We start from the raw sequence: 56,114 nt of genomic DNA on the forward strand, positions 1-56,114 counted from the left end.
GCTTCCGCTTCATCTGTCCGTCCTTCGTCAGGCCGGACTCTAAATCCTTCTGGAGGAAATTCTTAGGGGCAGATCAGTGGGTAGATCGGCCGAGGCTCATCTCGCAAAGGCCCTAAATATCGTACCGCGACTATGAAATAGGCAGATGCCTGTTCGGCGCCGTCGGCTATTAGCCGAGATGTCACCGGCTCGACAGCATCTCTTTGGACATCTTCGTCATCCTGGTAGTGATCGAAGAGGAGAGCCGAAACCTGCGGGCGGATATCAAGAAAGTTAAAATTTAGTCGATTGGCCCGTTCTAATTGCTCTTGCTTCGATATTTGCCAATGCTTGCACAAGCAAATCCGAAAGGCGCTCTACAGAGATTAACTCTCCCGGACCCACTTCCATTAGGGCCAGTTGCTTAGTGAGCTCCGCCGGTATCTTCTGCTGAAACAACTGAACAATCGAGTAAGGAACCTTGACGTTTAAAAGATTTGGAAAGCGATACCGGTAGGGATCCTCCGCGCATAGCGCGATTGCGACGCGAAAAGCCTTCTCTTTAGCTCCATCATATTTAACGAGAACTTGGTTTGGAAAGAAGTGTCGAGGCGCTGCTCCCACAATCTGGCCGTCGGGCTTTGAAGCCAGCAATTCCTGCGACGATGCGCTGTCGACCTCAGGTACACTAAACCCAAATACAGCATCGTCCCCAACATCAGAGTCGACCCCGCGTCGCCGCAACCTAATGAATCGAGCCTTCTCAGCCGGCTCGTCTTCGCCAGTCACGCGAAGAAGCGATGTCGCCAGCTTAGGCTGCAATTGCAACAGTGCCTCTGAGGTTCCGAGTCCTCCAGGGCCTATTTCCGCCTCCTTAGGTACTTCCCACGAGAAACTGCCTTCTATGCGAGAAACCGACGTCCTTCCCCAAAGCCTTGAATGCTGAGATGTCGCATTGACCGTACTGCGAAAAAGCATTCGATCGCTCTCTCGCAGTTCGATTTCAAAGCCAATGCCAATAAAACTTTGGCTCGATGCAGCGTTTTTGACGTCGCTAAATTTGCCAAGCTTAAGCATCGGGCCGTTCAGGGCTAGCGCTCTTGTGGGAGGCGCATACTGCAGGGTTTGCTTCATCAGCAGGATGCTTTGAATTATCGAGCTCTTGCCACTGCTGTTTGCGCCAGCGAAGACGGTAATAGGTGCCAGCTCAATATCGGTTTTGTCGCGAAACGACTTGAAGTTCTCAATCGACCACTTCGTAATCATGGTGCCCTGCAACACGCTCAAAGCGAGAATACAAGGTACTGCACTCGTTGGCTTGGTTGCAACTCAGGATCTGTAGGCGCTCAGGCTATCATGATTGTGGGAACTTTGCTCGGTCTAGACGGCGCGCGACCGACGGCGTCTTAATCAACTCTTTCGTTGACCGGAACGACGCCGAAGGCAGGCATGTTCGGCGCCGGCTCGGTCGCGGGCAGTTGTGGTGAGGACCTCGCGGGGCTTGGGAATCAATTAGTTAGTCACAACGGTCAACGATGGGGCGCATTGGCCTCGCTAGGCTTCAGCTAAATCTTCATGACTACAGTGATAATAGTCCGCTGGGCATACCTCACGGCCAAACCGGCGCCCCCTCCAGTCCCGCGGTCTCCTCCAGCCCGCACATCAAATTCGCATTCTGCACCGCCTGCCCGGCGGCGCCCTTGCCGAGATTGTCGACGACGCCGAGCGCGATCACCAAATTGCGGTCGGGGTCAGCGGCGTAGCTGACGAAGGCGAGGTTGGAGCCGGTGGCCCATTTGGTCTGCGGCGGCGTGTCGGTGACGCGGACGAAGGCGCTGTCACGATAGAAGCGGCGGGCGGCGTCAAGGCATTGCGCCGTGGTGGCGCGGCCGCGGGCGTAGATGGTGGCGAGGATGCCGCGGGTCATTGGCACCAGATGCGGCGTGAACACGAGGCCTGTGGCGCTGCCGCCGCTGATCCGCGCGATCGTGCGTTCGATCTCGGGCATGTGGACATGCCCCAGCAGGCCGTAGGGGATCAGGTTCTCGTTGCTCTCGGCGTAGCCGAATTTGCTGTCGCCGCCGCGGCCGGCGCCGGAGATGCCGGTCTTGGCATCGATCACGATGTTGTCGGGCGAGATCAGTTGCGCGGCGAGCAGCGGCGCCAGCGGGGTCAGCGCCGCCGCCGGGAAGCAGCCGGGATTGGCGATGCGGGTCTGGCCCGCGATCTCGCTCGGCCAGACGTCGGCGAGGCCGTAGGTCCAGCCGTCGGCGTAGCGGTGGTCGCCGCCGATGTCGACGATCTTCACGTGGCCGGGCACGCGCGCCAGCGCCTCGCGCGAGGCGCCGGTGGGGAGCGAGGCGAACAGCACGTCGAGCGGCGGCAGGCGCGCGGGGTCCCACTTCTCGATCACCAGATCGGCGAGTTTCGTGGGCACGCCGGGGAAGCGCTGCGCCAGACGCTGGCCCGCGCTGCCCTCGCCCGCGGCGTAGACCAGCTCGAACGCCGGATGCCCCGCGACCAGGCGCATCGCCTCGCCGCCGCCAAAACCGGAGATCCCGACGATGCCGACGCGAATGCTCATGGGTGGGGGTCCTGATGGGGAGAATGAAGAGTTGCGGCGCTGCCTGAGATGCGCGGCCGAAGTTGCGCTTCAGCCGGTCATCGTCACCGCGGCGCCGCGGCTTTCGTCTTCGGCTTGGCGCGGGCCGGCTCGGCCGTCAACCGGATTCCCATCGCCGTGATGATGCGCAGGACGGTCGCGAACTCCGGGTTGCCGTTTTCGCCGAGCGTCTTGTAGAGCCCTTCCCGCGTGACGCCGGCGGCCTTGGCAACCTGGCTCATGCCCTGCGCGCGGGCGACGAGATTGAGCGCGTCCCTGACCTCGGCGGGATCGCCGTCGGCGAGCACGAGGTTGAGATACTCGGCACGGGCGGCCGGCGTGCGGAGATGCTCAGCGGCATCGAATGTCTTGAGCTTGCTGATTTTCATCCTCAATCCTCCAATGTCGCCGCGAGGTCCTGGGCCTTCTTGATGTCCTTGTCCTGGGTCCGCTTGTCGCCGCCGCAGAGCAGGATCACGACGGTCTTGCCGCGCCTCGTGAAATAGACGCGATAGCCGGGGCCGTAGTCGACGCGTAGCTCGCTGACCGCACCACCGACCGACTTGGCGTCGCCGAAGTTTCCCGCGGCCACCCGGCTGATCCGCCGGACGATGTGCAAACGGGCGCGCTGATCGCTCAACGCAGCCAGCCAACGCGAGAAGCCGGGCGTTTCGCGAACGTCGACCATGTGAGGAGTGTAATCTATGGATTACAAAGACGCAAGTGCACGATGTGCGAGGCTGGACTAGGCAATCGCGGCAGAACGGCTGCTAATGAGTTACTCTGTCATGCCCGGGCTTGTCCCGGGCATCCACGTCCTTCCCAGGATGCCGGACGACGTGGATGGCCGGGACAGGCCCGGCCATGACGATGTGGAGACGGATGAGCGTGGCCGCGCGAGTTTCGTGCGCGTCAGGCCGCCCTCACAGCCACGGCGCTGGGGTGTCCATCGCGATCAGTTGCTCGACCTCGATCCGCGGGCGGATCACGGCGGACTGGTCGCCCTTGACGAGCACTTCCGGCACCAGGGCGCGGGTGTTGTAGGTGCAGGCCTGCACGGCGCCGTAGGCGCCGGCGGTCATGATGGCGAGGAGGTCGCCGGGCGCGGGCTCCGGCAGCGCGCGGTCGAGGGCGAGGTAGTCGCCGCTTTCGCAGACCGGGCCGACGACATCGGCCACGAAGGCGGGCGCGTTCGGCGCGGGCTGCTTGACGGGGAGGATGTCGTGATGCGCCTCGTAGAGCGTCGGGCGGATCAAATCGTTCATCGCGGCGTCGATGATGACGAAGTTCTTGGCCTCGCCGTGCTTCACATAGATCACCTTGGCGACCAGGATGCCGGCATTGCCGACGATCATGCGGCCGGGCTCGAACATCAGGGTGCAGCCGAGATTGTGCGACACGCGCTTGACCATCGCGGCGTAGGCGGCGGGCTCCGGCGGCACGGTGCGGTCCAGGTGATAGGGGATGCCGAGGCCGCCGCCGAAATCGACATGGGAGATGTCGTGGCCGTCGGCGCGCAGGGTCTGTACGAATTCCGTCAGGATGCGGAACGCGGTCTCCATGGGGCCGAGATCGGTGATCTGGCTGCCGATATGGACGTCGACACCGGTGACCTTGATGCCCGGCATCTTGGCGGCGCGGGCGTAGACGCGGCGGGCGTGGTCGAGCGGAATGCCGAACTTGTTCTCCGACTTGCCGGTCGAGATCTTGGCGTGCGTGCCGGCATCGACGTCCGGGTTGACGCGGATGGAAATGCGGGCGGTGTGGCCGGTCTCGACGGCGAGGCGCGCCAGCAGGTCGAGCTCGGGCTCGGATTCGATGTTGAGGCAGTGGATGTCGGCGGCGAGCGCGGCGCGCAGCTCGGCCTCGGTCTTGCCGACGCCGGAGAACACGATCTTGCGCGAGGGGATGCCGGCCGCCAGCGCCCGCTTCAATTCGCCGCCGGAGACGACGTCGGCGCCGGCGCCGAGTTTTGCGAGCGTGCGCAGCACCGACTGGTTGGAATTGGCCTTCATCGCGTAGCAGATCAGCACGTCCTGACCGGCGAAGGCGTCCGCGAACACGCGGTAGTGCCGCTCCAAGGTGGCGGTGGAGTAGCAGTAGAACGGGGTGCCGACGCGGCTCGCGAGCTTGGCGAGATTGACGGCCTCGGCGTGCAGCACGCCGTCGCGGTAGTCGAAATGGTTCATGGGTTCGTGTCCGCGCGCGGGGCTGCGAGAATGGGTGATTGTGGCGGCGAATTGCCGGGAAATGGGGTGGAATGTCAAACCCGCGCTGCCACCCTCCCCTGGAGGGTGTCCCGCAGCTCCGCGCATCCAGGCGCGGGGCGATCGCATTCGATGTCGTTCCGGGGCGCGCGAAGCGCGAGCCCGGAACCCATAACCACAGGATGCTGTGTGGGGCACGCTCGGAGTTGCCGGCTTGCCACGCCGCAGCGGCCTGTGGCTATGGATTCCGGGCTCATTCGCGCTGCGCGCGAATGCCCCGGAATGACGAAATCATGGAGTGCGGGACTGTAGCGAAGGAAGACTGCTCCCGCGAGCCGAAGGCTTATTTGCTGTCCAGCAGCGGATCCAGGATGAAGGATTTCTTCTGGCCGCGGGCGGCGGCCGGGGCGCCGTCGGCGCCGTAGCCGGAGTTGAACAGGCCGGGCTTGTTGGCGGCCTCGGTCGCGGTGTCGGTCGGGGCAGCCGAGAGTTGGGGCGCCGGCGGGGAATTGGCGGGCAGGTCCAACGGGCCCTTGCGGCCGCAGGCGGCCAGCAGCAGCGCGGAGGCGCCCAGGACGAGAACGATCCGGGCGGCGGAGGTTGGACGGCGAGCGCTATTCACGTGTGGAATCCCCATGCGGGCGGCACCATACAGAGGTTGATCCGCCCTGACGAGTGCCGGAGTGCCACGCCAGGGCGATCAAATTTCGGACGGGAGCCCTACTTCCGCTGCTTTTCCAGTCGCTTCAGCCAGGCCTTGGCCTGCGCGGCCACGTTCTTCGGCGCGGTGCCGCCGAAGCTGGTGCGGCTCTTCACGGAGGATTCCACCGAGAGCACGCCGAGCACGTCGGCGGTGATCTTGGGCTCGACCTCCTGCATCGCCTTCAGCGGCAGCTCGTGCAGCGCGACGCCCTGCTTCGAGGCCAGCGCGACGATGCGGCCCGTGACGTGATGAGCCTCGCGGAACGGCATCTTGAGGCTGCGGACCAGCCAGTCGGCGAGATCGGTGGCGGTGGCGTAGCCCTCGCCGGCGGCGGCCTTCATCCGGGCCTCGTCCGGCACCAGATCGAGCGCCATGCCGGTCATGGCCCTGATCGCCAGCGACAGCGCGGCGAATGCCTCCATCGCGCCCTGTTTGTCCTCCTGCATGTCCTTCTGATAGGCGAGCGGCAGGCCCTTCATGACGATCAGGAGGCCGTTGAGCGCGCCGATGATGCGCCCCGTTTTGGCGCGGACGAGCTCGGCGGCATCCGGATTGCGCTTCTGCGGCATGATCGAGGAGCCGGTGGTGAACTTGTCCGACAGCTTGATCAGGCCGACCAGCGGCGAGGTCCAGATCACGATCTCCTCGGCGAAGCGCGACAAATGCACGGCGCAGATCGACGCGGCCGAGAGCGTCTCCAGCACGAAGTCGCGGTCGGAGACGGCATCGAGCGAATTGGCCATCGGGCGGTCGAAGCCGAGCGCCTCCGCCGTGGCGTGGCGGTCGATCGGGAACGAGGTGCCGGCGAGCGCGGCCGCGCCCAGCGGCGATTCATTGAGGCGCTTGCGGGCGTCGAGGAAGCGGCCGCGGTCGCGGCCCGCCATCTCGACATAGGCCAGCAGATGGTGGCCGAAGGTGACCGGCTGGGCGGTCTGCAGATGGGTGAAGCCGGGCATGACGGTGCCGGCGAATTCGAGCGCACGGGTGGCGAGCGCCTGCTGGTAGGCGGCCAGCGCCGCGTCGATGTCGTCAATGGTGTCGCGGACGAACAGGCGGAAATCGGTCGCGACCTGGTCGTTGCGCGAGCGCGCGGTGTGCAGCCGGCCGGCGGCGGGGCCGATCAGTTCGGAAAGCCGGCTCTCGACGTTCATATGGATGTCTTCGAGCGCCCGCTTGAACTCGAAGGACCCCTTGGTGATCTCTGACAGGATCGTGTCTAGACCCTTCCCGATATTTTTCGCATCACCAGCCGTGATGATGCCCTGGGCGGCGAGCATGGCGGCGTGCGCCTTGGACGCGGCGATGTCCTGCGCGTAGAGGTGGCGATCGACGTCGATCGAGACGTTGATGTCCTCCATGATCTCGTCGGGACGTTCCGTGAACCGGCCGCCCCACATCTTGTTGCTCATGCCTGCCGCTCTTAAACCTTGATGACCGCGTCTGGATGGGACACACCGTCTGATGCCCCGAAATTCGCGCCTCTGATAGCCGCAACCGACCCGAGATGACAAACGATAAGCCAGAGACGTCCCCTGCCCGCCCCGCCTCGCGCGGCCGAACCGTGCTGATCGCCGGCGCCGTGGCGGTCGTCGCCGTGGCCGGCATTGCGGCGGCCTCGTTCGGAGGGCTCTTGAAGGGCAAGCCGGCCGGCGACCAGGCCTGCCAGGCGGCGGTCGACACCGCGGCGCGGCTGGCGCCGCTGATCAAGGGCGAGGTGGCGGCGCTGACGGCCGCCAAGGCGCCGCTGCGGCTGCCGGACCTCGCCTTCGAGGACGCCTCGGGCGCGGCGAAGAAGCTGTCGGATTTCCGCGGCAAGACGGTGCTGTTGAACCTCTGGGCGACCTGGTGCGTGCCCTGCCGCAAGGAGATGCCGGCGCTGGACGGCCTGCAGGCCAAGCTCGGCAGCGACGCGTTCCAGGTGGTCGCGGTCAACATCGACACCCGCGACCCGGAGAAGCCGAAGACGTTCCTCGCCGACGCCAAGCTGACGCAGCTCGCCTATTTCAGCGACGCGAAAGCAAAAGTGTTCCAGGATCTGAAGGCGGTCGGCCGCGCCTTGGGCATGCCGACCTCGGTGCTGGTCGACGGCCATGGCTGCGAGATCGCGACCATCGCGGGACCGGCCGAATGGGACAGCGCCGACGCGCTCAAGCTGATCCAGGCGGCGACGTCGAAGGCCGCCGCAGGGCTGTAGGTCCGACAAACTCTGGATTCCGGGTTCGATGCTGCGCATCGCCCCGGAATGACCGTGGGTGAGGGAAAAGAAGTCGTCCCGCTCAGGCGGCGATATTCAGGTTGCCGCCCACACCCGGGCCGACATTGGCGAGCGACAGCGTCTGCTGGGCGCCGCCGAGCAGGGTCAGGACGGCGTCCTTCTGCGCGTCCAAATTCTGCTTCAAGACCGACGTCGCGACCTGCTGCTGGGTCGCACTCGCCTGCTGCGCCATGACCGCAGCCACCAAGCTCATATCCATACGCATATACCTCGTCTGAGCTGAACGGTAGCCGATCAGCCTTAACGAAGCGTGTGGATCGTTTCAGATTGTTTCAGCGGGTCGGGACCGGCTTGGGACCGCGGTAGTCATAGAAGCCGCGCTGCGTCTTGCGGCCGAGCCAGCCGGCCTCGACATATTTCACCAGCAGCGGGCACGGCCGGTACTTGGAGTCGGCGAGGCCCTCATGCAGCACCTGCATGATCGACAGACAGGTATCCAGGCCGATGAAATCGGCGAGCTCGAGCGGCCCCATCGGGTGATGCGCGCCGAGCTTCATCGCCGCGTCGATCGCCTCGACGTTCCCAACGCCCTCGTAAAGCGTGTAGATCGCCTCGTTGATCATCGGCAGCAGCACGCGGTTGACGATGAAGGCCGGGAAATCCTCGGAGACGGCGACCTGCTTGCCGAGACGGCCGACGAACTCCTTGGCCGCCTCGAAGGTGGCGTCGTCGGTGGCGATGCCGCGGATCAGCTCCACCAGCTCCATCAGCGGAACCGGGTTCATGAAGTGGATGCCGATGAAGCGCTCGGGGCGGTCGGTGCAGGCGGCGAGTCGCGTGATCGAGATCGACGAGGTGTTGGAGGCGATGATTGCTTCCGGCTTCAGGACGGCGCAGAGATCGTGGAAGATCTTGCGCTTGACGTCCTCCTTCTCGATCGCGGTCTCGATGACGAGGTCGCAATCGGCGAGGCCATCCAGGGTTTCGGTCAGCGAGATGTGCTTGAGCGCATCGCCCCGAGCCTCCTCGGTGATGACCTTCTTCGCCACCTGGCGGGTCAGGTTGCCGTTGATGGTGGCCATGCCCGACTTCAAGCGATCGGCCGTGACGTCGTTGAGCACCACGTCGAGACCGGCCAGCGCGGCAACATGCGCGATGCCGTTGCCCATCTGTCCTGCGCCGATCACACCGAGCTTGTTGATCTGAGCCATGTTGTCATCCACCGGGACGGCGCACTGCAGATGCCCGTCCAACCCCTTGAAGAAGGAACACCGGCCGCCAAGGTCCCATGCGGCCGGTGTTCATCGCGTTACTTGCCGAGCGCGTCCGTCAGCTCCGGCACCGCTTGGTAAAGATCCGCTACCAGGCCGTAATCGGCGACCTGGAAGATCGGCGCGTCCTCATCCTTGTTGATCGCGACGATCACCTTGGAGTCCTTCATGCCGGCCAGATGCTGAATGGCGCCTGAAATGCCGACCGCCACGTAGAGTTCCGGAGCGACCACCTTGCCGGTCTGGCCGACCTGCCAGTCGTTCGGCGCGTAGCCCGCGTCCACCGCGGCGCGCGAGGCGCCGACGCCGGCGCCGAGCTTGTCGGCGAGCGGCTCGATGAACTTGGCGAAGTTCTCGCGGCTCTGCATCGCGCGGCCGCCCGAGACGATGATCTTGGCCGAGGTCAGCTCGGGACGATCGCTCTTGGCGACCTCCTCGCCGACGAAGCTCGACAGCGCCGGATCGCCGGCCGCCGCCACGCTCTCCACCGACGCGCTGCCACCCTCGCCCGCAGCGGCGAAGGTCGAGGTGCGGACAGTGATGACCTTCTTGGCGTCCTTCGACTTCACGGTCTGGATCGCGTTGCCGGCATAGATCGGCCGCTCGAACGTGTCGGGCGCGACGACCTTGATGATCTCCGACACCTGCATCACGTCGAGCAGGGCAGCGATGCGCGGCATCACGTTCTTGAAGCGCGACGTCGCGGGCGCGACGACCGCGTCGTAGTTCGCGGCGAGCTTGACGACGAGATCGGCCAGCGGCTCGGCGAGATCATGCGCGTAGGCCGCATCGTCGGCCAGCAGCACCTTCTTGACGCCGGCGAGCTTGGCGGCGGCCTCGGCCGCGCCCTTGGCGCCCTGGCCCGCGACCAGCACGTCGACGTCGGCGCCGAGCGCGGCAGCCGCCGTCAGCGCCTTGTTGGTCGCGTCCTTGATCCCGGCATTGTCGTGTTCGGCAATCAGCAGCGTGGCCATCAGAGCACCCCCGCCTCGGTCTTGAGTTTGGAAACGAGCTCGGCGACGTCCTTCACCTTGACGCCGGCCTTGCGGCCCGCAGGCTCGGCGGTCTTGAGCACTTCGAGCCGCGGCGTGAGATCGACACCGGTGTCGGCGGCGGTCTTCTCGGCGATCGGCTTCTTCTTCGCCTTCATGATGTTCGGCAGCGACGCGTAGCGCGGCTCGTTGAGGCGGAGATCGGTGGTGACGATCGCCGGCCCCTTGAGCTTCACGGTCTGCAGGCCGCCATCGACCTCGCGGGTGACCTTGAAGTCGCTTCCTTCGACCTCGAGCTTGGAGGCGAAGGTCGCCTGCGCCCAGCCGAGCAGCGCGGCCAGCATCTGGCCGGTCTGGTTCGAATCGTCGTCGATCGCCTGCTTGCCGAGGATGATCAGTCCCGGCTGCTCTTCCTGAGCGACGGCCTTGAGGATCTTGGCGACCGCGAGCGGTTCCACATTGCCCTCGGCCTTGACCAGGATGCCGCGGTCCGCGCCCATCGCGAGCGCAGTGCGGATCGTCTCAGAGGCCTGAGCAGGCCCGATCGAGACCACAACGACCTCGGTTGCCTTGCCGGCTTCCTTGAGCCGCAGCGCTTCCTCGACGGCGATCTCGTCGAACGGATTCATCGACATCTTGACGTTGGCGAGCTCAACGCCCGATCCGTCGCTCTTGACGCGGACCTTGACGTTGTAGTCGACCACCCGCTTGACCGGCACCAGAACCTTCATCGATCCTCTTTCGCTCTAAATTGTCCGGGGTTGATCTTTCGGGCGCGGAACCTAAAGCGCCCTTACCCCCCGGTCAACGCGCGAGGGGCGAAAAAACGCCACCCCGCACGCCGCCGGGTTAACGGTTTTGCCCCGGCACCCACAACACGTCGCCGGCCCCGTTCCGGTTTGCGGCGCGGCTGGCCACGAACAGGAAATCCGACAACCGGTTCATATAACGAATGGCAGCCTCGCTGACCGGCTCGTCCGGTCGGGAAGCGAGTTCCGCCATGATCCGTTCCGCCCTGCGGCAAATGGTGCGCGCGACGTGCAGATGCGCGGCTGCCGGAGTTCCCCCGGGCAGCACGAACGAGGCGAGCGGCGCGAGCCGCTCATTCAACGTGTCGATGTCGCGCTCCAGGCGATCGACCTGGCTCGCCACCACGCGCAGCCGCTCCGCCTTGCCCTCGCGCTGCGGCACCGCCAGATCCGCGCCGAGGTCGAACAGGTCGTTCTGGATCAGGCCGAGCATCGCATCGATCTCGGGCGCGTCGGCCAGATGCAGCCGCACTACCCCGATCGCGGCGTTTGTCTCATCGACGGTTCCATAGGCGGAGACGCGCAGATCAAACTTCGGCCGGCGCTCGCCGTTGCCGAGCGCCGTCGTGCCGTCGTCGCCGGTCCGCGTGTAGATGCGATTCAGAACCACCATGCTGAAATCTCAATGTCCTTGTCTCGACGTCTCAGCGTCCCGTCTCAGCGCCCATTTTCAGTGTCCCATGGCCCAGATCGTCGCCATGGCAATGACGATCGCCACGAACTGCAGGATCACCCGCCAGCGCATCAGCTTCTGCGACAGGTTGGGCGAGCCGCCGCGCGTCATGTTGACCAGGCCGAGAAACAGCACCAGGGCGACCGCGCCGACGGCGATCGGAAGGATGAATTTACCGAGGAGTGAAGCCATTTGGGCTAGATAACACCGCCGACGCAGGAGCGCCATGCCGGATCGCCGCATCCGGCCCTGCAACCGCTGGCTTTCGGGACCGTATTATTGGATGGTATGAACCCAAGAATGTTGCGGAGTGCAGGGACAGGTGAAGGCGCTTCGCTACATCTTCCACGTCGTCATGGATGCGTTCTACACGTTCCTCGCCGATGACGGCTGGGCGATCGCGAGCCATATCGCGCTCTCGACCCTGATGGCGCTGTTTCCTTTCCTGATCGTCCTGACCTCGCTGGCGGGCTTCCTCGGCTCCAAGGACCTCGCCGACCAGGCCGCCACCCTGATCCTCGAGACCTGGCCGGCCCAGGTGGCGGACGCGTTGACCGGCGAGATCCACGATGTCCTGACCACGACCCGGACCGATGCGCTGACCATCGGCGCCGTGCTCGCGGTCTACTTCGCCTCGAACGGCGTCGAGGCGCTGCGGGTCGCGCTCAACCGCGCCTACGGGGTGATCGAGCAGCGCCGCTGGTACTGGCTGCGGCTGGAATCGATCGGCTACACGCTGGTCGCCGCCGTGACGGCACTCGCGATGTCGTTCCTGATCGTGCTCGGCCCGCTGATGCTGGCGACCGCCCGACGCTACTTGCCGCTGGCGGTCGAGGCCAATGAGAGCTTCGTCAACCTGACGCGCTACGGCATCACCATCAGCGCGCTGATCGTCGCGCTGTTCATCCTGCACGCCTGGCTGCCGGCGGGCCGCCGCAGCTTCATGCAGATCATGCCCGGCATCGTCTTCACTTTCGTCGCCTCGCTGGTGTCGGGCATCGTGTTCGGCCAGTATCTGGCGCGTTTCGCCAACAACTACGTGACGATGTATGCGGGGCTCGCCTCGGTGATCATCGCGCTGGTGTTCCTGTATTTCATCGCCGCGATCTTCGTGTATGGCGGCGAGTTGAACGCGTCGATCATCAAGTCGCGGCTCCCGCGCGGTGTGTCGCTGCAAGAAGCGCAGTCGCTAGAGCCCGCGGCGAAACGGGCTTGAGCAGGAACGCGTCCGCGCCTGCGGCGCGCGATGCCGTCTCGTCCTCGCCGCGCCCGGACACCCCGATGATCGGGATGTCGCCATGCGGCGCGTCGAGGGCGCGGATCTGCGCGATCGCCTCGATGCCGTTGATGCCCGGCAGCACCATGTCCATCAGCACGGCGTCGTAGTGGCCGGACGCGATGCGTTCGGGCGCGGCCTCGCCGCGGCCGATGAACTCGGCCTGATGGCCGAGCTCGTTCAGGATGGTGTTGAGCACGACGCGGCCGAACGGATTGTCCTCGACGCCGAGGATGCGCAGCGGCCGCGTCGGCGCCAGGGTGACGCCGTCCTCGCCGCCGGCCGCCGTGGCCCGCGGCGTCGCCGCCACTGTCAGCGTCACCGTCAGCGTGAAGGTCGTGCCGCCGCCCTCGTGCGGCTCCACCGCGACGTCGCCTCCCATGGCGCGCGCCAGCTGCCGCACAGAGGACAGGCCAAGCCCGGCGCCGCCGAACCGCGAGGCGATCGAGACATTGGCCTGGCTGAACGGCCGGAACAGCCGCTTGATCTCCTGCAGGGTCAGGCCGATGCCGGAATCCGAGATATGGAAGGCCACGGCGACCCTGCCCTTGGCCGGGCTCCGCGACGCCTTGCCCCGACCTGCCTTGCCGGCCAGCGCGATCCCCAGCGCCACCCCGCCCTGCTCGGTGAACTTCACCGCATTGTCGATCAGGTTCTCGAGCGCGGCGCGCAGGCGCACGGGATCGCCGACGACGAGCCCTGGCAAGGCGTCGGAGACCTCGACCTTGGCCTCCAGCCCCTTGGCCGCGGCCCGGCCCGCCAGCGAGTCCCCCGCGGCCCGCGCCAGCACGCGCAGATCGAACAGATCCTCCCGCAGCAGCGCCCCGGTGGTCTCGTCCTTGGCGGCATCGACGAACAGCGTCGCCAGGCTCGAGAGATGCTCTGCGCCGGCCTTGATCGTGTCCACCCAGCGCCGCTCGCGCTCGCCGAGCTCGGAGGTGGCGAGCAGATCGCTGATCGCGAGAATTCCGGTCAGAGGGGTGCGGACCTCGTGGGCGAACACCGCGAGCGCCGCCTCGACCACGCCCGGGCCCGGCGCCATTGCGGGAGCGAGCTTTGCTGCCTCCGGCTTTCGATGTTTGGCCTTGGCCGCGCTCCGCTGCCCCCCTGCCATGGCCGTGACCTGAGGAACGTGCTTTTTCAGCGGCCGCGCCTTCGCGCGCTCCTTGACCGGCGCCGCAGCCTTCGCCGTCGGGCGCGATGCTTTCGAGACCGCCTTTGCAGCAGGCGCCTTACTTGTACCGGCGCGCTTGGCAGCCGGCTTGGCCGGGCGGGCCCGACGCCCCGTACTCGTGTTCCGAACGCGCTTCATCATGGCCCCTGTGACATGAACTCCGCAAAACGAAGGGGCACTTCTCTTGTCATGTCTGGTCGTGCCGCTTTCGATTGAAGCTCCCGATTAACCCGCGCTATCGGGCAGCATGGCACGGTCGTTTCCGGGTGTCACGATGCCCCGGAGGTTGTCCCCGCCGGAAACATGCGCAGACAGCGGGACTTGCGCCGAGACGCGGCTACACCAAGCCGATCCTGTGTCGGATTTCCGCCGGCGAGACGCCTTCGGCGCGCAATGTGCGCAATCCGGTCGCCAGAGTGGACTTGGACAGCTTGTGACCCTGGTCGTCGCGAATCAGTTGGTGGTGCCGGTAGGCCGGCGCCGGCAGCCCGAGCAAGACCTGCAACAGTCGGTGCACGCTGGTCGCATGAAACAGATCCTGCCCGCGCACCACCTCGGTCACGCCCTGCAGCGCGTCGTCGACCACCACCGAGAGGTGGTAGCTCGTGGGCGTGTCCTTGCGGGCGAGGATGACGTCGCCCCAGGCCGCCGGCCTGGCTTCGATCGTCCCGGCCTCGCCGTCGGGCCCGCAGCCGACCTCGTCCCAGTCCAGCCGCCCAGCGCGCGCGACCGCCGCGTCCATATCGAGTCGCAAGGCATAGGGCGCGCCGCTGCTCATCAGCTCCCCACGACGCGCTGCAGGCACGGCCTTCGCCGCGCCGGGATAGAGCGGCGCGCCGTCGGGATCGCGCGGCCAGCCGCCATCGGCATCCCGCTGCGCCACCAGCCGCGCGATCTCGGCGCGGCTCTCGAAGCTCGGATACACCAGTCCCATCGCCTGCAGCCGCGCCAGCGCCACGCCATACTCGGCGAGATGCTCCGACTGCCGCCGCACCGGCAGCTCCCAGGTGATGCCGAGCCAGGCAAGGTCCTCGGTGATCGCCTGCTCGTAGTCCGGCCGGCAGCGGGTCGGGTCGATATCCTCGATGCGCAGCAGGAAGCGGCCGCCGCTCTCCTGAGCGCGCCGGACATTCAGCAGCGCCGAATAGGCATGGCCGAGATGGAGATAGCCGTTCGGACTGGGGGCAAATCGGAAAACGGGTGGCATCATGGCGAGATCGACGAAACAGATCGCTCCGTTCCGCTTCCCTGAGCTTCGGCTTCCAGACGCTCGACCACGGTCCGGTAGAATTGCTCCGCTTCCTGCATCATCTCGGCCGTGCTTCCCCGACCGTCGCCGAAGGCCGAGCGCGCGAGCTCGAACTCGGCATCGATGAAGTCGGCGACGGCCATCGGCAGCGCCGCGCTGCCCAGCTCGTGAGTCAACGCCTTGCGGCGCATGAGATCCGCGACCTCCGCGCCCAATGCGGCCGGCGGATCGCACTCCGCCATCAACGTCGGGAAATGCATCGGCGCCACCGCTTCGGTCGGATTCAAGCGGAGCCAGCGCAGCGTCGCGGCTGGCCGCAACGCATAGAAGATCTTCTTCTGCGCGACGCTGGTGCCATCGCCGAAATACACCCGGCGCTGCCGCTCACCGAGATGCAGATAGTGCCGCGCAATCGCGTCACGCTTCGCGGCGCGTCTCGCAAAGGCGAGGAAGTCGTCCCGAAACCACGCCATGCCGCGATACACCACCGGCGAGCGCAGCCACTCGATGATGACGGCATTGCCCTTCAGCAGCAGGCGCAGCGCCTTGGCGAGATCCCAGCCATTGGCATCGAAATCATCCTGCAGCGGAAACTCGATGACGTCGCGGACCGGCCATGGCTTGATATGATCCGCCGCGCGCCGCACATAGACGAACCGGCAATCATAGTCGCTGTCGGGCGAGGCGAAGCCCCAGGCGCGGCTGCCGCTTTCGACGGCGAGGGGCAGAAACATGCCGTGCTCGCGAACGACGCGATCGAGCAGGGCGTCGACCCCGGCCACCTTGTCGCGGTCCATGTCGGAGGGGATGTGACGCAAGTTCATGAGAGTTCCAACCTTGACTGATGCTGCCTTAGCCCCCGCTCTCCGTGGCGTCCACCCGGCGAGACATCGCGCAACTTGGGGTGCCGAGACGTGACCCTCCATCTCGACAGCCAGACCGTTCTGGAGGATGCGATCCGCGATCTCGTCAGACAGGACACGCGACTCGTGCCGATCCTCGCAGCCACCGGCATGCCGGCGTTGCGGCGACGGGAGCCGGGCTTTGCCGGAATCGCCCACATCGTCTGCGGCCAGCAGCTGTCCACCGCCAGCGCGGCGGCGATCTGGGGCCGGCTGCAGGCGGCGTTCGATCCGTTCGACGCGGACGCGATCCGCCGCGCCCGGGCCGACCGGCTGGGGCGGCTCGGGCTGTCCGCCGCCAAGATCAAGACACTCAAGCACATCGCGCGCGAGCTCGGCGCCGGACGGCTGAACCTCGACGTGCTCGCCAATGAGGACGCCGACGCGGCGCACGCGACCCTGACCGCCCTGCCCGGCATCGGCCCGTGGACCGCGGACGTCTATCTGCTGTTCTGTCTCGGCCATGGCGACGCCTGGCCGGCGGGCGACCTCGCCGTGCAGGAGGCGGTGAAGGTCGGGCTTGGCCTGGCCACCCGGCCGACAGCGAAGCAGATGATGCCACTCGCGGAAGGCTGGCGGCCGTTGCGCGGCGCGGCGGCGCATCTGTGGTGGAGCTACTACCGCGTGATCAAGCAGCGCGAGGGCGTCGTCGGATAGACCCCTATCCGTCCGCGTCGGTCCCGGGTTACGCTCTGCGGCAAACGACGAGGCCGCACGAACATGACGGCCGGGAGGATACGCATGCTCGACCGGACGCACGACCTCACGGCTGCTGTCGAGGGCTGGCTTGCCGCGTTCGCACAGGCGCTCGCAGCGCCCGACGCCGGCGATCTCGCAAGCCTGTTCCAGGCCGACAGCTACTGGCGCGACGTGCTGGCGCTGAGCTGGCGCATCAAGACGCTCAACGGGCGCGAGGCGATCCTGCACGAGTTGCCGGCGGATGCGCGCGCGGCCGCGCCGCGTGCCTTCGCCATCGCACCGGGACGCGCCGCCCCGCGCCACATCAGGCGCGCCGGCGCCGACAGCATCGAGGCGTTCTTTCAGTTCGAAACCATCCAGGGCCGCGGCTTCGGCATCGCCAGGCTGACCCCGGATGCCGCCGATGGCCAGCGGCTGAAGGCCTGGACGTTGCTGACAGCGCTGGACGAACTCAAAGGCTTCGAGGAACCCATCGGCGCCCGCCGGCCGCGCGGCCAGTCCTATTCGCGCGACTTCCGCGGGCCGAACTGGCTCGACCAGCGCGAGGCCGCGCGCGCCTATGCCGATCGCGATCCCGCCGTGCTGGTGATCGGCGCCGGCCAGGCGGGGCTCGCCATCGCCGCGCGGCTGACCATGCTGCAGATCGACACGCTGGTGGTCGATCGCGAGACCCGGATCGGCGACAACTGGCGCAAGCGCTATCACGCGCTGACCCTGCACAACCAGGTGCAGGTCAATCACATGCCCTACATGCCGTTTCCGCCGGGCTGGCCGGTCTACATCCCCAAGGACAAGCTCGCCAACTGGTTCGAGGCCTATGCCGAAGCGCTGGAGCTGAACGTCTGGACCGAGACCGAGTTCGAAGGCAGCACCTATGACGAGGCGGCGGCGCGCTGGACCGTGACGCTGCGCCGCGCCGACGGCAGCGAGCGTACGATGCGGCCGCGCCATATCGTCATGGCGACCGGCGTCAGCGGCATTCCCAACCGGCCGGGGCTGCCGGGCCTCGCCGACTACACCGGCACGGTGCTGCATTCCAGCCAGTATGGCGATGGCGAGGCCTGGCGGGGCAGGCGGGCGCTGGTGATCGGCACCGGCAATTCCGGCCACGACATCGCGCAGGACCTTCATGCCAGCGGCGCCGAGGTCACCATGGTGCAGCGGGCGCCGACGCTGGTCACGAACATCGAGCCTTCGGCGCAGCTCGCTTATGCCGCCTACAATGACGGCACGCTCGAGGACAACGACCTGATCGCGGCGTCGATGCCGCTGGCGCTGGGCCGGCGCAGCCACCAGATGCTGACGGAACAGTCGAAGCAGCTCGACCACGCGCTGCTCGACGGCCTCGCGCGGATCGGCTTCAAGCTCGATTTCGGCGAGGACGGCACCGGCTGGCAGTTCAAATATCTCACCCGGGGCGGCGGCTACTACTTCAACGTCGGCTGCTCTGACCTGCTCGTCAGCGGCGCGGTCCAGCTCATCCAGTTCGATGCGATCGCACGCTTTGGCCCCGACGGTGCCGAGCTGACGGATGGACGCAGACTGGCGGCCGACCTGATCGTGCTCGCCACCGGCTACAAGCCGCAGGAGGTGCTGGTGCGCCGGCTGTTCGGCGACTCCACCGCCGACCTGATCGGGCCGATCTGGGGCTTCGGCGACGGACAGGAGCTGCGCAACATGTACACGCGCACGCCGCAGCCCGGGCTGTACTTCATCGCCGGCAGCCTCGCGCAGTGCCGCATCAACTCCAAATACCTCGCGCTGCAGATCAAGGCCATCGAGGAGGGCTTGCTGCCGGCCGGCGTATCGGGCTGAATGGCCCGACTGGAACACGGAGACCATGGCATGTCCGCGACCCTCGGCACCGGCGACTACACCTATCGCGTCGTCAAGGGCTGGGCGAAGCTGCCCGAGGGGTTTGCGCTGACCGACGTCGCCTCGGTCGCCGTCGACAGCAAGGATCGCGTCTACGCCTTCAACCGCGGCGCCCATCCGATGATCGTGTTCGATCGCGACGGCAATTTTCTGCGCAGCTGGGGCGAAGGCCTGTTCAGCCGCGCCCATGGCCTGTCGATCGATGCCGATGACAATCTCTACTGCACCGACGACGGCGACCATACCGTGCGCAGATGCACGTCCGACGGCAAGGTGCTGCTGACCATCGGCCTGCCGGAGCGGCCCTCGCCATTCATGAGCGGCGAGCCGTTCAACCGCTGCACCCACACCGCGCTGTCGCCGTCCGGCGAGATCTACGTGTCCGACGGCTATGGCAATGCGCGGGTCCACAAATACACGCCGGACGGCAAGCTGATCAGAAGCTGGGGCGAGCCGGGCTCGGACCCCGGCCAGTTCAACATCGTTCACAACATCGCGACCGATGCCGACGGCTTCGTGTACGTCGCCGACCGTGAGAACCACCGCATCCAGATCTTCGATGGCGACGGCCGCTACGAGACGCAGTGGAACAACCTGCACCGGCCCTGCGCGCTGTGCGCCTGCGGCGCCAAGCGCAAGACCTTCATCATCGGCGAACTCGGCCCGGGCCTGCCGGTCAATCTCAACGTTCCCAATCTCGGACCGCGCCTCACCATCACGGATTCCGGCGGCCGGCGGCTGGCGCGGCTCGGCGGCGAACACGGTCCTGGCCTGGAAACAGGGCGTTTTCTGGCGCCGCATGGCCTCGCCATCGACAGCCGCGGCGACATCTATGTCGGCGAGGTCGGCGTCACCAACTGGAGCACGAGCTTCCCGGACCGGCCGATGCCCGACGAGGTCAGAACCCACCGCTGCCTGCAGAAGCTGGAGCGTGTGCCGGCCTGAGACCGGCCCAATAGGCCCCTCGGACGGGTCCCCTTCTGCAAGTGAGTTGCACTGCGGCAGAACGCGACACCGCCACGCTTCCGACGCCCTTTGACCCGATGCGCGAAGGCGGGGAGAAGCCATGTCAAGCCATTCTTGGGGCTTCACAATCCCGTCACGCTGCATGTAGTATGTCGGGGCATGCTGCTTCGCAGCCGTTATGGAGGGCAGGAGCGTTACTTGAACGCACATGTCTCGCAAGGCGGTTGGCCGGTGTTGGTGCTGAACGCGGACTTCCGGCCGCTGAGTTACTACCCGCTGTCTCTCTGGTCGTGGCAAGACGCGATCAAGGCGGTGTTCCTCGATCGCGTCAACATTGTCGAGTACTACGACAGGGCGATCCGAAGTCCATCGTTCGAGATCCAGCTGCCCAGTGTGGTCTCGCTGAAATCCTTCGTGAAGCCGACGACCCATCCGGCCTTCACCCGCTTCAACGTCTTCCTCCGCGATCGCTTCGTCTGCCAGTACTGCCACTCCGGCGACGACCTGACCTTCGACCACGTCATCCCCCGCAGCAAGGGTGGCCAGACCACCTGGGAAAACGTCGTCGCCGCCTGCTCGCCCTGCAATCTGAAGAAGGGCAATCTGACGCCGCAGCAGGCCAAGATGTTTCCCAAGCAGGCGCCCTACGCACCGACCGTACACCAGCTCCATCGCAACGGCCGGCTGTTCCCGCCGAACTATTTGCACGACAGCTGGCTCGACTATCTCTATTGGGACACCGAGCTCGATCCGTAGCGGGCTGCATCGTCCTGGTCGTTGCAGTCGGATGGCGCCTTGGCCGCCATGCCGACCGGTTGCGCCGGCCGCCGGCGAGCGTCCCGCCGTCTTCGTTGCGGTGCTCGGGCGGTCAACCGTAAGCAGTATTATCCGTCCGATTAACCCGGCCTTAGGTCCCCGTTCAGCATGCTCGTGCGCCGCCGCATGGGCCGCCGACAGGGCTGGCTCGTTCCCGTCATCCATCCGCAGGGCCATCCGCTTCGCATGCAGACCGCTTCCACCGACCCCCAGGCGGCGGCGCTGGCGAAGGCCCAGGCAGCGAGCTCGCTGCAGAACGTCGCGCTGACGCTGTTCGCCAACGTCGCCATCGCGATTTCGCTGGCGCTGCTGATCTATCTGCGGGAGGGCAGCACGCCGATCCTGTGGTGGCTGGCTGCCGCGACCGTCTTCGCCGTGCTGCGCGCCGCGTGGGTCTCGCGGTTGAAATCGTCGGGACAGATCGAGCGCGATCCGGCGCGCGTGCTGCGCGCGCTGACGGTCATGGCGCTGGCCAGCGGATCGCTGTGGTCGGTCGTCCCGCTCGGCCTGCCGGTCTTCACCCAGGCCCACAACGTCAACGACATCGTCTTCATCATGGCCGGCGCCACCACCGGCGCGATCATCCAGAGCCTCGCTTATTCGCCGATGGCCATCGCCTTCGGCGCCCCGCTGATGGGGGCCACGATCCTGCGGATGCTGCTGTCCGGCGGCGATGTCGGCTCCATCGTCGCCGCCGACATCGCCTTCCTGACGGTGATGCTGTTCCGCGCCGCCCGGCTCGGCGAGCGCAACTTCATCGCCGGCCAGCGTACGACCATCGCGGCGACGGAGCTCGCGGAGTCCGTCGCCGTCGCCAACCAGACGCTCGAGCGGCTGGTGCGGACGGACTCGCTGACCGGCCTCGCCAACCGCAGCCATTTCCGCAGCGTCGCAGGCCACGCCTGCGCGGCGGGCCAGGGCGTGGCGTTCCTGCTGTTCGACGTCGACAACTTCAAGACCATCAACGACACCCGCGGTCACGACGCCGGCGACCGCGTGCTGCAGACCGTCGCGGCGCTGCTGCGGTCGGCCTGCAGCGACGACGATCTGCCGGTGCGGCTGGGCGGCGACGAATTCATCGTGGTGCTGCAGGGAGCAGAGGCCGGCAGCCGCGCGATCGCGCTTGGCGAGCGGCTGATCGCGGCGCTGCTGCGCCCGGTCCTGATCGCCGGCCAGCCCCTGAGCGTCAGCTGCTCGATCGGCATTGCCGCGCAAGGCGGCGGCGCCATCGACATCGAGGAGCTTTCCGCGCGCGCCGACGCCGCGCTGTACCGCGCCAAGGATGACGGCCGCGCCTGCATGCGCGTCTTCGACGACAACATGCAATCGGCGCTGACCATGCAGCGGCGGCTCGATGTCGAGCTGGCGACCGCGCTGGCGCGGCGCGAGCTGCATGTCGAATTCCAGCCGCAGGTCGCGATGGCCAGCCGCGAGGTCATCGGCTTCGAGGCGCTGCTGCGCTGGAAGCATCCTTGCGCCGGGATGATCCCGCCGCCGGACATCGTCTCGGCCGCGATCCGGTTGCGCCTGTCCGGACAGCTCACGGAGTTCGTCGGCGAGCGCGCCTGCGCGTTCCTGCGCGCGCTTGACCGCAAGAAGGCGCACGGCATCAAGGTGTCGGTGAACGTCTCGCCGCGCGAGTTTCCGATCCATTCGCCGGCGCAGACGCTCAAGCTGGTCACCGAACGCTACGGCGTCGATCCCAATCGGATCGAGATCGAGGTCACCGAGGAGGCGATGTTCGATCCCAAGCGCTGCGCCGACGAGCTCAAGCTGATCGACCAGCACGGCTTTGCGCTCGCCATCGACGATTTCGGCGTCGGCCATTCCTCGATCGCCAACCTGATGGCGGTGGAGATCGACACCGTCAAGATCGACCGCTCCTTCATCGACGGCATCGCCGGCAATCGCCGCGACCAGCAGCTCGTCGCCGCGATCACCGCGGTGGCGCTGCCGCTCGGCCACCGCATCATCGCCGAGGGCGTCGAGCGCGAGGAGGACGCGCAGTGCCTGCGCATGCTCGGCTGCTCCTACGGCCAGGGCTGGCTGTACGGCAAGCCGATGAAGGAGGACGATGCGATCGCCTGGCTGGTCCGGCACCGCAGCGCGACCGCCGCGATCGAGCCGCTGCCGCGCAGCGCGTAAGTTGGCGCGGTCATGGCTGCAGGACATGAGCAAGGCTCGGCATCAAGGCGCCGGCCCATGCAGCGGCGATGACGAGGGTCAGGCCGGGGATCAGCCGCAGCGCAAAGGACGAGCCGCCGCTGGTCCAGGCCACCACGATCTTGCTGATCGTGTTGGCCGACAGCGCCGCCAGGATCGGAACCACTGCATCAGCCGCGCCGATCTTGCCGGACGCCACGAGCGTGGCCGCTGCCATCGCCGGCGCGTGCGTATCGACGAGACCGGCGACCCCCGCGCTCACCACCAGACCGGTCTCGCCGAACGCCTCGCGCAGGCCCGCTGACAGCACCAGCACCGCCGAGATCGTCAGCGCCAGCAGCAGGGCGCCCGGCAGGCTGAAGGCGTGTCCCGGCGGCAGGTCCGCCGCACCGCTCGATCGCAGTCCGGAGATCGTGAAGATCGCGCCGTAGATCACGGCGGCGGCGCCGGCGCATAGCAGCGGAACGAGCAGCGCATGCAGCGCCGGCAGGCTGGTTGCCGCCAGCACCGCCGCGAGCTGAACGATCGTGGCGACGGTGGACAGCGTCGCGCCGGCGGCTGCGGCCCCGCTCAGCTCCGGCGCCTTGCGTGCGCGCGCGCCCATCGCGCCGATCGTGGCGGTGCTTGAGACGAAGCCCGAGGCGAAGCCGGAGACCGCCAGCCCGCCGCGCGCGCCGAGCAGCCGCATCGCGACATGCCCGGCCGCGCCGATCGCCATCATCAGCACGACGAGCATCCAGACGCCGCGCAGGTTCAGTGCACCAAACGGACCGATCGGCTGATCGGGCAGCAGCGGCAGCACGACGAACGTCGCCGCCGCGAAGATCAGCCCGTCCTTGAGCTCGCTCTCGCTGAGCACCGAGCGGACGAAGCCGTGAAGCGCCGGCCGCGCCGCGAGCAGCACGGCCAAGACGACGGCGACGCCTGCGGCCAGGGCCGGACGCTCGACGGCGAGGCCGCCGAGCAGCACGGTGAGGATCAGCGCCGTCTCCGACGTCAGCCCGGGATCGTCGCTGCGCGCGCGCAGATAGGCGATCGCGGTCAGAACCATGATGCCGGCCGCGACGACTGCCAGCAGCAGCTTGCCGCCGGTCAGCATGCCGATCGCCCCCGCAAGCGAGGCCGCGGCGAAGGTGCGGAGGCCCGCCGCCGAACGCCCCGGTCCCTCGCCCTTGCGGCGCTCGCGCTCGAGCCCGATCAGCAGTCCGATGCCTAGCGCGACGCCGATCGCGACGATCTCGGGATGGACGCTCATGAGCTCCGGCATCGACATGGTCCTGAAGGGCCCTTCCCGCTCACGGCGCCACGAAGGCGCTGATGATCATCAGCAGGCAGGTGACGAGGCCGAGCACGGGGACCCAGAGCGGCACGCGCACGAGGGCGCGATCGGAGCCGATGTGCATGACGCGAATGCGCAGCAGGCACAGATTGACGATGGCGAAGATCGTCAGCGTCGCGAGCGAGGTCCCTTCCGCCAGACGCTCGAGCGGAAAGGCCAGAGCGAGCAGGATCACGGCCAGCACCACGAGGCCGGTCGCGATCAGCGGCGTGCCGGTGCGCGGATCGACGCGGCCGGCGATGCGCGGCAGGTCGCCCTGCTCCGCCATGCCGTAGACGACGCGGGCCGTCATCGTCATTTGCGCGAGCACCGTGTTGAGCGTCGACACGATCGCGATCGCGGTGAAGGTCGCAGGACTGATGCCCGCCACGGCATTGAACACCAGGCTGAGCGGCGCCGGCGAGGCCGCCAGCACGCCCGGCGGGACGGCGCTGACCGCGATCGCCGCGATCAGGACATAGAGCACCGATGTGATCAGCAAGGTGAGCGCCATCGCGCGTGGAATGTTCCGCTGCGGGTCCTTGGCTTCCTCGACGACATTGGCGAGGTCCTCGAAGCCGACGAAAGCGAAGAACGCGAGCAGGCCCGCGAAGGTGATGCCGGAGAGGATGCCGAGCTCGAGCGGCGGCGGCGTCAGCAAGGCCGGGGCGAACGAGACGCCGGAATGGACGGCCGAGACGACGATCCACACCAGTCCGCCGGTCTCGATCAAGGTCAGCAGGCCGGCCAGCATCACCGATTCCAGGATGCCCCAGGACGCGACCACGCCCAGCGCGATCACGATCGCCATCGCGATCACCGGCGTCGGCATATCGATCAGTTGCCGGATGTAGCCGGCGCCGCCGAGCGTCACCGCGGCGGCGGCGATGATGCCGGTGGCGAGCCGCAGCGAGCCTGTCGCAGTGGACAGCAGCCGTGACTTGAACGCCGCCCTCACATAGGCAGCCTCGCCGGCACTGACGGGATAGCGCGTCGCGAGCTCGGCATAGGACGCGGCGGTGAACGCCATCACGAACGCCGCCAGCGCAAACGCCCAGGACGAATAGCTGCCGGCATGCCCCGCGACCGCGCCGATCAGGACGTAGATCCCGGCCCCGACGGTCACGCCGGTGCCGTAGAGGACGAGCAAGGCAAGCCCGAGCCGCCGCCGCAAGCCGGGCGTAGGCACGATTTCAGTTTGCGGCACCACGAGGTCCATTCTTCGTCACGACGGCAACAGAGGTTGTAGGGGCTTAGATGACCGAACGCGAGCGCTCTTGATCCCGGTCAATCGGAGTATGCGCCCCACTCCCGGCGGCTGCGGCATTCGGCCGCCCAGCGATTCATCGCGAAGCGCTGATCCAGATGCCTTTGCGCTCTCGCGGCACAAAGCGCCCGAGCTGTGCTGATCGATCGCCCCCTGTGCGGGCGATTTGAACCACATCTCGCCGACGGCCGACAGATGATCCGGCATTTGGTCCAGCAGGTGTGGCTCCCGTCGCGACGGCGTCGCCGGGTTGCGCATGTGACGGCCTGGGAGACGGACGGCAATGACGGAGGCGATCGCGCGTTCACGCCGCCTCGGCTCGATCGGCAGCCTGGTGGGACTGCTCGCTCTCGTTGCAGCGATCCTGCCGCACTGGGTGCTGCCGATGATCGATCCGCCGCCGCCCATCGACAAGGTCATCGTCGACGTCGGACACCGCGTCAAGGACCGGCTGGTGGCGCACATCAAGGGCGTCGACGACTAGGCGCCGGCGCGCGAGAGATCGTGGACCGACCGGCTGCACCAGCAACTGCCCCTGACCGCGGTGTCGCTCGGCCTCCTCGCGATCATCCTCGGCGTGATCGGCCAGCTCCGTCGCGAGGAGCGTCACATCGCGGCGATGGCGACGACGTTGGGTGGCTGCGCGATCGCCGTGCAACTCTCCTTCGTGCTGATGGGCATTCTGATCGTGATGGCGATCATCTATTTCGTCGGCGATTTTCTGGCGCTGTTCTGATCGCGGGATGCGCGTGGCTTGCCGGCCGCGGGCGGATGCGCCGTTGTCGCCGCGCGACCTCACCACGTCATTGCGAGCGACCCGGATCAAATGAGGCATCCGTGTCCTGGGCGTCACAGCGCGACAGCGATTGAATTCCGCACATTGCCAATGCGATCGTGATGTGATTAGTACGCGGCCGGCGTCGAGCATTCCGCTCCGCCGAACGAGGAGAGAGCGATGACTGCGATCATCCGTTGCTCCGCCAGGAGCCGCCGGGCCTGATCCTCGCGTGAGGCGAGGTGTGGCCAGGCACGCGTGCGTTCGCGCGCGCTGTTAGTCCCCTGCCATATCTCCTGATCTCTCCAAGGTACCCACATGGGCAATTCCCATCGCGTGGACGGCCGTGCGCCGGTCCACGGCTTCTACTCGTCCAGCTCCTGGATCGAGGGCGCCGCCGTGCGCCAGCTCGAAACGGTGGCTGACATCGACGGCGTGCGCGCGGTCGCCGGCCTGCCGGATCTGCATCCCGGCAAGTTCGGCCCTGTCGGCTGCGCCATCCTCGCCGACCGCATCCATCCGGCCTTCGTCGGCGCCGACGCCGGCTGCGGCATGGCTTTGTATCAGCTCGATCTCGCCTCGCGCCGCATCCGCGTCGACAAGGCGGCCGACCGGCTGCGCGACATCGCCAAGCCTTATGTCGGCGACATCGCAGGCGAGTTGGCCTCGCATGGGCTGGCATCGTCCGACTTCGACACGTCGCTCGGTACGATCGGCGGCGGCAATCACTTCTGCGAGTTGCAGGCGGTCGAGCAGGTGTTCGATGCGACCTGCGGCATCGATCGCGATCGCGCCTTTCTGCTGGTGCATTCGGGCTCGCGCGGCCTTGGCCATGCGCTGCTCGAACGGCAGGTCACTGATGGCTTGAAGCCGCTCGCGCCTGACAGCGCGGATGGCCAGGCCTATCTCGCGGCGCATGACCACGCGTTGCGCTGGGCCCGGCTCAACCGCGGCCTCATCGCGCGGCGTGCGGCCTCGGCGTTGCGCTGCGAGGCCGATCCCGTCTGCGAATGCTCGCACAATTGCGTGGTCCATCGCCGCGAGGGCGTGCTGCACCGGAAGGGGGCAGCGCCGTCCGACCAGGGGCTCGTCGTCGTGCCGGGCTCGCGCGGCGCGCTCTCCTACCTGGTCGCTCCGCTTGCCACGGCGCCGAAGGAGGCGCTGTGGTCGATCGCGCATGGCGCCGGACGCAAGTTCGATCGCTCGTCGATGATCGGCCGGGTCGGCGCCACCAAATCGGATCGCGAGCGGCTGGCGCGCAATCCGTTCGGCGGCCGCGTGATCTGCGAGGACCGCGCGCTGCTCGCCGAGGAGGCGCCGGAGGCCTACAAGCCGATCTCCGGCGTGATCGCCGATCTCGAAGCGTTCGGACTCGCACGCGTCGTCGCCAGCTTTCGGCCGCTGGTGACGGTGAAGAAGATCGCCACCGAGCGGCGGCCGAAGGAGGACCGCCGATGAGACGGCTGCTCCTCACATCGGGACGCGGTCCGGCGGAATGCCGGATCGCGGTCGCCCATGCGCTCGCGCGGCTCGCCAGTGAAGCCGAGGCCGCGGAGTGCGACTGCGCCATCGCGCACGGCGACACGGATCGGCACGGACCGGCCAGCGCGATCGCCGTGCTGGACGGGCCGAGCGCCGACGCGCTCGCGCAACGCTGGACGCGGGGCTCGCTGCTCTGGGTGTGCCGCAGTCCGCTGCGACCGCATCACGGACGCAAGAACTGGTTCGTCGGCGTCGTCGACCTGCCGCTGCCCGCGCAGATCCCGGCGCTGGCGACCGGCGACGTCAGGTTCGAGAGCTTCCGCGCCGGCGGTCCGGGCGGCCAGCACCAGAACACGACCGAGAGCGCGGTGCGCGCCGTCCATTTGCCGAGCGGCCTCGCGGCGATCGCCCGCGACGGCCGCTCGCAGCACCGCAACAAGGCGCTGGCGCTCGCGCGCCTCGCCGCGCTGCTCGACGGCCGCGCGCGCGTCGCCGAGGCGGGTGAGGCCCGCCTGGTGCAGGCCGCGCATGATGGCGTCGAACGCGGCGCCCCCGGCCTGCGCTTCGAGGGCCCGGCGTTCAGGCCGGCGGGGTGAGCGAGGTGCGGCGGGGGAATGAAACTTTCCTCGCCGCTAGACCCGCGCCCGGCGAAAACCACCCCGCTCGCGAGCGGGGTGGTCGCATGACGTTCCGAGTTTTGCGCCCGCGTGTCTCCACGTCGTCATGGCCGGGCTTGTCCCACGGCTGTCCGGTACGAAACGTGCTTGAGAATGTGCACGGCGTTGATTCTGTTCAGGTTCAGAAGGTTGCGAATCGACTGAACACGAAACGAGGTCAACGCCGTGCGGCATCAGAATAGCGTGTTTCATCAAGTCTTGAAGTTTGTTCCCTGGGACGTTTTCGATGGGCTTGTGGAGAAACACGGCTCGGATTTGGCGCTCAGAAAACACCGAACCAAAGATCACTTGATTGCGATGCTGTACGGTCAATTGTCCGGAGCGCGCAGCTTGCGGGAAATTGAGCTGGGGCTGAAGAGCCAGGAGGGCGCGTTCTACCACCTCGGTGGCTGCACGGTGGCTCGCTCGTCGCTGGCGGAGCTGAATGCCTCGACGCGGTCGGAGCAGGTATTCGTAGGGCTGCTCGCGGCCCTGATGCGGCAGCTTGAAAGCGGATATCGACGCAAAATCGCGGATTGCGTCCGCTTGATAGACTCGACAAGCGTCCGACTGAGCAGCGTTAGCCAGGACTGGGCCAAGTTCTCGGCCGGCGTCTGTGGCGCCAAAGCTCACATTGTCTACGACCCGGATGCCGATCAACCACTCTATCTTCTCGTCACGGCCGCCAACGTCAACGACATTACTGCGGCGAAGGCGATGCCGATCGAGCCGAAGGCGACCTACGTGTTCGATCTCGGCTACTATGACTTTGGATGGTGGGCGACGCTCCACGACAAAGGCTGCCGGTTCGTCACGCGGCTGAAGGCCAACACCCCGTTCGAGATCGAATTTTCGCGCCCGGTCGATCCCGGGTCGTCGATTTTGAGCGATCGGATCGGATATCTTCCAAAAAGGCTTGCGGCCTCTCGCAAGAACCCGATGTCGGCGCCGGTACGTGAACTCCAGGTGGTGATCGATACTGGTAAGGTTCTGCGGATCGTGACCAATGATCTGCAAGCGAGCGCGCAGGAGATCGCCGACCTCTACAAGCGTCGTTGGGCCATTGAACTGTTCTTCCGCTGGGTCAAGCAGACCTTGAGGATCAATCACTTTCTCGGATGCTCGGAGACCGCAGTGCGCATCCAGATCGTTGTCGCACTGATCGCCTTCCTGCTGCTGCGGCTGGCTCAAGAGGCGACAAAACTTGTCGCCAGCCCTCTTGCCTTTGCCCGCCTCATCCGAATGAACCTCATGCACCGGCGCAGCATGCTCGATCTCATCTCCGGCCCTGGCGAACCAGACACCGGGCAACTCCATTTGGAACTGCTCAGAAGACCCGAACAGGCCTCCAAGCGACTTCGCCCCCCAATGAAGGAAGCCGCATGAAGCAGGAATCCTGCCGGACAGCCGTGGGACAAGCCCGGGCATGACGGAGTCACTAACTGGCAGGATTCGTCGTCGGTACGGCCCATTCCCACATCGATTGCGGTGAACGCCGGTCGGAGGTCGCTGCGCGGGTAAGCCATGCGCCATCTGCGGATTTCTTGTCCCCCTCATGCCTCACATTCGCACATGACATTGCACTGCAAAACGGCTAAGCGGTCCGCCCTCCCCGGACGGAAAACGAGACGAGCATGGCAGCGGCCCATTGCGGCATCGACTTCGGCACTTCGAACACCACGGTCGGCCTCAGCGATCCCGCCTGCGCACAGCTCATCGCGCTGGAGGGCGAGCAGCGGACGTTGCCGAGCGCGATGTTCTTCGATTTCGAGGATCACGGCGTGCAGTTCGGGCGCGCCGCGATCGATCGCTACCTGACCGGCCATGACGGCCGCTTCATGCGCGCGCTGAAGAGCATTCTCGGCACCGCGCTGATCCACGAGAAGACCTACATCCGGCAGAAGGCGGTGCCGTTCTCCGGCATTCTCGGCTTCTTCTTCGCGCATCTGAAGACGCAGATCGAGACGCGGCTGGGCCACGAGATCAGCCAGGTCGTGCTCGGCCGCCCCGTGCGCTTCGTCGACAAGGACGACGCGGCCGATGCCGAGGCGCAAAACGCACTCGAGCAGATCGCGCGCGAGCAGGGCTTCAAGCACATTGCCTTCCAATACGAGCCGATCGCGGCCGCGCTCGATTACGAGCAGCAGGTGAATCGCGAGGAGCTGGTGCTGATCGTCGACATCGGCGGCGGCACCTCGGACTTCTCGATCGTGCGCGTCTCGCCGGAGGGGCGCGGCAAGGCTGACCGCGAGGACGACATCCTCGCCAATGGCGGCATTCACATCGGCGGCACCGATTTCGACCGGCTGCTGAGCTTGAAGAGCGTCATGCCGCATCTCGGCTATGGCAGCCTGACCGCCGACGGCAAGCGCGAGCTGCCGACCGCCTATTATCACGAGCTCGCCACCTGGCACCGCATCAACCAGCTCTACAAGAAGGGCGTCGTTCACGAGCTGCGCCAGATCCGCTACGAGGCCGAGCGGCGCGATCTCGTCGATCGCTTCATCAAGGTGGTCGAGGAGCATCGCGGCCATACGCTGGCGATCGGCGTCGAGCAGGCCAAGATCGCGCTCACCGCGGCGAAGTCGCTGACCTCGGTGCTGTCGGAGAAGGACGAGTGGGCGCGCATCAAGTTCACGCGCCGCGATTTCGACCGCGCCATCGCCGATTCCGTCGCGCGCGTCGTCCGCACCGTGACGACGCTGCTGGATGATGCCGCGGTGGAGGCCACGGCGATCAACACGATCTTCCTCACCGGCGGTTCGAGCATGGTGCCGGCGCTGCGTGAGGCGATCCTCGCGCTGTTTCCGGCAGCACGCGTCGCCGAGACCGACCTGCTCGGCAGCGTCGGCATCGGACTTGCGCTCGACGCCCGGCGCAAGTTCGGCTGACCGCGTGGCTCATTCGCTGGAGGCGGTCGCGGCCGACCGCGCCGGCCTCCGCGACGCGCTCTGCGAGCGCGTTGCGGGCTGCGATACGGCCGGCGCCGTGTCGACGACACGGACCGGCGCTGTCCTGGCACGACCAGATCGCGCACCGGTCGTGCCGGTCCGCGCGGGCTCAGCGGTCAGGATGATACCCCAGGGCCCCGGATTGGCCGAAGGCGAAGACCCCGAGCCGGTCCGCCTCGCGCGCTGCGCCCGCGGCGGCTCGGCACGTGGTGCCGGGACCGGCATGAGGGCGGCGTCGGCAGGCGCCTCCACACGCGACGTGACGTCAGGCGCGACGGGCTCGGCCTGCGCAGCAATGGCGAGAAGCGGAGCAGGTTCGGCCGCAGCAGCGAGCGGCGCAGGCGATGCGGCTTCCGGCGGGGGCGCGTCCACGACCTGCTCGTCAGGCAGGGCGGCAACAACCGGAGCCAAGACCGGAGTGGCCTCGCTCAGGACGCCGGTCGTCTCGTCGACCAGCTTGTGAAACATCTGGCCCGGCACCAGACACCCCGCGACCGTCAAGGCGGCGGCCATGCTCGGGCCAAGCCCGACCTTCATGGATCGTATCGGAGCCGGCAGCGTGGCAGCGGCGCGCCAGACCAGGTCGACACCGGCCGCCGCAATGAACGCCGCAAGACCGAGGCTGCCGCCGACCATCGGCAGAACCGTCGAGGCCTGAACCAGCACCAATGTGAGGGTCAGCGCGGCCACCATCGGCTGCAGCGGTCCGGACAGTCGCTGCGGTGACGACATGCCGAGAAAGCACCCGGCATAGTAGGCATCGACGAGACAGCGCTGGTCGGGCCAGAGCGCCTGCATGATCGCCATTCCGGCGAACGCCAGGGTGGCCGAGGCGAAGGTGCGGTCGGCCCGCCCCGCTCTTGCCACCTGCGGAAGCCGCTGGACGAAGATGGTCAGGAACGTCCCGGCGACACAGGCCGCAAGAATGGCGAGCGCGCCGGCGAACTCCTGGTCGAACTGATTGAGATGCGCAAGACGCAGGGATTCGCCGTGTCCGGCGAGCCATGGCCCGAGCGTCACGAACAGCAGCGATCCGATCGCTGCCAGCACGCCCAGTCGACCGCCATAGCCCTGCAACAGCACGATGCGCCGCTGCACCTCGACAGCCGTCAGAAGGCAGAACAGCAGGCCGCAGAAGATCGACAGCAGATAGAGCGACGCCTCGTGAGGCAGTCCCGTGCGCGCGACGCTGTCGCTGAGCTGTCCGATCGGCGTCATGCCGCTGAAGCTGCCGCCATAGACCGAAGACGAAAAGGCGGTCGCCGCCAGATTGTCCGGGGACGCAATGACCAGACCTGCGCACAGCACGACCGTCACTGCCGCCGAGGCCAGCGCGGGTGACAGGCCCAACGCGCTCAGCTGCAAGGTCGCGAGGCAGCCGAGACCGGCGCCCACGAACGAGACCAGAAGTGCGACCGGGAGATCGAAACGCCGCGGCCGAGGACGCGGCTCGTACACGACCGGCAGGCCTGGTCGCCATGCCGTGCAATCAGAGGCCTGCTGCATTGGCGAACCACCCCCCTGTGGATCGGCCGGGTCCCCCCCGCGGCCCCCACCGCCAGACGAGACCCGCTAAGCACCGCGTTGTGCACGATGATGTCGAAACATGGCGAAACACGCGCAAACCTGTGGCGATGGCAGGTTATCGCCGTAAAAAGGCTGACGGTCCGCCGTCACGGCCCCGCTGATGTGGACCGGATCGGGCGTCCTCTCGGCACGGGTTACGCGTCCTGCCGTGCCATGTTGCGCGGCCGCAGCGGCACCACGCCCGCCCGATGGCACCTTGTTGAGCGTGCTCAGCGTCGCCGCGGTGACCCATCCTGCGGAATCCGTCGCGGCGGCCGCGGCGTAGGCGGGGACACGCGCGACTGACTGCGCGCGGCAGCAGCGGTGTGGCGCGGCGCCGTGGCAGCCTTGGTGCGCTCGCGCTGTTTGCGGCGCCTCGTGTCCAACGGACGGGGATCGGCCTGAGGCACCGGTTGAGGCGCCGCGTGACGCTCACGCGGCTCGTGGGGCAGCGATGGCGGAAGGGTCAGGAACGGCGGTGCGGGCGCCGGCTCCGCAAATGACAAGGGCTCATCGACCGGGACCTCAGCCTCCATCGCAATGCCTGACAGCTCGTCCTCGTCGGCCGGCGGCAGCAGAATCGATTGTGGGTCCGCGCGGTGTTGCCATAGGAGCAGATCATTCGGCAGCAGCACCGCGGCAATCGCGACCGCTGTGGCAAGAGACCTGCCGATCCCGATCAGCGCAGGGCGGCTCAGCGACCGCGTGGCGGCGTCGATGATGCGACGCCCGGCGTCGACGCTTGCGACCGCCACGAAGGCCGCCAAACCGAGGCTGCCGCCGACGCTCGGCAGGACCGGCGCCGCCAGCAGCAGCAGCATCGTCAGCGTAACGGCCGCCAGCAGCGGCTGCATCGTCCAGCGCAAGCGCTGCGGCGACGACATGCCGACGAAACACCCGGCGTAATACGCATCGGAGAAACAGGCATCGGCCCCGGTGAGCCGCTGCAGGATGACGAGTCCCGAGCAGGCCACGGCAGCCGAGACGAACACCCGCGACGCACGTCCCGCATCGGCCACGCGCGGCCATTTCAGCGCGAACAGGGTCGCGAACATCCCGACGCTGCAAGCCGCCAGCATCAGCAGCGCGTGGCCGGGGCCCTCGTGGTAGCCCGGCAGCCCCGCGATGCGCAGCGGCGTCCGCGCGGGGCCGAGCATCGGAATGAGCGTGAGGAAAGCGCACGAGCCGAGCGCGGCAAGCGCGCCGAAGCGGCCGCCATAGCCCTTGAGCAGCACGACGCGCAGCCGCACCTCGCCGGCGCAGACGCAGCCGAAGACGAGACCGCAGAACAGCGACAGCAGGACGAAGGAGCTCTCGACCGGCAAGCCGGCACGGGCGACGCTTTCGCTCAACAGCGCGACCGGAGTCATCCCGCTGAAGCTGCCGCCAAAGACCGAGGAGGAGAATGTCGCCGGCAGCAGACTTCGGGTCGGCGCCGCAACGATGCTGGCGCAGAGCAGCAGCGTGGCAATCGCCGATGCGATCGCAGGGGTCAGGCCGAGCGTGCTCAGGTGCAGCGTCGCGAGACAGCCGAGGAAGGCCCCGGCGAAGGACGCGAGCGGTGCGGCGTGGAGTGAAGGACGGGGCTTGCCGGAAGCGCCGGGCTCGGGCGACCGCTCCATCTCCTCGGGGTCCATTGTCACGGACCTGCCAAGGTCGACGGATCGGGTTGCCATTCCGGAGCGGGCTGCACCTCGTGCCGGGCCATGATGCGGGTCCGCGCAATCGCCGGCGGAACGGCGCGGATCTGCGGACGCCTTACCGGCGCCGCCGGCGTGGCAACGACCGGGCCAGGGCGGATTCGCCGGGACGGCTCTTCGGTGATCGTGCTCGCGGGCTCGCGCGAGTCTTCTGCGGCGAGCGGCGCACCGGCCTCGGGGCGCAGGATCTGCGGCGGCAGATCGGGCGGAATCGCGGGCGGCGCAAATGGTCGGCTGGGCGACGAGGTCTCGCCGCTGATGTCCACCGGCGGGGTGACGGGCCGTACCTGCGGTTCGACGGCGCTGTCCGCTCGGACGATTGGACCGGCCGGCAGCAGCGGCCGTTGCGACAGCATTTCACTCGACAGCAGCACGGCAAGAATCGCGGCTGCGGCGAGCAGCCCTCGCCCGAAGGCCACCATCGTCTGCCGCGGCGATTCCCCGGCCTCGACGAACAGCCGGACCGATGCATCGACGAAGACGACCGAGACGAAGGCGACATAGCCGAGGCTGCCGCCCACCGCCGGAAGGATCGGGAAGGTCAGGATCAGCAGCCCCGTCAGCAGCACCGCCGCGGCCGCGGCCTGGGCGAGGCTGCGCAGGCGCCGCTGCGTCGACATGCCGAGAAAGCACCCGGCATAGAAGGCCTCGAGATCAGCGGCATCGCGGCCGAGCAGATGCAGGATCACGAGACCTGCGAACGCCAAGGTCGCGGCGGCGAAGATGCGCACAGCGCGGCCCGAGCCGGCAACCGGCGCCCAGCGCAATGCGCCCATCGTCGCCAGCATGCCGGCGCTGCACAGCGCCAGCGTGATGGCGGCATCGAGGAGACCGAACTCCAGCACGCCCCTGCGTGAGATCGGAAACAGCTCGCCGCCCGGCCCAGCCAGCGGCGCCAGGCCGACGAACAGGAACGATGCGACCGCTGCGAGCGCGCCCAGCCGGCCGCCATAGCCGCGCGCCAGTCCGCCCTGCACCCACATGTCGAGCGCACAGCCGAGGCTGAACACCAATCCGCCGAACAGTGACAACAACACGAAGGCGGCGTCGAGTGGCAGCCCGGCGCGGATGACGCTGGCGTTGAGCAGTGCCACCGGTGTCATGCCGATGAAGCTCCCGCCATAGGCCGAGGAGAAGAACGTGCCGGGCACCAGCGTCGCCGTCCGCGTCAGGATCAGCGACGCGCTCAACAGCAGCGTGGCGGTGGACGAGGCGATCGACGGCGACACACCGGACGCACTCATGTGCAAGGTCATGAGGCAGCCGAGGAAGGCGGCGATGAAGGAGGCCAGCGGCGGACAGCCGAGCTGAAACAGCTCCGAGCCGTAGAAGGGAATTGGCCGGCTGAGTTGCCGCGTACGCCACATGCATGGATCGAACGCGCGCTGCGCCTGCGACCTACGCGACTGATGTCCCGCCGTCCCGCGTTTCATTTCCAACACCTCATGGGCGCAACCCTGAGCCCGCCCCGCCTATGATACCTCCGGCGGTTGTACACACGCTGCATCCTTGCAATTGCGTGTGTTCGATTAATGCACCGCAATGCAGCGTTGTGGAAGCGTCGGGTTCCATCACGGGAACGAAAGTTCCCCGTAACCTTAATTCGGCTGAGACTCCTTATGAATCAGATGGATAGCTTTTTGATGGGCGGTCGCGGCAAGGGCTTGCCGTCCGCATTGGTTAACGACAGGATGTCGCATGCTCACGCCCACGTTGCATACCGCCCGCCTTTTTGCTGCGCCCGCTGACGGTCGCAGACGCGCCCGCGATCCAGCGCCACTTCAACAACTGGAACATCATCCGCACCCTCGCCGCCGTCGTACCCTGGCCCTATCCGGACGATGGCGCCGCGACCTTCGTGATGCTGCAGCTCGACAAGATCGCGGCCGGCGAGGAGATCTATCAATGGGTACTGGTGCTGCGGGACGGCGATGGCACGGCGATCGGCAACATCCACTTCCGGCCACGCGTCGAGTCACGCAAGGGCCACCGCGGCTTCTGGCTCGCAGAGCCCTATTGGAATCAGGGACTGATGAGCGAGGCGATCGCCGCCGTGAACGACTTCGCCTTCGGCCCGCTCGGGCTCGATCATTTCCATGTCTGCAATGTCGCGAGCAACGCCGCCTCGCGCCGCGTCAAGCAGAAGACCGGCGCAGAGTTCATCGGTCATATCGCACTCCCGCACCACAATGGCGAGACGCGATCCGAGAAATGGATCGTGCGACGGGAGGCGTGGCTGCGCCATCGAGGTTCGCAGCCGCTTCCCGCCGGAGACCGCTAGACGCCGGCCGTCACGTCGATCACCGCCTGCGCAAAGGCCCGCGGCGCCTCCTGCGGCAGATTGTGGCCGATGCCGCCGGTGATCAGGCGGTGCTCATAGCGGCCGGTGAATTTCTTGGCATAGGTTTCCGGCGCGGGATGTGGCGCGCCATTGGCGTCGCCTTCCATCGTGATCGTGGGCACGTTGATCGCGGGAAACGTCGCGAGCTTCGCTTCGAGCGCATCATACTTCGCCTCGCCCGCGACAAGACCGAGCCGCCAGCGATAATTGTGCACGACGATGTCGACGTGATCCGGATTGTCGAAGGCTGCCGCGCTGCGCGCGAAGGTCGCATCGTCGAACACCCATTGCGGCGACGCCGTGCGCCAGATCAATCTGGCGAAGTCGCGCCGGTTCTTGTCGTAGCCCTCGCGGCCACGCTCGGTCGCGAAGTAGAACTGATACCACCATTGCAGCTCGGCGGCCGGCGGCAACGGCATGCGTCCGGCCTGCTGGCTGCCGATCAGATAGCCGCTGACGGAGACCATCGCCTTGCAGCGCTCCGGCCACAGCGCGGCGATGATGTTGGCGGTGCGCGCGCCCCAATCATAGCCGGCGAGCGTCGCCGCCTTGATCCCGAGCGCATCCATCAGCGCGACGATGTCGGCGGCCACCGCGACCGGCTGGCCGCTGCGCAAGGCCGTCGGCGACAGCAGCCGCGTCGTGCCGTAGCCGCGCAGATGCGGAATGATCACGCGATGGCCGGCCGCGGCCAGAGCCGGCGCGGCGTCCGCGAAGCTGTGGATGTCATAGGGCCAGCCGTGCAGCAGGATCACCACGGATCCATCGCCAGGACCGATCTCGGCATAGCCGATACTGAGCTCACCGGCCGTGACCTGCTTGATCGGGCCCAGCGTGGTTGAGGTTCCCGGACGGATCTCAGGCAGCTTCGCCGCGCTCTTGAAGCCCTGCGCCCGGACGGCGCCGGAACCGAGCTGAAGCGCGGCGATGGCGGTTCCCGCAAGCGTGAGGAACTGGCGACGGTCGTGAGGGACGAAGGGCATGACGGATCTCCGGATTGGGGTCTGTCCTCCCTTGTGCGCCCTGCTGTCCAGATGCGCTTGGAGACGGCATTGATTTTTCCTGGAGAGCAGCTTGATTCTGCGGCTCCCGAGGTCCGATGGTGAGCCGTTCCCGTGGGACCAGACATGGCGGCGCATGTGGTGTTTTGCTTCGACGACTTCGTGCTGGATCCCGGCCGCCGCGAGCTGCGCCGTGGCGATGTGCTGGTCGCGCTGGAACCGCAAGTGTTCGACCTGCTCGCTTTCCTGGTCAGGACGCGCGACCGGGTCGTCAGCCGCGACGAGATCCTCGCCGAAGTGTGGGGCGGGCGCATCGTCTCCGAGGCGACGCTGGCGAGCCGCATCAGCGCGGCGCGCAGCGCGATCGGCGACAGCGGCGAGACCCAGCGCCTGATCCGCACCATCCCGCGCAAGGGCATCCGCTTCACGGGCGAGGTCCGTGAACCGACAGCCAGCATGCCGGCTGCCGCGACCGCGTTCGATGGCCCCGCGATCGCGGTTCTGCCGTTCACCAATATGAGCGGCGATCCGGACCAGGACTATTTCGCCGACGGGATCGCCGAGGACATCATCACCGCGCTGTCGCGTTGCAGCGGCCTCGTGGTGATCGCGCGCAACTCGTCCTTCAGCTACAAGGGGCGGGCTGTCGACCTGCGCGAGGTCGGACGCGAGCTCGGCGTCGGCTACGTGCTCGAAGGCAGCGTGCGTCGCGCCGGCGCGCAGCTGCGCATCAACGGGCAGTTGATCGATGCAAGGTCCGGCGCACATCTGTGGGCCGAGCGGTTCGACGGCCAGTTGGACGATGTCTTCGCGCTGCAGGACCGCATCACCGGCAGCATCGTCGCTGCAATCGAGCCGACGCTCGAACAGGCGGAAGGCGAGCGGCGCCGGACCATGCCCTCGCCGCATCCCGCGGCCTATGATCTGCTGCTGCGCGCCGCGAGCCTGCGCGACGCGTTCACGCCCGGCAGCCTCGCCGCGGCGATCGCGTGTCTCGACGAGGCGCTGGCCATCGATCCCGCCTACGCGCCGGCGATGGCCGCGTCGGCCTATTGCCAGGCGCTGCGCCACTTTCAAGGCTGGAGCGAAGCCGACGAGAACTATCGCGAAGCCGCCGTCGCGCGCGCTTGGCAGGCCAGCGAACGCGCGCCGAACGATGCCCAGGTGCTGTGGATGGCCGCGTTCGCGATCTGGAACATGGCCGACGACATCGCGCCCGCGCGCGACATGTTCAAGCGATCGCTCGACATCAATCCGAACTCCGCCGTGGCGCTGACGCTGAGCGGCTGGATCGAAGCCATGGCCGGACATGCCGCCGAAGGCCGGGCGCAGATCGAACGGGCGCAGCGCCTCAATCCGCGCGATCCGCGCAGCTGGCTCGCCGCCGGCGCCATGGCCGTGTGCGCCGTCGCCGACGAGGATTTCGCCAGCGCGATCCACTGGGCCGAACGTGCGCTCGCCCAGAACCGCCGCTTCGCCGTTGCGCTGCGCGTCCTGATCGTCGCGCGCGTCGGCGCCGGCGATCTCGCTCGCGCGACGGAGGCCGCGCGTCAGTTGCTGACGCTCGAACCGCAGCTCACGGTCTCCGGTTTCCTGGCGCGAATTCCCTTCCCCGTCGGCCGCATGGCCACAACCTACGCGGACTCTTTGCGCGCGGCCGGCGTGCCGGCCTGAGGCCGCTGCGTGCAACGACACCGGCTACAACTGGAATTTCTGCCATTTCGATCCAAGTGAGGAAACTTGGCGACAAGCCATTCACACTACCTTAGGTTCCATCCCGTAGTTTCGCGGTCACTGCTCCATGAGGGACTTCGCCTGATGGCGAAGGGGATCGATGACGACATTGCTACTCAAATTTTATGAAGATGAATCGGGCGCGACTGCCATCGAATACGGCCTCATTGCCGCCGGCATCGCCCTCGCCATCATTACCATTCTCAACAAGCTCGGGCTCACGCTCGAAGGCATCTTCACGACGCTCACGACCAAGCTGAACGGTGGCTGATACTTGCCGTCTGTAATGGCGTTCTCAGGGCCGGAGCAATCCGGTTGCCATGGTCGGACAGGCCGGGCCTCGTGCCCGGCCTTATCTTTTGACACACTTCTTTTTACACACTGCGCGGCGCCTCAATGCGCCATGTTGCGGCCAGCATCCTCGCAGGCGCTCATGCAGCGGCGGCAGGATTCGGCGCAGATCCGGCAATGCGCATGCATGCCGGCGTGCTGCTCGCATTCCTCCGCGCACAGCCGGCACGCGGCGGCACAGGCATCGAGCATGCGGCGGATCATCTCCTGGTCCGAGCCGGTGCGCCGCGTGGCGAGGCGGCCCGTGATGTTGCAGACATCGGCGCAATCGAGGTTGAGCCGGATGCACTGGGTCAGTTCGGCGACGCTCTCCTCGCCAAGACATGCATCCGCGCAGGATGTGCAGATCTGGGCGCAGGAATAGCACTCCTCGATGCAGCGGATCAGCGCGTCATCGACCTGCCCGCGGACATGCGGATGGGTTCCGATCATTTGTTGGGCGTGCATGAGACCTCCCATCAGTCAGCCCCCGCCTCGCGTCAATGATCGCGCACGGAAAAGGTTCTAGAAGCATGATGCGATTTCACTGAAACCCACCATCACGCGACGAAGGCGGTGCGCTCCCCTGCCCCTTGCGTGGAGGGGTTTGGGGGTGGGGGTCCCCGGGCGATGAGCTTCGTTTGGACGTCGGCCAAAATGGAATCCCGGAGGTGAGACCACCCGCGGGGACCCCCACCCCCGACCCCTCCCCGCAAGGGGGAGGGGAGTGGACAGAGCGGTGCGGATGCCGGGTGACAACCGGCATCCACCTCTGCTCCGCCGCGTGTCAGCAGCTTTGTCACCGACAGCACTGCTCAGTGACAGCAACTGCCGCCATCCGTGCCCGCCGTCCCCTCTGCACTCAGCACACTCTTCGCATTCCGCTCCGCAGGAATGTCGAACCCGGCATTGGCGGCGAAGAAGCCGACGGGCTTGAGCATGAAGCCCGCATACTCCACCGGCATGATCGGAAAGTCCTCCGGCTTGCACACATGCGTGTGCCCGAACGAATGCCAGACGACGATGTCGGTGTTCTCGATATTGCGGTTGTGCGCGATGTAGCGCGGCAGGCCGTCGCCGCCGGCGTGCACGTTCGGATAGTCGCCGCTCGCGTATTTCTCCGCCGGATCGTAGGCCGTGACCCAGACATGCTTGGTGGCAAAGCCGCCGCGGCTGCGCACGAAGCTGCCCTCCTGCGCCAGCATCACCGGGCTCGGATTGACCACCAGCTTGTAGCCGGGCGCCGCGCCGACCGAATTACTCTCGTTGGGATTGGAGATCTTCCAGTAGCGCCCGGTCTCGCCATTGGCGAGGCGCGCCGCGTCGCGCTCGCGCGCCAGCACGCGGCTGGTGGTGTCGAACACGTTGCCATGCGGATTGTCGCGGCCCCACGGCCGCGGCACGAATTCGTGCTCGGTGACGGTGTTGCCGCCGCCGTCGATGTCCATGTGCAGGCGCGCGTTGAAGAAATGCTGGTGCGTCGGGCCGCCGAGATTGTCATCGACCATGCCGCCCCAGGGATAGGTCGCGCCGGGCGCCACCGCCGCGGTCTGGATGATGCCGGTCAGCTTGCATTCGAGCTGGATGGTGCCGTCCTGGTACAGGTACCAGTAGAAGCCGTAGTCGTAATTGCCGACGGTGGCGAAGAAGCTGATGACGAGCCGGCGCGAGCGCCTCACCTCGAACAGGCCGTTGCGGAACTCGTAGTGCTTCCAGAGGATGCCGTAATCCTCCTCATGCATGCAGATCGCGTTCTGCATCACGAACGGCTCGCCCTTGCTGTCGGCGGCGGGCACGTCGAAATAATGAATGTTGCCGAGGCAGTCGCAGCCGAGCTCCAGCGCGTTGGCGAGCATGCCCAAGCCATATTCGCCGGCATCGAACGCCGACTTCCAGAAATGGTTGGCGGTCGGATCGGCGTAAGGCACGACCATCTCGGTGACGCTGGCGCGATGGATGATGGGGCGTGTGCGCTCGCCGTCCTGATAGCACAGCCGATGGAGCACCAGGCCCTCGCGCGGCGTGAAGCCGACGCGGAAGCTCCACTTCTGCCAGTCGACCTTCCAGCCATCGACCGTGAAGCTCGGCCCCTGCGGCTGCTCGATGTTCAGCGGCTTGATGTCGGTGCGCGGCGCCGTCACCTCATGGGCGCCGTAGTTGCGCTTCTTGCGCGGGATCGGAACGACCGGATCTTCATCCGTCAGATCGAGGACCCTCCCGGCGATCAGGTCGACCACGGCGACCACGCCCTCGATCGGATGCGCATAGCCATTGTCCTGCGGATGCTCGCGGAAATAGCTCACGGCGCGCACGATGCGGGCGCCGCGCTCGAACGGCAGATCGAAGAAGCCCGACGAGAACGGATCGACCTGCACCAGCTCGATGTCCTTGTCGGTGAGCCCACGACGATGCATCGCCTTGCGCCAGCCGGCATCGGCCTTCACCGCGGCCTCGCAGCGGAAGAACTCCTCCAGCATGACCGGGGGCTGGCCGTAGGGTGCCTCGCGGTTCGGCACCACCTTGCGCGCGACGACGGCCTCGGCGCCGAGATCAACGACATGCTCGATCGACTCGCCGCTCTGGATGTCGAGCGAGACCACGAAGGCCTTGCGCGGCAGCGCCTGCCCGCCGTCGGCGGCCACGAGTTCCGCCTTGGTTGGCTCCTCGAGCCGCACGATGGGGAAGCGGCAATTCTCGGCGGATGCCGCGCTCGCACGCACCAGACGGCAGGCCGCGGCGATCTCGTCCGGCGTCAGCGGATCGAGCGGATGGCTGATGGCGATTGCGGCGATGTCCTGCACGACGATCTCCTGATAGGGCCGGTCATGGCGTGCGAGACTGCCAATCAGACGCAGGACAGCGTTATCGAAATCGGGCAAGATCGCACGCCGGACCGGCCGGCGGGCCACGCTGGCGCGCGTCTTGCAACTGCGCATTCAATTTCGCCGTGATGTCATGAGCTTGAACCCGACCCATAGCAGCGTGGCGCGCCCTGGCTTCGTGCAGACGACGAGCGCCGATGTCGACGAGCATTGCGCCAAGCTCGGCGGCTGGCGGCTGCGCTATGACCAGATCAGCGCCGGCGCCTTCCATGGCAGCTTTACGCAGTTGTCGATGCCGCGCCTCGACGTCTTCCACGAGGTGACGAGCCAGCAGGTGCGGCAGCATGGCGAACTCGGCCGCAACTGCTGCGGCCTGGCCGTGCCCTGCGGCGGCGAGGGCCCGGTGAACGTCAACGGCACCAGCATCACACATGACGCACTGATCGTGTCCTTCGATGCCGAGGTCGACATCTGCACGCCGCGGGGCTTCGCTCTGCGCGGCGTAACCCTGTCGGCCCAACTCGTCGACGAGATCGCCAGCCAATTGGCGATCGAATTGCCGCGTGGCCTGCGCCATCAGATGCGCGCGATCTCGGCGCCGGCCGCGACGCTGGCTCGCTTCCGGGCCGCGCTGGCGATGCTCGACACATCGCCTCGCGCGCACACGGAACTGTCGCAGGACGCAGCGTCCGCCGCCACGCTGCAGGACGGCCTGCTGCTGTCAATCACCGACCTGTTGCCGGACGCACGGCCTTGCGATGACAGCCGCAGCGGCGCCGCGCGCAAGCGCATCGTCGATCGGGCCTGCGACGTGATGCTCGCCTCATCGGAGCGATCCATTCCATTGCTGGATGTCTGCAAGGCGGTCGGCGTCAGCCACCGCAAGCTGAGCTACTGCTTCCGGGACGTGCTCGGCACCAGTCCCCTGGCCTATTGGCGCGCGGTGCGCCTCAATCGCGTGCGGCGCGACCTCAAATCGTCGCGCGATCCACGTGACGGAATTTACGATGTCGCCGTGCGCCACGGCTTCTGGCACTTCAGCCAGTTCTCCCTCGACTACAAGCGCCATTTCGCAGAACTGCCATCCGAAACCCTGCGGCGTGCGCGTATGGACGCGTCTTCCGAGATGAGGCACAACGTCTCGCATCATTGACGTCGGCCGCGCGAGCTGCCGACCAAGAACGGCGCACAAGCAACGCGCCGATGGTTCGGAGGACGAGATGCTGATCCCGATGGCGGATGTGCCGCGCTGGTACGCCGAGCGCAAACCCAAAGACAGCATCGCTGTTCAGCACGGAGCCGATCGCCTCACCTGGGAGCAGCTCGAACGCCGCGCCAATGCGCGCGCCCGCGCCTTCGCCGCCAAAGGCGTCAAACCCGGCGACTTCGTCGCGATCGGCCTGCCCAACGGCAATGCGCTGTTCGAGACCAGTTTTGCGGTGTGGAAATGCGGCGCCACGCCGACCTCGCTGTCGTGGCGATTGCCGCGCGGCGAAGCCGCGGCCGTGCTGGAGATCCTCAAGCCGTCGCTGGTGGTCGGCGGCGAGGCCGATTGGAATGCGCCGAATACGCTGCCCGCCGATTTCACACCCCAGGGATTCTCAGACGAGCCGCTCACCGCGCCGGTGTCGCGCTATTGGAAGGCAATGACATCCGGCGGTTCGACAGGGCGCCCCAAGGTGATCCTGGATCATCAGCCCGCGGTGACCGACACCGCAGCCGAGCCGCCGCTCGGGATTCCCAGGGGTGCGTCGTTGCTCAATCCCGGGCCGCTCTATCACAACGCCCCCTTCATCGTGTCGCACTACGCGCTGTTCGCCGGCGGCACCTTGACCGGCATGGTGAAGTTCGACGCGGAGGAAACGCTGCGGCTGATCCAGGCGCAGCGCATTCAGTGGGTCAATTTCGTCCCGACCATGATGCACCGGATCTGGGCGCTGCCGGAGGCGGCGCGCAACAGCTACGATGTGTCGAGCCTGAAGATGGTGTTCCACATGGCGGCGCCGATGCCGGCATGGTTGAAGGAGAAATGGATCGAGTGGCTCGGCCCCGAGCGCGTCTACGAGCTCTATGGCGGCACCGAGCGGCAGGGACGCACCATCATTTCCGGAACCGAATGGCTGCAGCACAAGGGCTCGGTCGGCAAGATCGACGACACCTGCGGCTTGCGCATCCTCGGCCCCGACGGCCATGACGTCGCGCCCGGCGAGAGCGGCGAAATCTACTTCCTTCCGGCGGATGGTCCCGGCAGCACCTATCACTATCTCGGCGCCGAGCCGAAGCGGCGCGCCGACGGCTGGGAATCGCTCGGCGACATCGGCCGGCTCGATGCCGACGGCTATCTCTATCTCGGCGACCGGCTCGCCGACATGGTGCTGCGCGGCGGCGCCAACATCTATCCGGCCGAGGTCGAGGCGGCGCTGATGGCGCATCCCGACATCCGCTCCTGCGTCGTCGTCGGCCTGCCCGATCCCGAGCTCGGGCAGCGCGTGCATGCGATCGTCGAGATCGATCGCGCCAAGGACGCGCAGGCTATCGTCGACGGCATGGGCGCGTTCCTGGGCGATCGGCTGTCGCGCTACAAACACCCGGAGAGCTATGAGCTGGTCGATGTGATGCTGCGCGACGATTCCGGGAAGGTGCGGCGAACGCTGCTACGCGACGAGCGCGCGGCGTGGCTGAAGGATGGCCGCGACTTCCGGCTGGTTCCCGCCCGCTTGCGTCCCTCGGCGGACTGATCGGCCGCCAATTTTTCGAACGTTTACGATGCTGGCGTAGACTCCCAATCAGTCAGGAGTGCGCACGCCATGATCTCACGACGACGGTTTCTCGGCACCGCAGCCACGGCTGCGGCGCTGCCCCTGGCGCGGATGCCGGAGGCGCGCGCCGAGCTGCGCACCATCCTCAACGACGCCAGCCGGCTTAACCCGACGCCGGTCGCCAAGCATGTCGTGATTTCGAAGCCAGCAACCGACGATCTCATCGCGCGGCTGCGCGCGGAGCTGAAGGAGGCTGCCGCCGCGAAGCGGCCGGTGACCGCCGCCGTCGCCCGGCATTCGATGGGCGGACAGAGCCTGCCGCGCGACGGCACCGCCATCACGCTCGACGGCGGCGCCATCGAGCTCGACACGGCGGCACGGACCTATCGTACCGCCGCCGGCAACCGCTGGTGGGACGTCATCGCCACGCTCGACGCCAAGGGCTTCTCGCCCGCCGTGATGCAGTCCAACAGCGATTTCGGCGTCGGCAGCACGTTCAGCGTCAACGCCCATGGATGGCCGGTGCCGTACGGCCCGTTCGGGTCGACGGTGAAATCGATCCGCATGCTGCTCGCCGACGGCACGCTGGTGCAGTGCTCGCGCACCGAGAATGCCGAGCTGTTCGGCCTTGCCATGGGCGGCTATGGCCTGTTCGGGATCATCGTCGACCTCGAGGTCGAGATGGTGCCGAACGTGCTGCTGGAGCCGCGCTTCGAGCGCATGGCGCCGGAGACGTTCGCGGAGGCGTTCACGCGCAGCATCGATGGCGATCCCAACGTGAAGATGGCCTATGGCCGGATGTCGGTGTCGCGCAAGGCATTCTTCGATGACGCGCTGCTCGTCAGCTTCCGCCCCGCGCCGGATGCGCCCGCGACGCTGCCGCCGGTGGCGAGCTCGGGCAAGCTGACCGGCGTCGCGAACACGATCTATCGCGCGCAGACCGGCTGGGAGGTCGCCAAGGGTCTGCGCTGGTTCATGGAGACGCGGCTCGGCCCCGCCATCTCCGACAGCCACTACACGCGCAACTCGCTGATGGCCGAGCCGGTCGCGAACCTCGCGCAGAAGGACATGCACCGCACCGACATTCTGCATGAATACTTCGTCGCGCCCGAGCGGTTCGGCGAGTTCCTCACCGCCTGCCGCGAGATCATCCCGAAGGCGCGCGCGGAATTCCTCAACGTCACCCTGCGTTACGTCGCCGAGGACAAGACGCCGGCGCTGACCATCGCGCCGGTGCGCCGCATCGCGGCGGTGATGTCGTTCTCGCAAGTCACCTCGCCGGAGGGCGAGGTCGACATGCTGCGCACGACGGAAGCCCTCATCGACCGCATCACCGCGATTGGCGGCGCGTTCTATCTGCCGTATCGTCTGCATGCGCGCCGCGACCAGGTCGAGAAGGCCTATCCGGCCGTTGCGCGCTTCGTCGCCGCCAAGCGGCACTATGATCCGAACCTTCTGTTCCGCAACGCGATGTGGGACGCCTATTTCGCATGACGACCTCAGCCGACGGATTCTCCCTGGACCGCTATCGCATCGCAGCCCTCGCGCTCGCCGTGGCGCTGCTGTTCGCCGCGGCGACCGACTACATCCCCGCCTTCATCGATGCGCAGGGCCGCGTCTTCGGCCTGTTTCAGCTCGACATCTACAAGGACGCGCTGCATGTCGCCTCCGGCCTGTGGGCGCTCGGCGCGATGCTGTCCCGCCGCAGCGCCATCTTCTTCCTGCGCGTCTTCGGCTCGCTGTATTTCCTCGACGGCGTGATGGGTGTGTTCACCGGCTCCGGCTATCTCGATCTGTCCATCATCATCGACGGCATCCGCAACACGTCCTGGCTGGTGAAGCTGCTCTCCAGCCTGCCGCATCTCGCGCTGGGCGCGATCGGTATAGCTGTCGGCTGGTCGCCCTGGCGCAGGCAGGCCGCCATCGCATGAGCCTGCGTCGCAAAGCCCTGGTTCTTTTCGGTGCCCTCGCCGCGGCCGCCGCGATCGGCATCGCGACCACCGTGGCCACCGTGGAGACGGTGTGCACGGCGGACGTGCCGACCCCCGCCGTGACTTCGGACTACGGAATCACCGATCCCGGCTACGCCCGTTCGCAGGGCGACAGCTTCCTGACCTTCCCCGAATGGTACATCGTCCACGCCTATCGCGATCTCGCCGATGTCACCGGCCAGAGCTCCGAGTCGCAATTCCATTACCTGACGAGCATCAGCGGTTTCTGGCGCAGCCTGTGCCGGGCGACACGCCAGGCGGCGGGATCCGGTCCCGCGACATCGGACCAGAAGCTCACCAACTACATCATTGGCTTCAGCTTCACCGCCGAGATGGCGCTGCAGGGCGGATATGAGAAGACCATCGGCGCGCTCAGCGCGGAGACCACCGAAGGCGTCAACACAGCGGAGGACGCGTTCAACCTCGCTTTGCTGAAGGACTACGCGGCGTTTCTCTATCAGACGCCGTGGTATCGCTATCCCTTCGCCGCCAAGCTCCATCAGTTCTGGCGCGAGACACCCTTCGTGCCATCGCTGCGCTCGGTCGAGCGCCGGTTCTCCCTCAGCCTGCAATATGCGGGACGGGCCGCCTACGCCGCGATCATCGGCTATGCTGCGGGATACGATCCGGCCGTCCTGACGATCCGGAGCGTCGTTACCGGCCTGCCTGCGGCCGAGCTGGCCGCCATCCCCGGCGTGAAGGTGATCCGCGAGGTCACCGACAGCAAGGGCGGCAAGGGCGTGCTGGTCGAGACCGAGCGCTACGCCAAGTTCGACGCCTTCGCGCGGGAGCTCGGACGGCATCCCGGCGCCGCGTTCGGCGAGGTCGCCGGCAACCACCGCATCCTGGTGACCATCGTCATTCCGCCCGGCGACGGCCGGCTGGCAGCTTTCGACGGGCTGCCTATATTCAGTGTCCCGGTCCAGTCCCGTCCCGGCGCGCGCCGCATCGGCGTCGACGTGCCGGTCCGGTCGCTGGTTCAGGACATCGCCCGTTTCGACGCCGCCGGATATACGTTCGAGCATGCCTACGACTATTGATCGGTCCCAGCCGGCCCGCTCCGTCCCCGTCATGGGCGCGGCGGCGGTCGCCGTGGCGTGGTTTGCCGGCATGGCCGCCATGACGCTGCTGATCAAGCCCGAGGCCGTCGTCGTCTTCGGCCCGTCGGACCGCATGATTCCCGCAATCGTCGCCTCCGATGGAGCCTTGCTCGATGCCGGGCGTTTCCACGTCTCGGCACGGCCGGGGGCCACGACGATCGGCAGCCTCTACGCTGCCGGCGCCTGGCTGGTCTGGCCGATCATGGGCAAGCGCTGCGGACGCCTCTAGTCACCGCGTGGCGGGCGCTGGGTTTTCCGACACTCGGGCGGACGCCCCCGGAACTGGCGCCGCCGCGCAAAGATGTTAAGCTCGCGGTCACGCTGAGGCGGTCACGCGACACAGAACAGACGCCTGGTCGACGCTCCCTCCGGGGAGGGTCGACTGGCAGGAGAACGAAATGCCTTCTTTGACCGAATGGAAAGTGCCGTTTGCCTTCCAGCCTCGTGCCGAAGACTATCAGTATGATCTCGACCAGGTCTTGTCCTCGATCGTGGGCCTGCATGCCATCATCCCGCCGGATGCCTTCAGCGCGGAAACGCTGGGCACCGAGCGCGCCGGCAACGCCGTCGTCATCGACGACGGGCTGGTGCTGACCATCGGCTATCTGATCACCGAAGCGGAGTCGGTCTGGCTGCACCTCAATGATGGCCGGGTGGTGCAAGGTCATGTGCTCGGCTTCGACTTCACGACCGGCTTCGGCCTGGTGCAGGCGCTGGGACAGCTGGATCTGCCGGCGCTGCCGCTCGGATCGTCGGCCGAGACGAAGATCGGCGACCATGTCGTGCTCGGCGGCGCCGGCGGCCGGACGCGCTCGGTGGCAAGCCAGATCATCGCCAAGCAGGAATTCGCGGGCTATTGGGAGTATCTGCTGGACGAGGCGATCTTCACCCATCCCGCGCATCCGAACTGGGGCGGCACCGGACTGATCTCGGCGAAGGGTGAATTGATCGGGATCGGCTCACTGCAGCTCGAGCGCGAGCGCGATGCCAAGGCCGAGCACGTCAACATGGTGGTGCCGATCGATCTGCTGAAGCCGATCATCGATGACCTGCGCCGCTTCGGCCGCGTCAACAAGCCGGCCCGTCCCTGGCTTGGCATGTACGCGACCGAGGTCGAGGACCGCGTCGTCGTGATCGGCGTCTCCGACAACGGACCGGCGGCGCGCGCCGAGCTCAAGGCCGGCGACGTGATCCTCGGCATCAACGGCGACAAGGTCACGAGCCAGAGCGAATTCTATCGCAAGCTCTGGGCGCTCGGCGCAGCCGGAGTCGATGTGCCGCTGACGGTGCATCATGAGGGCGTCACCTTCGACGTCACCATCGCCTCGACCGATCGCGCCAAGCTCTTGAAGGCGCCGAGGCTGCACTGAGCGGGCGGGCGCGTCGCGCAGCACATCCCGCCGCAGTTCGGCCACAACTTCGACATGGAGCCTCCTGCGTCGGCTCAATTCATCAGCAAACGCTGACGGCCTTCGCGCGTGTTGACTTGGGCGAGCCGCGTCACGACATTGCCGCATCGCGCGACGAGCGGCGTGCCGAGATGATGATTGCCCGTGGGTGAGACGACCTGCCCCGCTGGATCGAGGAGACCTGCATGACGGATGCCGTGGTGGATGACATTCTCATCGTGTTGCCGCCACTGCTGCAGTCGCTCGAAGCCCTGTCCTACGTCGCCCGCTACCTGAACCCGCCGGACTTCGACCGCGTGATGTCGGAGATCGGTGATCCCGACCACGCGCTGCAGGTCGCGCGCGCAAATCTGACGTCATGGCCGGCGGACTTTTCCCACATCCGGATCGCCTTCGATACCGCAGCCGATGCGGCGCTGATGTCGTTCGCGGGCCTGCGCGCGGTGCAGGGCGGACAAGGCGATCTCGTCGACGTGTTCAGGGCCCTTCGCCAGCTGCCGCGCGCCCTCGAGGCGCTGTTCCCGCTTGCGGCGACACTGCCGCCCCTGAGCGAATTCTTCCTCGAACCGGCTATCGGCGAGAACGACGCGCTACGGCAGCTGCTGGCGACCTCCGCCGGCAAGGACGCCGTGTTTCACGATCACAACGAGATCGGCAATCGCGGCGGCTTTTCGCTGTATGTGCCGGAGTACTACACGGCCGATCGCGCCTGGCCGCTGGTGATGGCGCTGCATGGCGGCAGCGGCAACGGCCGTGATTTTCTCTGGGCCTGGATGCGTGCTGCGCGCAGCCTCGGCGCCATCCTGGTCGCGCCGACCGCGACGGGGCCGACCTGGGCGCTGATGGGCGAGGATTCGGATACGCCGAACCTGGTGCGCATCCTCGATCTCGTACGCAGCCGCGTTGCCGTCGATCCCGCCCGCATGTTGCTGACCGGAATGAGCGACGGCGGCACCTTCTGCTATGTCAGCGGACTGCAGAGCGGCTCTCCTTTCACCCACCTCGCGCCGGTCGCCGCGACGTTCCATCCTCTGATGGCGCAGATCGCCGATCGCGATCGCCTGCGCGGCCTGCCGATCCAGATCGTGCACGGCCGGCTCGACTGGATGTTCCCGGTCGAGATCGCGCGGCACACGCGCGACGCGCTGGCCAAATCGGGCGCTGAGGTCGTCTATCGCGAGATCGACGATCTCAGCCATTGCTACCCGCGCGAAGCCAATGTCGAGCTGCTGCGCTGGCTGATGCGGTGAGGCGCGCTGCGCCCGACATGGCCGATCGGTAATGCCGGGGACACAATCTCGGCGGATTTTGTTCTCATTGATAACAGCCTAGCCATACAGCGGGGGCGCTGCACAGGGGCGGTCATGAGGCCGCCAAAGGTCCGCTTATGCCCTCGCCTGCCGCGTCCGTCGCGCAAGTCTCGTCTGCCCGCTCCGCCACGTCCGTCGTGCTCGCCGACGGCGTGAACCGCCTCGAGGTCACGCTCAAGCTCACGACCGCGATCCTGGCGCTGGCTGCCGGCGTCTACACCTATCTCGGCGTCCGCGAGCTGCTCAACGGCAGTCCCACGACGGTGTTCTTCGCCGCCGTGATCTATTCGGTCGCGGTGTCCGTCGGCATCTACGCCTTCTGGGTGTTCATGATGCAGTTCATGCCGCATGTGACCAGCCTGATGGGCCGGCTGCTGATGGGCGGCTGCATGCTGCTGGGCTCGCTGATGATCGTTGCGATGTCGTCCTGGCTGAATGCCTCGGCGCTGGCCGGTGCCGCCGCCATCCAGCAGCATCTCGCCATCACCGTGCAGAACTACACGCGCGATCTCGATCGTGCCAACAGCCAGGCGATCGCGGCGCAGAGCCTGCTGCCGGACATCCAGCTCGCCTCCTCGCGCTTCGCCAAGCTCGCCGACGCCGAGCGCGCCGGCTCGCTCACGGGCACCTCGGGCTCCGGCACCGTGGTCCAGCTGCTGACGCAGATGTCGACGCAACTCGATGGCCTGGGGCAGCAGGTGCAGGACTCCGGCAAGCGCGTCTCCGCGCTGTATGAGCAGGGCAGCAAGAGCCTCGCCAAGATGCGCGAGCTGATCTCCGACCGCGGCCCGATCGCGACACGCAGCGACGCCTTCGCCACGGAGTCGCTGACCTTGATGGGCGTGATCGCCAATCTGCAGCAGACCTCGGTGGCGCCCGCGGTCAAGCGCGCCGCGACCTCGCTCTCGGCCGGCTTCATCGCGCCTGCCGCAGGCGGACGCAGCGGCGACCTCGCGGAGCGGCAGACCGCCGTGGTCGGCAAGGTGGAGGGCGCGATCGCGACGCAGGCCGCCTCGCTCGCGGATGCCGCCGACAAGATCCTGGCCCTGCCCCGCATCGAGCCGACGAGGTTCCAGTCGCTGTCCCCCGCCGAGGCCGTGCTGCGCTACGCCGGCGACTTCATCCCGAGCTGGGCCGGAGCGATCTCGATCGACCTGATGCCGGCGGTCCTCGTGCTGATCCTGTGCGTCGTGCATGCCGCGATCCGCCGCGAGGGCCTGCCGGCCGTGAGCGCGTCGAGCCTGACGGCGAGCGATCTCGTCACGGCGCTGCAGATCGCGCGCGAAGTCGAAGACGCGCGGCGCGCAGCGGAGGCGCGGCCGGTCGTCGGGCCGGGCGAGCCGGCGGTTGCGCCGCCTGCCGAGCCGCAGCCCGCGACAGCCAACGCGGCCGACGAGAACGTCACCACTTTGTCGTCGGCACGGATCGGGAAGTAGTTGCGTGGCCTCCGCCCTGAACCAGCGCGTTCACGCCTGGCTCGCCGGCAATCCGGACGAGAGCATCCTGCGCTGGGTGTTCCGCAGCATTGTCGTCGTGACCGTCGCAGTGCTGGCCGCGGACCTGCTCGAGATGAATGCGCCGCACGCACTCCCCGATGCGGCCCCGCCTCAACTCGACGTTCAGCGCGAGCCGGCGGACATGCCGACGGATGCCCCTTCCGTTCTGGCACCGCTGATGAAGCGGCTGATGCCGCTGCCGCAAGGCGATCGCGCCCTGCAGCAACCGATCACGTTCGAGCTGCGCGGTGCGGGCCGCCTCTACGCGACCGGCACGATCACGCCGGGCAGCGCGCGCAGCTTTGCCGACACGGTCGAGCGCTACGGCGAGTATATCAAGACGGTGGTGCTGAACTCGCCGGGAGGTTCGGTCGCCGACGCGCTCGCGATGGGGCGCCTGATCCGAACGAAGAAGTTCGCGACCGAGGTGGAGGCAGGGAAGTACTGCGCCTCGTCCTGTCCGCTGATATTCGCTGGCGGCGTCGAGCGCCGCGCCGGCGAGAAGGCGGTCATCGGCGTGCATCAGATTGCCGCGGTCTCTTCCGCCGCAACGGTCCGGTCCGGCGACGACATGAGCGTGGCCCAGAACGTCTCCGCGCGCTGCCAGCGTCATCTCGCCGACATGGGGATCGATCTCAAGGTCTGGGTGCACGCGATGGAGACGCCACATGACCAGCTGTTCACATTCAAGCCGGACGAGCTGAAAGCACTCAATCTCGTCACGGCGATGCCGGATTCCCGTCCCGAAAAACCTCGCAGTTAGTTTGTCAGGTCCGGCTTGAACCTTCCGCCGCGACGGCGGAACCAAGCCTGGACGGCGGCGTTATCGGCCGTCACACTGGAGAACATGACTATGCGGACGTTCGTGGGAATGATCCTTGGCGCGCTCCTTCTCGGGTTCGGCGTCTATATCCATGATTCGATGCAGACGTCTGAAGTCGCCAACGGCGCCTCGGCGCAGACGCGCCGGACGATCGTGAACTGGGACGTCGCCTCGGACAGCTGGAATTCGCTGAAGACCCGCGCGCATGACGACTGGGTGCGCATCTCGTCGAAGTAATCAGCACGACCGATCCTTATCTGACAGGCGCCTCGACTCCGGTCGGGGCGCCTTTTGCGTGTCCAATCAGTTCGCCGCCTTGGCCTTGCGTGCGTCGGCGATGACCTGCTCGAACTGCGCCATCGTCAGCACGCCAGGGACTCTGAACTTGCCGACGATGAAGGACGGCGTGCCACGGAAACGCAGGCCACGCGCCTGGCTGTCGTTGCGGGCGAGCATCGCGTCGATCGCCTTGCCATTGGCGGAGAGGTCGCGCTTGGCGCGATCGACGTCGACGCCGCCCTCCGCGAGCAGCTCATCGATGCGCGACTCCGTCAGCTTCGAGCTGGTGCCGATCAGCGCCTCATGCGCCTTCGCGTATTTGTCCTGATACTTGCAGGCCAGCGCCATCCGCGCCGCGGTGACGGATACCGGTCCGAGGATCGGCCACTCCTTCAGCACCCAGCGAACCTTGCCGTCGTCGTGCACGACCTGCTGCAGCTCGGGGTCGAGCTTGCGGCAATATGGACAGTTGTAGTCGAACCATTCGACGATCGCGATGTCGCCAGAGGCATTGCCGAGCACCGGCGCATCGGGATCGCGCAGCACCGAGGCCTCGTCGGGCTCGTCGGCTCCCTGGGCGCGGGCCATGCCGGGCCACGACGCCAGCGCGGCGCCCGCGCCAAGGAGTTGGAGGACGCCGCGCCGGCTGGCGGTCAGCGAAGTGTCGTCCGACATGCGGCGTGTCATCAAATCAGCTCCAGATGTGCAGCAGGCTGCGGGTCAGCATATACAGCGCCACCGCTGCGATCACGACCGAAAACACGATGTTCAGGGCGCCGCGCCGCTCCGAGAGATGGCGCGCCAGCCGGGTGCCGGCAAGCCCCCCGGCGATACCGCCGGCGATGAACAGTCCGGCAAGATCCCAGGCGACCAGGCCGGACCACGCATAGCTCGCCGCCGTGGTGAGACCGAACGTGGTCACCGCGACCAGCGACGAACTCACTGCATTCATGATCGGCATGCCCGTCGCTGCCATCAGCGCCGGCACGATCAGGAAGCCGCCGCCGATGCCGAAGAAGCCGGACAGCGTGCCGGTGGCGAGACCGAAGCCGAGGATCGCCGGCACATTGGCCATGCTCATCTTGACGTCGGGGATGCCGATGCGCGCGCGCGTCTTCAGCATCAGGAGCGCGATCACCATCATCACCAGCGCGAACAGCGCCAGCAGCTTCTGACCGTCGACCATCTTGCCGAGCAGCGAGCCGGTGAAGGCGCCGACGATGCCGGCCGCCGCGAACAGCGCCGCGATCGGCCAGATCACGGTGCCCCCGCGCGCGTGATTGGCGAGGTTGATCGCGGCATTGGTGGCGACCGCGATGGCGCTGGATCCGATCGCGATGTGCGGCTCCGGCACGCCGACGACATAGACCATCAGCGGCACCGCCAGCACCGAGCCGCCGCCGCCGACGAGGCCGAGCGAAAACCCGACCATCGCGCCGCACAACAGACCGAGCACGCCTTGAAGAGCAGAGATCATGGCCGGAGCAGATTCATGTCCCGGCCATCAAGGCAAGCCCCAAATTCACCGGAGCAGCAATGCCGTTGCGATTCGGAGAAGCGGCCGGAGGCGTCACGCCTCCGGCCAGTGAAGATGCTGCGCTGCGTCGGCTCAGGCCGCGCCCTTCAGCTTCTTGGTGCATTCGCTGAAGTAGCCGCCGCCCTTCTGGATCCACTTCAAGCCGCCATTGGCGTTGGTGGCCTTGTTGGCGTTGTACTGATCGACGCACGTATGCATGCGGGCCGTGCCCGGTTTTTCCTTGGCGTATTTCTGATCGACCGCAGTCGGGAACACGGCCGGGCCGCTCGGCGCCGGAGCCGCTTCCTCCTTGGCGGCCGACTTGGCCTCCTTGGCGGGCTTCGCCTCGGCAGCGGGTGCCGCCGGAGCAGCGGCCGGTGCCGCGGCGGTGGCGTCGCTGCCGCACTGGGCCTTGCGGAAGTCGTTCCACTTCTGGCCGTTCAGCGTGCCGGCGTCCTTCGCCTGCTTGTACTTGGCGCTGCATTCCTGCGCCGTCAGCGCCTGCGCCGGCGCGGCGGCGAACGTCGCGAGGCCGATCGCGGCCAGGGCAGCGAGCGACGGAGCAACCAACGATTTTACGTGAAAACTCATCCCAGATCTCCCTGTGGAGCATGTTGAATGGGACTATGATACTAGCGAGCCGCCCGCGCACGACAAAGCAGGCGGGAGCGTGGCGTCGCGAAAATATAATTTGCCTCGCGCGGCGATCCGGATCATTCCATTCACACCGGGTTCAGCATCGCCGGACATCGCGCCGGACCGTTTCAATCGAGGACTTCTGCATGAAATTCACTGCCCGCGCGGCGCTCGCAGCCGCCGCCATCGCCACCCTGTTGGCCGCGGGTCCCGCCTGGTCGCAACCCGGATTGACGCTGCCGAGCCGTCCCGACGCCGCCACCGACAAGTTCTCGACCCTC

Annotated in this window: 53 protein-coding genes and 1 pseudogene (1 of these 54 running past the window's edge); 27 read left to right on the forward strand and 27 right to left on the reverse strand. The window is 67.0% G+C overall.

Annotated elements, in window-relative coordinates; translation table 11 throughout:
- Positions 1 to 273 precede the first annotated feature (273 nt).
- The 7 genes from ACQR1Y_RS33640 to argH form a co-directional block, all read right to left on the reverse strand.
- The gene (locus ACQR1Y_RS33640; protein WP_434879921.1) at positions 274 to 1,245 is read right to left on the reverse strand and encodes an AAA family ATPase; all 972 of its coding nucleotides are present in this window, start codon (positions 1,243 to 1,245) and stop codon (positions 274 to 276) included.
- A 343-nt stretch (positions 1,246 to 1,588) separates the two neighbouring features.
- Entirely contained in the window at positions 1,589 to 2,563 is a 975-nt protein-coding gene (argC, locus tag ACQR1Y_RS33645; protein WP_434879920.1) for an N-acetyl-gamma-glutamyl-phosphate reductase, read from the reverse strand.
- Between the two features lie 83 nt (positions 2,564 to 2,646).
- Positions 2,647 to 2,970: an addiction module antidote protein gene (locus tag ACQR1Y_RS33650; protein WP_434879919.1), complete on the reverse strand. Its 324-nt coding sequence runs from the start codon at positions 2,968 to 2,970 to the stop codon at positions 2,647 to 2,649.
- Between the two features lie 2 nt (positions 2,971 to 2,972).
- On the reverse strand, positions 2,973 to 3,269 hold the full coding sequence (locus ACQR1Y_RS33655; RefSeq protein WP_315805687.1) for a type II toxin-antitoxin system RelE/ParE family toxin: 297 nt from the start codon (positions 3,267 to 3,269) through the stop codon (positions 2,973 to 2,975).
- A gap of 235 nt (positions 3,270 to 3,504) precedes the next feature.
- On the reverse strand, positions 3,505 to 4,770 hold the full coding sequence (gene lysA / locus ACQR1Y_RS33660; protein ID WP_434879918.1) for a diaminopimelate decarboxylase: 1,266 nt from the start codon (positions 4,768 to 4,770) through the stop codon (positions 3,505 to 3,507).
- A gap of 361 nt (positions 4,771 to 5,131) precedes the next feature.
- Entirely contained in the window at positions 5,132 to 5,410 is a 279-nt protein-coding gene (gene lptM, locus ACQR1Y_RS33665) for an LPS translocon maturation chaperone LptM (RefSeq protein ID WP_434879917.1), read from the reverse strand.
- Positions 5,411 to 5,508: 98 nt separating this feature from the next.
- The gene (gene argH / locus ACQR1Y_RS33670) at positions 5,509 to 6,900 is read right to left on the reverse strand and encodes an argininosuccinate lyase (RefSeq protein ID WP_434879916.1); all 1,392 of its coding nucleotides are present in this window, start codon (positions 6,898 to 6,900) and stop codon (positions 5,509 to 5,511) included.
- Positions 6,901 to 6,995: 95 nt separating this feature from the next.
- On the opposite strand from argH, the gene tlpA reads away from it, so the two are divergent.
- Positions 6,996 to 7,685, forward strand: a complete 690-nt coding sequence (gene tlpA, locus ACQR1Y_RS33675; protein ID WP_434879915.1) for a thiol:disulfide interchange protein TlpA — start codon at positions 6,996 to 6,998, stop codon at positions 7,683 to 7,685.
- An 82-nt stretch (positions 7,686 to 7,767) separates the two neighbouring features.
- Here tlpA and ACQR1Y_RS33680 read toward each other — a convergent pair whose 3' ends face one another.
- From ACQR1Y_RS33680 to ACQR1Y_RS33705, 6 genes are all read right to left on the reverse strand, one after another.
- Positions 7,768 to 7,965: a putative motility protein gene (locus tag ACQR1Y_RS33680; protein WP_172111345.1), complete on the reverse strand. Its 198-nt coding sequence runs from the start codon at positions 7,963 to 7,965 to the stop codon at positions 7,768 to 7,770.
- Between the two features lie 73 nt (positions 7,966 to 8,038).
- Complete coding sequence (locus tag ACQR1Y_RS33685) at positions 8,039 to 8,917, reverse strand: 3-hydroxybutyryl-CoA dehydrogenase (protein ID WP_434859839.1); 879 nt, start codon at positions 8,915 to 8,917, stop codon at positions 8,039 to 8,041.
- 98 nt (positions 8,918 to 9,015) lie between these two features.
- The gene (locus ACQR1Y_RS33690) at positions 9,016 to 9,951 is read right to left on the reverse strand and encodes an electron transfer flavoprotein subunit alpha/FixB family protein (RefSeq protein WP_434879914.1); all 936 of its coding nucleotides are present in this window, start codon (positions 9,949 to 9,951) and stop codon (positions 9,016 to 9,018) included.
- The gene (locus ACQR1Y_RS33695) at positions 9,951 to 10,700 is read right to left on the reverse strand and encodes an electron transfer flavoprotein subunit beta/FixA family protein (protein WP_008964844.1); all 750 of its coding nucleotides are present in this window, start codon (positions 10,698 to 10,700) and stop codon (positions 9,951 to 9,953) included. The genes ACQR1Y_RS33690 and ACQR1Y_RS33695 overlap by 1 nt, the downstream gene beginning before the upstream one ends.
- Positions 10,701 to 10,818: 118 nt before the next feature.
- Positions 10,819 to 11,391 carry a cob(I)yrinic acid a,c-diamide adenosyltransferase gene (locus ACQR1Y_RS33700; RefSeq protein ID WP_434879913.1) on the reverse strand — a complete coding sequence of 191 codons (573 nt, stop codon included), beginning with the start codon at positions 11,389 to 11,391 and terminating at the stop codon, positions 10,819 to 10,821.
- A 57-nt stretch (positions 11,392 to 11,448) separates the two neighbouring features.
- On the reverse strand, positions 11,449 to 11,643 hold the full coding sequence (locus ACQR1Y_RS33705) for a twin transmembrane helix small protein (protein ID WP_434859895.1): 195 nt from the start codon (positions 11,641 to 11,643) through the stop codon (positions 11,449 to 11,451).
- A gap of 130 nt (positions 11,644 to 11,773) precedes the next feature.
- On the opposite strand from ACQR1Y_RS33705, the gene ACQR1Y_RS33710 reads away from it, so the two are divergent.
- Complete coding sequence (locus ACQR1Y_RS33710; RefSeq protein WP_434859836.1) at positions 11,774 to 12,667, forward strand: YihY/virulence factor BrkB family protein; 894 nt, start codon at positions 11,774 to 11,776, stop codon at positions 12,665 to 12,667.
- Here the strand turns inward: ACQR1Y_RS33710 and ACQR1Y_RS33715 are convergent.
- From ACQR1Y_RS33715 to ACQR1Y_RS33725, 3 genes are all read right to left on the reverse strand, one after another.
- The gene (locus ACQR1Y_RS33715) at positions 12,594 to 13,769 is read right to left on the reverse strand and encodes an ATP-binding protein (RefSeq protein ID WP_434859835.1); all 1,176 of its coding nucleotides are present in this window, start codon (positions 13,767 to 13,769) and stop codon (positions 12,594 to 12,596) included. The genes ACQR1Y_RS33710 and ACQR1Y_RS33715 overlap by 74 nt on opposite strands.
- A 469-nt stretch (positions 13,770 to 14,238) precedes the next feature.
- On the reverse strand, positions 14,239 to 15,108 hold the full coding sequence (gene gluQRS / locus ACQR1Y_RS33720) for a tRNA glutamyl-Q(34) synthetase GluQRS (RefSeq protein WP_434859894.1): 870 nt from the start codon (positions 15,106 to 15,108) through the stop codon (positions 14,239 to 14,241).
- The gene (locus ACQR1Y_RS33725; protein WP_434859834.1) at positions 15,108 to 15,974 is read right to left on the reverse strand and encodes a nucleotidyltransferase domain-containing protein; all 867 of its coding nucleotides are present in this window, start codon (positions 15,972 to 15,974) and stop codon (positions 15,108 to 15,110) included. Before ACQR1Y_RS33725 ends, gluQRS begins: the two co-directional genes overlap by 1 nt.
- Positions 15,975 to 16,064: 90 nt before the next feature.
- On the opposite strand from ACQR1Y_RS33725, the gene ACQR1Y_RS33730 reads away from it, so the two are divergent.
- From ACQR1Y_RS33730 to ACQR1Y_RS33750, 5 genes are all read left to right on the forward strand, one after another.
- A complete protein-coding gene (locus ACQR1Y_RS33730; protein WP_434859833.1) occupies positions 16,065 to 16,709 on the forward strand; it encodes a DNA-3-methyladenine glycosylase family protein in 645 nt (214 codons plus the stop codon).
- 84 nt (positions 16,710 to 16,793) lie between these two features.
- Positions 16,794 to 18,566: a flavin-containing monooxygenase gene (locus ACQR1Y_RS33735; protein WP_434879912.1), complete on the forward strand. Its 1,773-nt coding sequence runs from the start codon at positions 16,794 to 16,796 to the stop codon at positions 18,564 to 18,566.
- A gap of 30 nt (positions 18,567 to 18,596) precedes the next feature.
- Complete coding sequence (locus ACQR1Y_RS33740; protein WP_434879911.1) at positions 18,597 to 19,571, forward strand: peptidyl-alpha-hydroxyglycine alpha-amidating lyase family protein; 975 nt, start codon at positions 18,597 to 18,599, stop codon at positions 19,569 to 19,571.
- 219 nt (positions 19,572 to 19,790) lie between these two features.
- A complete protein-coding gene (locus tag ACQR1Y_RS33745) occupies positions 19,791 to 20,348 on the forward strand; it encodes an HNH endonuclease (RefSeq protein WP_012029992.1) in 558 nt (185 codons plus the stop codon).
- 246 nt (positions 20,349 to 20,594) lie between these two features.
- On the forward strand, positions 20,595 to 22,553 hold the full coding sequence (locus tag ACQR1Y_RS33750; RefSeq protein WP_434879923.1) for a putative bifunctional diguanylate cyclase/phosphodiesterase: 1,959 nt from the start codon (positions 20,595 to 20,597) through the stop codon (positions 22,551 to 22,553).
- A 10-nt stretch (positions 22,554 to 22,563) separates the two neighbouring features.
- Here ACQR1Y_RS33750 and ACQR1Y_RS33755 read toward each other — a convergent pair whose 3' ends face one another.
- Together ACQR1Y_RS33755 and ACQR1Y_RS33760 are read right to left on the reverse strand one after the other, a co-directional pair.
- Positions 22,564 to 23,844 carry an MgtC/SapB family protein gene (locus ACQR1Y_RS33755; protein WP_434879910.1) on the reverse strand — a complete coding sequence of 427 codons (1,281 nt, stop codon included), beginning with the start codon at positions 23,842 to 23,844 and terminating at the stop codon, positions 22,564 to 22,566.
- Positions 23,845 to 23,866: 22 nt separating this feature from the next.
- Positions 23,867 to 25,096 carry an APC family permease gene (locus tag ACQR1Y_RS33760; RefSeq protein WP_434879909.1) on the reverse strand — a complete coding sequence of 410 codons (1,230 nt, stop codon included), beginning with the start codon at positions 25,094 to 25,096 and terminating at the stop codon, positions 23,867 to 23,869.
- A gap of 343 nt (positions 25,097 to 25,439) precedes the next feature.
- Between ACQR1Y_RS33760 and ACQR1Y_RS33765 the strand changes: the two are divergent.
- The 5 genes and pseudogenes from ACQR1Y_RS33765 (at position 25,440) to ACQR1Y_RS33785 (ending at position 30,960) form a co-directional block, all read left to right on the forward strand.
- Positions 25,440 to 25,892 (forward strand): annotated as a pseudogene (locus ACQR1Y_RS33765) (hypothetical protein).
- Between the two features lie 357 nt (positions 25,893 to 26,249).
- A complete protein-coding gene (locus ACQR1Y_RS33770) occupies positions 26,250 to 27,389 on the forward strand; it encodes an RNA ligase RtcB family protein (protein ID WP_434879908.1) in 1,140 nt (379 codons plus the stop codon).
- Complete coding sequence (prfH, locus tag ACQR1Y_RS33775) at positions 27,386 to 28,009, forward strand: peptide chain release factor H (RefSeq protein ID WP_434879907.1); 624 nt, start codon at positions 27,386 to 27,388, stop codon at positions 28,007 to 28,009. The genes ACQR1Y_RS33770 and prfH overlap by 4 nt, the downstream gene beginning before the upstream one ends.
- A 246-nt stretch (positions 28,010 to 28,255) precedes the next feature.
- Complete coding sequence (locus ACQR1Y_RS33780; RefSeq protein WP_434879906.1) at positions 28,256 to 29,455, forward strand: IS4 family transposase; 1,200 nt, start codon at positions 28,256 to 28,258, stop codon at positions 29,453 to 29,455.
- A gap of 248 nt (positions 29,456 to 29,703) precedes the next feature.
- Complete coding sequence (locus ACQR1Y_RS33785) at positions 29,704 to 30,960, forward strand: Hsp70 family protein (protein ID WP_434879905.1); 1,257 nt, start codon at positions 29,704 to 29,706, stop codon at positions 30,958 to 30,960.
- A gap of 9 nt (positions 30,961 to 30,969) precedes the next feature.
- Here ACQR1Y_RS33785 and ACQR1Y_RS33790 read toward each other — a convergent pair whose 3' ends face one another.
- The 3 genes from ACQR1Y_RS33790 to ACQR1Y_RS33800 form a co-directional block, all read right to left on the reverse strand.
- The gene (locus ACQR1Y_RS33790) at positions 30,970 to 32,526 is read right to left on the reverse strand and encodes a hypothetical protein (protein ID WP_434879904.1); all 1,557 of its coding nucleotides are present in this window, start codon (positions 32,524 to 32,526) and stop codon (positions 30,970 to 30,972) included.
- 290 nt (positions 32,527 to 32,816) lie between these two features.
- On the reverse strand, positions 32,817 to 34,208 hold the full coding sequence (locus tag ACQR1Y_RS33795) for a hypothetical protein (RefSeq protein WP_434879903.1): 1,392 nt from the start codon (positions 34,206 to 34,208) through the stop codon (positions 32,817 to 32,819).
- A 17-nt stretch (positions 34,209 to 34,225) separates the two neighbouring features.
- The gene (locus ACQR1Y_RS33800) at positions 34,226 to 35,653 is read right to left on the reverse strand and encodes a hypothetical protein (protein WP_434879902.1); all 1,428 of its coding nucleotides are present in this window, start codon (positions 35,651 to 35,653) and stop codon (positions 34,226 to 34,228) included.
- Positions 35,654 to 36,018: 365 nt separating this feature from the next.
- On the opposite strand from ACQR1Y_RS33800, the gene ACQR1Y_RS33805 reads away from it, so the two are divergent.
- Positions 36,019 to 36,567: a GNAT family N-acetyltransferase gene (locus ACQR1Y_RS33805; RefSeq protein WP_434879901.1), complete on the forward strand. Its 549-nt coding sequence runs from the start codon at positions 36,019 to 36,021 to the stop codon at positions 36,565 to 36,567.
- On the opposite strand, the gene ACQR1Y_RS33810 is transcribed toward ACQR1Y_RS33805, so the two are convergent.
- Complete coding sequence (locus tag ACQR1Y_RS33810) at positions 36,564 to 37,610, reverse strand: alpha/beta fold hydrolase (RefSeq protein ID WP_434879900.1); 1,047 nt, start codon at positions 37,608 to 37,610, stop codon at positions 36,564 to 36,566. The genes ACQR1Y_RS33805 and ACQR1Y_RS33810 overlap by 4 nt on opposite strands.
- A gap of 144 nt (positions 37,611 to 37,754) precedes the next feature.
- Here ACQR1Y_RS33810 and ACQR1Y_RS33815 point away from each other — a divergent pair, with 144 nt between their 5' ends.
- Complete coding sequence (locus ACQR1Y_RS33815; protein ID WP_434879899.1) at positions 37,755 to 39,302, forward strand: winged helix-turn-helix domain-containing protein; 1,548 nt, start codon at positions 37,755 to 37,757, stop codon at positions 39,300 to 39,302.
- A gap of 160 nt (positions 39,303 to 39,462) precedes the next feature.
- Positions 39,463 to 39,633: a Flp family type IVb pilin gene (locus tag ACQR1Y_RS33820; RefSeq protein ID WP_434859816.1), complete on the forward strand. Its 171-nt coding sequence runs from the start codon at positions 39,463 to 39,465 to the stop codon at positions 39,631 to 39,633.
- A 122-nt stretch (positions 39,634 to 39,755) separates the two neighbouring features.
- Here ACQR1Y_RS33820 and ACQR1Y_RS33825 read toward each other — a convergent pair whose 3' ends face one another.
- Both ACQR1Y_RS33825 and ACQR1Y_RS33830 read right to left on the reverse strand, forming a co-directional pair.
- Positions 39,756 to 40,160, reverse strand: a complete 405-nt coding sequence (locus ACQR1Y_RS33825; protein ID WP_434879898.1) for a four-helix bundle copper-binding protein — start codon at positions 40,158 to 40,160, stop codon at positions 39,756 to 39,758.
- A gap of 347 nt (positions 40,161 to 40,507) precedes the next feature.
- Positions 40,508 to 42,493, reverse strand: a complete 1,986-nt coding sequence (locus tag ACQR1Y_RS33830) for a primary-amine oxidase (RefSeq protein WP_434879922.1) — start codon at positions 42,491 to 42,493, stop codon at positions 40,508 to 40,510.
- Between the two features lie 154 nt (positions 42,494 to 42,647).
- On the opposite strand from ACQR1Y_RS33830, the gene ACQR1Y_RS33835 reads away from it, so the two are divergent.
- From ACQR1Y_RS33835 to ACQR1Y_RS33885, 11 genes are all read left to right on the forward strand, one after another.
- Positions 42,648 to 43,667 carry a helix-turn-helix domain-containing protein gene (locus ACQR1Y_RS33835; RefSeq protein ID WP_434879897.1) on the forward strand — a complete coding sequence of 340 codons (1,020 nt, stop codon included), beginning with the start codon at positions 42,648 to 42,650 and terminating at the stop codon, positions 43,665 to 43,667.
- A 67-nt stretch (positions 43,668 to 43,734) separates the two neighbouring features.
- Entirely contained in the window at positions 43,735 to 45,252 is a 1,518-nt protein-coding gene (locus ACQR1Y_RS33840; protein WP_434879896.1) for an AMP-binding protein, read from the forward strand.
- Positions 45,253 to 45,321: 69 nt separating this feature from the next.
- Positions 45,322 to 46,767: an FAD-binding oxidoreductase gene (locus ACQR1Y_RS33845; protein ID WP_434879895.1), complete on the forward strand. Its 1,446-nt coding sequence runs from the start codon at positions 45,322 to 45,324 to the stop codon at positions 46,765 to 46,767.
- Positions 46,764 to 47,204 carry a DUF4383 domain-containing protein gene (locus ACQR1Y_RS33850; RefSeq protein WP_434859811.1) on the forward strand — a complete coding sequence of 147 codons (441 nt, stop codon included), beginning with the start codon at positions 46,764 to 46,766 and terminating at the stop codon, positions 47,202 to 47,204. Before ACQR1Y_RS33845 ends, ACQR1Y_RS33850 begins: the two co-directional genes overlap by 4 nt.
- A complete protein-coding gene (locus tag ACQR1Y_RS33855) occupies positions 47,201 to 48,304 on the forward strand; it encodes a hypothetical protein (protein ID WP_434879894.1) in 1,104 nt (367 codons plus the stop codon). Before ACQR1Y_RS33850 ends, ACQR1Y_RS33855 begins: the two co-directional genes overlap by 4 nt.
- Positions 48,288 to 48,593 (forward strand): hypothetical protein, encoded by a 306-nt coding sequence (locus ACQR1Y_RS33860; protein WP_434859809.1) that lies wholly within the window; start codon positions 48,288 to 48,290, stop codon positions 48,591 to 48,593. Before ACQR1Y_RS33855 ends, ACQR1Y_RS33860 begins: the two co-directional genes overlap by 17 nt.
- 169 nt (positions 48,594 to 48,762) lie before the next feature.
- Positions 48,763 to 49,734 (forward strand): S1C family serine protease, encoded by a 972-nt coding sequence (locus tag ACQR1Y_RS33865; RefSeq protein WP_434879893.1) that lies wholly within the window; start codon positions 48,763 to 48,765, stop codon positions 49,732 to 49,734.
- Positions 49,735 to 49,958: 224 nt separating this feature from the next.
- Positions 49,959 to 51,023: a phospholipase gene (locus tag ACQR1Y_RS33870; RefSeq protein ID WP_434879892.1), complete on the forward strand. Its 1,065-nt coding sequence runs from the start codon at positions 49,959 to 49,961 to the stop codon at positions 51,021 to 51,023.
- Between the two features lie 137 nt (positions 51,024 to 51,160).
- Entirely contained in the window at positions 51,161 to 52,519 is a 1,359-nt protein-coding gene (locus ACQR1Y_RS33875) for a hypothetical protein (RefSeq protein ID WP_434879891.1), read from the forward strand.
- 4 nt (positions 52,520 to 52,523) lie between these two features.
- Positions 52,524 to 53,342 (forward strand): hypothetical protein, encoded by an 819-nt coding sequence (locus tag ACQR1Y_RS33880; RefSeq protein WP_434879890.1) that lies wholly within the window; start codon positions 52,524 to 52,526, stop codon positions 53,340 to 53,342.
- A gap of 90 nt (positions 53,343 to 53,432) precedes the next feature.
- Entirely contained in the window at positions 53,433 to 53,639 is a 207-nt protein-coding gene (locus tag ACQR1Y_RS33885) for a hypothetical protein (protein ID WP_434859804.1), read from the forward strand.
- Between the two features lie 66 nt (positions 53,640 to 53,705).
- On the opposite strand, the gene ACQR1Y_RS33890 is transcribed toward ACQR1Y_RS33885, so the two are convergent.
- From ACQR1Y_RS33890 to ACQR1Y_RS33900, 3 genes are all read right to left on the reverse strand, one after another.
- Positions 53,706 to 54,356: a DsbA family protein gene (locus ACQR1Y_RS33890; protein ID WP_434879889.1), complete on the reverse strand. Its 651-nt coding sequence runs from the start codon at positions 54,354 to 54,356 to the stop codon at positions 53,706 to 53,708.
- Between the two features lie 16 nt (positions 54,357 to 54,372).
- A complete protein-coding gene (locus ACQR1Y_RS33895; protein ID WP_434859802.1) occupies positions 54,373 to 55,158 on the reverse strand; it encodes a sulfite exporter TauE/SafE family protein in 786 nt (261 codons plus the stop codon).
- A gap of 132 nt (positions 55,159 to 55,290) precedes the next feature.
- A complete protein-coding gene (locus ACQR1Y_RS33900) occupies positions 55,291 to 55,788 on the reverse strand; it encodes a hypothetical protein (protein WP_434879888.1) in 498 nt (165 codons plus the stop codon).
- Between the two features lie 191 nt (positions 55,789 to 55,979).
- Here ACQR1Y_RS33900 and ACQR1Y_RS33905 point away from each other — a divergent pair, with 191 nt between their 5' ends.
- Positions 55,980 to 56,114, forward strand: partial view of a hypothetical protein gene (locus ACQR1Y_RS33905; RefSeq protein ID WP_434879887.1) — the beginning only. The gene runs 165 nt beyond the window's last position; only the first 135 of its 300 coding nucleotides appear in the window; it begins with the start codon at positions 55,980 to 55,982; its stop codon lies beyond the right edge, outside the window.

The organism is Bradyrhizobium sp. HKCCYLRH3099, from assembly GCF_051167855.1.
GTDB lineage: Bacteria > Pseudomonadota > Alphaproteobacteria > Rhizobiales > Xanthobacteraceae > Bradyrhizobium.

Bases quoted from the DNA above. Each gene is read 5' to 3' on its own strand.
- ACQR1Y_RS33640 (WP_434879921.1), bottom strand. From the start codon at position 1,245: ATGATTACGAAGTGGTCGATTGAGAACTTCAAGTCGTTTCGCGACAAA.
- argC (WP_434879920.1), bottom strand. From the start codon at position 2,563: ATGAGCATTCGCGTCGGCATCGTCGGGATCTCCGGTTTTGGCGGCGGC.
- ACQR1Y_RS33650 (WP_434879919.1), bottom strand. From the start codon at position 2,970: ATGAAAATCAGCAAGCTCAAGACATTCGATGCCGCTGAGCATCTCCGC.
- ACQR1Y_RS33655 (WP_315805687.1), bottom strand. From the start codon at position 3,269: ATGGTCGACGTTCGCGAAACGCCCGGCTTCTCGCGTTGGCTGGCTGCG.
- lysA (WP_434879918.1), bottom strand. From the start codon at position 4,770: ATGAACCATTTCGACTACCGCGACGGCGTGCTGCACGCCGAGGCCGTC.
- argH (WP_434879916.1), bottom strand. From the start codon at position 6,900: ATGAGCAACAAGATGTGGGGCGGCCGGTTCACGGAACGTCCCGACGAG.
- tlpA (WP_434879915.1), top strand. From the start codon at position 6,996: ATGACAAACGATAAGCCAGAGACGTCCCCTGCCCGCCCCGCCTCGCGC.
- ACQR1Y_RS33680 (WP_172111345.1), bottom strand. From the start codon at position 7,965: ATGGATATGAGCTTGGTGGCTGCGGTCATGGCGCAGCAGGCGAGTGCG.
- ACQR1Y_RS33685 (WP_434859839.1), bottom strand. From the start codon at position 8,917: ATGGCTCAGATCAACAAGCTCGGTGTGATCGGCGCAGGACAGATGGGC.
- ACQR1Y_RS33690 (WP_434879914.1), bottom strand. From the start codon at position 9,951: ATGGCCACGCTGCTGATTGCCGAACACGACAATGCCGGGATCAAGGAC.
- ACQR1Y_RS33695 (WP_008964844.1), bottom strand. From the start codon at position 10,700: ATGAAGGTTCTGGTGCCGGTCAAGCGGGTGGTCGACTACAACGTCAAG.
- ACQR1Y_RS33700 (WP_434879913.1), bottom strand. From the start codon at position 11,391: ATGGTGGTTCTGAATCGCATCTACACGCGGACCGGCGACGACGGCACG.
- ACQR1Y_RS33705 (WP_434859895.1), bottom strand. From the start codon at position 11,643: ATGGCTTCACTCCTCGGTAAATTCATCCTTCCGATCGCCGTCGGCGCG.
- ACQR1Y_RS33715 (WP_434859835.1), bottom strand. From the start codon at position 13,769: ATGGCGCCGGGCCCGGGCGTGGTCGAGGCGGCGCTCGCGGTGTTCGCC.
- gluQRS (WP_434859894.1), bottom strand. From the start codon at position 15,108: ATGCCACCCGTTTTCCGATTTGCCCCCAGTCCGAACGGCTATCTCCAT.
- ACQR1Y_RS33725 (WP_434859834.1), bottom strand. From the start codon at position 15,974: ATGAACTTGCGTCACATCCCCTCCGACATGGACCGCGACAAGGTGGCC.
- ACQR1Y_RS33735 (WP_434879912.1), top strand. From the start codon at position 16,794: ATGCTCGACCGGACGCACGACCTCACGGCTGCTGTCGAGGGCTGGCTT.
- ACQR1Y_RS33740 (WP_434879911.1), top strand. From the start codon at position 18,597: ATGTCCGCGACCCTCGGCACCGGCGACTACACCTATCGCGTCGTCAAG.
- ACQR1Y_RS33750 (WP_434879923.1), top strand. From the start codon at position 20,595: ATGCAGACCGCTTCCACCGACCCCCAGGCGGCGGCGCTGGCGAAGGCC.
- ACQR1Y_RS33755 (WP_434879910.1), bottom strand. From the start codon at position 23,844: ATGTCGATGCCGGAGCTCATGAGCGTCCATCCCGAGATCGTCGCGATC.
- ACQR1Y_RS33770 (WP_434879908.1), top strand. From the start codon at position 26,250: ATGGGCAATTCCCATCGCGTGGACGGCCGTGCGCCGGTCCACGGCTTC.
- prfH (WP_434879907.1), top strand. From the start codon at position 27,386: ATGAGACGGCTGCTCCTCACATCGGGACGCGGTCCGGCGGAATGCCGG.
- ACQR1Y_RS33785 (WP_434879905.1), top strand. From the start codon at position 29,704: ATGGCAGCGGCCCATTGCGGCATCGACTTCGGCACTTCGAACACCACG.
- ACQR1Y_RS33790 (WP_434879904.1), bottom strand. From the start codon at position 32,526: ATGCAGCAGGCCTCTGATTGCACGGCATGGCGACCAGGCCTGCCGGTC.
- ACQR1Y_RS33795 (WP_434879903.1), bottom strand. From the start codon at position 34,208: ATGGAGCGGTCGCCCGAGCCCGGCGCTTCCGGCAAGCCCCGTCCTTCA.
- ACQR1Y_RS33800 (WP_434879902.1), bottom strand. From the start codon at position 35,653: ATGTGGCGTACGCGGCAACTCAGCCGGCCAATTCCCTTCTACGGCTCG.
- ACQR1Y_RS33810 (WP_434879900.1), bottom strand. From the start codon at position 37,610: ATGCCCTTCGTCCCTCACGACCGTCGCCAGTTCCTCACGCTTGCGGGA.
- ACQR1Y_RS33815 (WP_434879899.1), top strand. From the start codon at position 37,755: ATGGCGGCGCATGTGGTGTTTTGCTTCGACGACTTCGTGCTGGATCCC.
- ACQR1Y_RS33820 (WP_434859816.1), top strand. From the start codon at position 39,463: ATGACGACATTGCTACTCAAATTTTATGAAGATGAATCGGGCGCGACT.
- ACQR1Y_RS33825 (WP_434879898.1), bottom strand. From the start codon at position 40,160: ATGCACGCCCAACAAATGATCGGAACCCATCCGCATGTCCGCGGGCAG.
- ACQR1Y_RS33835 (WP_434879897.1), top strand. From the start codon at position 42,648: ATGAGCTTGAACCCGACCCATAGCAGCGTGGCGCGCCCTGGCTTCGTG.
- ACQR1Y_RS33840 (WP_434879896.1), top strand. From the start codon at position 43,735: ATGCTGATCCCGATGGCGGATGTGCCGCGCTGGTACGCCGAGCGCAAA.
- ACQR1Y_RS33845 (WP_434879895.1), top strand. From the start codon at position 45,322: ATGATCTCACGACGACGGTTTCTCGGCACCGCAGCCACGGCTGCGGCG.
- ACQR1Y_RS33850 (WP_434859811.1), top strand. From the start codon at position 46,764: ATGACGACCTCAGCCGACGGATTCTCCCTGGACCGCTATCGCATCGCA.
- ACQR1Y_RS33855 (WP_434879894.1), top strand. From the start codon at position 47,201: ATGAGCCTGCGTCGCAAAGCCCTGGTTCTTTTCGGTGCCCTCGCCGCG.
- ACQR1Y_RS33860 (WP_434859809.1), top strand. From the start codon at position 48,288: ATGCCTACGACTATTGATCGGTCCCAGCCGGCCCGCTCCGTCCCCGTC.
- ACQR1Y_RS33865 (WP_434879893.1), top strand. From the start codon at position 48,763: ATGCCTTCTTTGACCGAATGGAAAGTGCCGTTTGCCTTCCAGCCTCGT.
- ACQR1Y_RS33870 (WP_434879892.1), top strand. From the start codon at position 49,959: ATGACGGATGCCGTGGTGGATGACATTCTCATCGTGTTGCCGCCACTG.
- ACQR1Y_RS33875 (WP_434879891.1), top strand. From the start codon at position 51,161: ATGCCCTCGCCTGCCGCGTCCGTCGCGCAAGTCTCGTCTGCCCGCTCC.
- ACQR1Y_RS33885 (WP_434859804.1), top strand. From the start codon at position 53,433: ATGCGGACGTTCGTGGGAATGATCCTTGGCGCGCTCCTTCTCGGGTTC.
- ACQR1Y_RS33890 (WP_434879889.1), bottom strand. From the start codon at position 54,356: ATGTCGGACGACACTTCGCTGACCGCCAGCCGGCGCGGCGTCCTCCAA.
- ACQR1Y_RS33895 (WP_434859802.1), bottom strand. From the start codon at position 55,158: ATGATCTCTGCTCTTCAAGGCGTGCTCGGTCTGTTGTGCGGCGCGATG.
- ACQR1Y_RS33900 (WP_434879888.1), bottom strand. From the start codon at position 55,788: ATGAGTTTTCACGTAAAATCGTTGGTTGCTCCGTCGCTCGCTGCCCTG.